The organism is Pseudomonas sp. GW821-FHT09A09, assembly GCF_059418405.1.
The window spans coordinates 58,956-107,560 of the sequence record NZ_JBWKPU010000021.1 but is presented as its reverse complement, the minus strand read 5'-3'; the positions used below and the strand labels follow the sequence as shown (position 1 = coordinate 107,560).

Annotated in this window: 46 protein-coding genes (1 of these 46 only partly in view); 20 read left to right on the top strand and 26 right to left on the bottom strand. The window is 61.1% G+C overall.

The window, feature by feature from the left end; translation table 11 throughout:
* Positions 1-27 precede the first annotated feature (27 nt).
* From AC07OV_RS19020 to yaaA, 9 genes are all read right to left on the bottom strand, one after another.
* The gene (locus AC07OV_RS19020; RefSeq protein ID WP_494997228.1) at positions 28-1,137 is read right to left on the bottom strand and encodes a mannuronate-specific alginate lyase; all 1,110 of its coding nucleotides are present in this window, start codon (positions 1,135-1,137) and stop codon (positions 28-30) included.
* Positions 1,138-1,145: 8 nt separating this feature from the next.
* A complete protein-coding gene (locus tag AC07OV_RS19015) occupies positions 1,146-2,594 on the bottom strand; it encodes an alginate O-acetyltransferase (protein ID WP_495092769.1) in 1,449 nt (482 codons plus the stop codon).
* 11 nt (positions 2,595-2,605) lie between these two features.
* Complete coding sequence (algG, locus tag AC07OV_RS19010; RefSeq protein WP_495092767.1) at positions 2,606-4,195, bottom strand: mannuronan 5-epimerase AlgG; 1,590 nt, start codon at positions 4,193-4,195, stop codon at positions 2,606-2,608.
* Complete coding sequence (locus AC07OV_RS19005) at positions 4,195-5,682, bottom strand: alginate export family protein (protein ID WP_176995001.1); 1,488 nt, start codon at positions 5,680-5,682, stop codon at positions 4,195-4,197. The genes algG and AC07OV_RS19005 overlap by 1 nt, the downstream gene beginning before the upstream one ends.
* Complete coding sequence (algK, locus tag AC07OV_RS19000) at positions 5,679-7,193, bottom strand: alginate biosynthesis TPR repeat lipoprotein AlgK (RefSeq protein WP_495092766.1); 1,515 nt, start codon at positions 7,191-7,193, stop codon at positions 5,679-5,681. The genes AC07OV_RS19005 and algK overlap by 4 nt, the downstream gene beginning before the upstream one ends.
* Positions 7,194-7,211: 18 nt before the next feature.
* On the bottom strand, positions 7,212-8,378 hold the full coding sequence (locus AC07OV_RS18995) for an alginate biosynthesis protein Alg44 (RefSeq protein WP_176994999.1): 1,167 nt from the start codon (positions 8,376-8,378) through the stop codon (positions 7,212-7,214).
* A 36-nt stretch (positions 8,379-8,414) separates the two neighbouring features.
* Positions 8,415-9,896, bottom strand: coding sequence for a mannuronan synthase (alg8, locus tag AC07OV_RS18990; protein WP_162276396.1), 1,482 nt, complete (start codon positions 9,894-9,896; stop codon positions 8,415-8,417).
* Positions 9,897-9,979: 83 nt separating this feature from the next.
* On the bottom strand, positions 9,980-11,296 hold the full coding sequence (locus AC07OV_RS18985; protein WP_176994997.1) for a nucleotide sugar dehydrogenase: 1,317 nt from the start codon (positions 11,294-11,296) through the stop codon (positions 9,980-9,982).
* An 874-nt stretch (positions 11,297-12,170) separates the two neighbouring features.
* A complete protein-coding gene (gene yaaA / locus AC07OV_RS18980; RefSeq protein ID WP_495092765.1) occupies positions 12,171-12,950 on the bottom strand; it encodes a peroxide stress protein YaaA in 780 nt (259 codons plus the stop codon).
* 221 nt (positions 12,951-13,171) lie between these two features.
* Here yaaA and AC07OV_RS18975 point away from each other — a divergent pair, with 221 nt between their 5' ends.
* From AC07OV_RS18975 to moaE, 5 genes are all read left to right on the top strand, one after another.
* Positions 13,172-14,296 (top strand): polysaccharide deacetylase family protein, encoded by a 1,125-nt coding sequence (locus AC07OV_RS18975; RefSeq protein WP_494997232.1) that lies wholly within the window; start codon positions 13,172-13,174, stop codon positions 14,294-14,296.
* Positions 14,297-14,644: 348 nt separating this feature from the next.
* Positions 14,645-16,039, top strand: a complete 1,395-nt coding sequence (locus AC07OV_RS18970) for a PhoH family protein (RefSeq protein WP_003188745.1) — start codon at positions 14,645-14,647, stop codon at positions 16,037-16,039.
* Positions 16,040-16,200: 161 nt separating this feature from the next.
* Positions 16,201-16,674 carry a cyclic pyranopterin monophosphate synthase MoaC gene (gene moaC, locus AC07OV_RS18965; RefSeq protein WP_176994994.1) on the top strand — a complete coding sequence of 158 codons (474 nt, stop codon included), beginning with the start codon at positions 16,201-16,203 and terminating at the stop codon, positions 16,672-16,674.
* A complete protein-coding gene (moaD, locus tag AC07OV_RS18960) occupies positions 16,671-16,913 on the top strand; it encodes a molybdopterin converting factor subunit 1 (protein WP_176994993.1) in 243 nt (80 codons plus the stop codon). Before moaC ends, moaD begins: the two co-directional genes overlap by 4 nt.
* A gap of 2 nt (positions 16,914-16,915) precedes the next feature.
* Positions 16,916-17,365: a molybdopterin synthase catalytic subunit MoaE gene (gene moaE / locus AC07OV_RS18955; RefSeq protein ID WP_494997233.1), complete on the top strand. Its 450-nt coding sequence runs from the start codon at positions 16,916-16,918 to the stop codon at positions 17,363-17,365.
* Between the two features lie 83 nt (positions 17,366-17,448).
* Here the strand turns inward: moaE and AC07OV_RS18950 are convergent, their stop codons facing one another.
* The 3 genes from AC07OV_RS18950 to AC07OV_RS18940 all read right to left on the bottom strand — a co-directional run bounded on the left by AC07OV_RS18950 (position 17,449) and on the right by AC07OV_RS18940 (position 20,966).
* Positions 17,449-18,585, bottom strand: a complete 1,137-nt coding sequence (locus AC07OV_RS18950) for an NAD(P)/FAD-dependent oxidoreductase (RefSeq protein ID WP_495092764.1) — start codon at positions 18,583-18,585, stop codon at positions 17,449-17,451.
* Between the two features lie 164 nt (positions 18,586-18,749).
* A complete protein-coding gene (gene rhlB / locus AC07OV_RS18945) occupies positions 18,750-20,213 on the bottom strand; it encodes an ATP-dependent RNA helicase RhlB (protein ID WP_495092768.1) in 1,464 nt (487 codons plus the stop codon).
* A gap of 96 nt (positions 20,214-20,309) precedes the next feature.
* A complete protein-coding gene (locus AC07OV_RS18940; RefSeq protein WP_495092763.1) occupies positions 20,310-20,966 on the bottom strand; it encodes an alpha/beta hydrolase in 657 nt (218 codons plus the stop codon).
* A 346-nt stretch (positions 20,967-21,312) separates the two neighbouring features.
* Between AC07OV_RS18940 and AC07OV_RS18935 the strand changes: the two genes are divergently transcribed.
* From AC07OV_RS18935 to AC07OV_RS18920, 4 genes are all read left to right on the top strand, one after another.
* The gene (locus AC07OV_RS18935; RefSeq protein ID WP_178922834.1) at positions 21,313-22,344 is read left to right on the top strand and encodes an amino acid ABC transporter substrate-binding protein; all 1,032 of its coding nucleotides are present in this window, start codon (positions 21,313-21,315) and stop codon (positions 22,342-22,344) included.
* A gap of 72 nt (positions 22,345-22,416) precedes the next feature.
* Positions 22,417-23,598 (top strand): amino acid ABC transporter permease, encoded by a 1,182-nt coding sequence (locus AC07OV_RS18930; RefSeq protein WP_494997236.1) that lies wholly within the window; start codon positions 22,417-22,419, stop codon positions 23,596-23,598.
* A gap of 10 nt (positions 23,599-23,608) precedes the next feature.
* The gene (locus tag AC07OV_RS18925) at positions 23,609-24,706 is read left to right on the top strand and encodes an amino acid ABC transporter permease (RefSeq protein WP_494997237.1); all 1,098 of its coding nucleotides are present in this window, start codon (positions 23,609-23,611) and stop codon (positions 24,704-24,706) included.
* Between the two features lie 10 nt (positions 24,707-24,716).
* A complete protein-coding gene (locus AC07OV_RS18920; RefSeq protein WP_003221897.1) occupies positions 24,717-25,481 on the top strand; it encodes an amino acid ABC transporter ATP-binding protein in 765 nt (254 codons plus the stop codon).
* Between the two features lie 59 nt (positions 25,482-25,540).
* On the opposite strand, the gene AC07OV_RS18915 is transcribed toward AC07OV_RS18920, so the two are convergent.
* Complete coding sequence (locus tag AC07OV_RS18915; RefSeq protein WP_176994986.1) at positions 25,541-26,029, bottom strand: type II toxin-antitoxin system MqsA family antitoxin; 489 nt, start codon at positions 26,027-26,029, stop codon at positions 25,541-25,543.
* Entirely contained in the window at positions 26,026-26,337 is a 312-nt protein-coding gene (locus AC07OV_RS18910; protein WP_494997238.1) for a type II toxin-antitoxin system MqsR family toxin, read from the bottom strand. The genes AC07OV_RS18915 and AC07OV_RS18910 overlap by 4 nt, the downstream gene beginning before the upstream one ends.
* Positions 26,338-26,496: 159 nt before the next feature.
* Between AC07OV_RS18910 and AC07OV_RS18905 the strand changes: the two genes are divergently transcribed.
* Both AC07OV_RS18905 and AC07OV_RS18900 read left to right on the top strand, forming a co-directional pair.
* Positions 26,497-27,156, top strand: a complete 660-nt coding sequence (locus tag AC07OV_RS18905; RefSeq protein WP_495092762.1) for a FadR/GntR family transcriptional regulator — start codon at positions 26,497-26,499, stop codon at positions 27,154-27,156.
* Positions 27,146-28,414: a CynX/NimT family MFS transporter gene (locus AC07OV_RS18900; protein ID WP_494997239.1), complete on the top strand. Its 1,269-nt coding sequence runs from the start codon at positions 27,146-27,148 to the stop codon at positions 28,412-28,414. Before AC07OV_RS18905 ends, AC07OV_RS18900 begins: the two co-directional genes overlap by 11 nt.
* 1 nt (position 28,415) lies before the next feature.
* On the opposite strand, the gene AC07OV_RS18895 is transcribed toward AC07OV_RS18900, so the two are convergent.
* From AC07OV_RS18895 to AC07OV_RS18845, 11 genes are all read right to left on the bottom strand, one after another.
* The gene (locus AC07OV_RS18895; RefSeq protein WP_494997240.1) at positions 28,416-29,015 is read right to left on the bottom strand and encodes a DUF1120 domain-containing protein; all 600 of its coding nucleotides are present in this window, start codon (positions 29,013-29,015) and stop codon (positions 28,416-28,418) included.
* A 190-nt stretch (positions 29,016-29,205) separates the two neighbouring features.
* The gene (locus AC07OV_RS18890; protein WP_494997241.1) at positions 29,206-29,826 is read right to left on the bottom strand and encodes a DUF1120 domain-containing protein; all 621 of its coding nucleotides are present in this window, start codon (positions 29,824-29,826) and stop codon (positions 29,206-29,208) included.
* A gap of 35 nt (positions 29,827-29,861) precedes the next feature.
* Entirely contained in the window at positions 29,862-30,497 is a 636-nt protein-coding gene (locus AC07OV_RS18885; protein WP_494997242.1) for a DUF1120 domain-containing protein, read from the bottom strand.
* A gap of 10 nt (positions 30,498-30,507) precedes the next feature.
* Positions 30,508-31,635, bottom strand: coding sequence for a DUF1120 domain-containing protein (locus tag AC07OV_RS18880; RefSeq protein ID WP_495092761.1), 1,128 nt, complete (start codon positions 31,633-31,635; stop codon positions 30,508-30,510).
* A gap of 11 nt (positions 31,636-31,646) precedes the next feature.
* Positions 31,647-34,082 (bottom strand): fimbria/pilus outer membrane usher protein, encoded by a 2,436-nt coding sequence (locus AC07OV_RS18875; protein WP_495092760.1) that lies wholly within the window; start codon positions 34,080-34,082, stop codon positions 31,647-31,649.
* A gap of 137 nt (positions 34,083-34,219) precedes the next feature.
* Positions 34,220-34,969: a fimbria/pilus chaperone family protein gene (locus AC07OV_RS18870; protein ID WP_494997245.1), complete on the bottom strand. Its 750-nt coding sequence runs from the start codon at positions 34,967-34,969 to the stop codon at positions 34,220-34,222.
* Positions 34,970-34,971: 2 nt separating this feature from the next.
* A complete protein-coding gene (locus AC07OV_RS18865; protein WP_494997246.1) occupies positions 34,972-35,598 on the bottom strand; it encodes a DUF1120 domain-containing protein in 627 nt (208 codons plus the stop codon).
* An 81-nt stretch (positions 35,599-35,679) separates the two neighbouring features.
* On the bottom strand, positions 35,680-36,300 hold the full coding sequence (locus AC07OV_RS18860; protein WP_494997247.1) for a DUF1120 domain-containing protein: 621 nt from the start codon (positions 36,298-36,300) through the stop codon (positions 35,680-35,682).
* Positions 36,301-36,337: 37 nt separating this feature from the next.
* Entirely contained in the window at positions 36,338-36,952 is a 615-nt protein-coding gene (locus AC07OV_RS18855) for a DUF1120 domain-containing protein (RefSeq protein WP_494997248.1), read from the bottom strand.
* A 40-nt stretch (positions 36,953-36,992) separates the two neighbouring features.
* Positions 36,993-37,634 carry a DUF1120 domain-containing protein gene (locus tag AC07OV_RS18850; RefSeq protein WP_176994973.1) on the bottom strand — a complete coding sequence of 214 codons (642 nt, stop codon included), beginning with the start codon at positions 37,632-37,634 and terminating at the stop codon, positions 36,993-36,995.
* Entirely contained in the window at positions 37,631-38,260 is a 630-nt protein-coding gene (locus tag AC07OV_RS18845) for a DUF1120 domain-containing protein (RefSeq protein ID WP_495092759.1), read from the bottom strand. The genes AC07OV_RS18850 and AC07OV_RS18845 overlap by 4 nt, the downstream gene beginning before the upstream one ends.
* Before the next feature lie 354 nt (positions 38,261-38,614).
* Here AC07OV_RS18845 and AC07OV_RS18840 point away from each other — a divergent pair, with 354 nt between their 5' ends.
* The 9 genes from AC07OV_RS18840 to dacB all read left to right on the top strand — a co-directional run bounded on the left by AC07OV_RS18840 (position 38,615) and on the right by dacB (position 48,081).
* Complete coding sequence (locus AC07OV_RS18840; RefSeq protein WP_494997250.1) at positions 38,615-39,427, top strand: response regulator; 813 nt, start codon at positions 38,615-38,617, stop codon at positions 39,425-39,427.
* A 179-nt stretch (positions 39,428-39,606) separates the two neighbouring features.
* The gene (locus AC07OV_RS18835) at positions 39,607-40,242 is read left to right on the top strand and encodes a response regulator (RefSeq protein ID WP_494997251.1); all 636 of its coding nucleotides are present in this window, start codon (positions 39,607-39,609) and stop codon (positions 40,240-40,242) included.
* A 229-nt stretch (positions 40,243-40,471) separates the two neighbouring features.
* Positions 40,472-41,113, top strand: a complete 642-nt coding sequence (locus AC07OV_RS18830; RefSeq protein ID WP_494997252.1) for a DUF1120 domain-containing protein — start codon at positions 40,472-40,474, stop codon at positions 41,111-41,113.
* A gap of 100 nt (positions 41,114-41,213) precedes the next feature.
* The gene (locus AC07OV_RS18825) at positions 41,214-41,684 is read left to right on the top strand and encodes a nuclear transport factor 2 family protein (RefSeq protein ID WP_176994969.1); all 471 of its coding nucleotides are present in this window, start codon (positions 41,214-41,216) and stop codon (positions 41,682-41,684) included.
* A 37-nt stretch (positions 41,685-41,721) separates the two neighbouring features.
* The gene (locus AC07OV_RS18820) at positions 41,722-41,997 is read left to right on the top strand and encodes a GIY-YIG nuclease family protein (protein ID WP_495092758.1); all 276 of its coding nucleotides are present in this window, start codon (positions 41,722-41,724) and stop codon (positions 41,995-41,997) included.
* 75 nt (positions 41,998-42,072) lie between these two features.
* Positions 42,073-43,008: a glutathione S-transferase family protein gene (locus AC07OV_RS18815; protein ID WP_495092757.1), complete on the top strand. Its 936-nt coding sequence runs from the start codon at positions 42,073-42,075 to the stop codon at positions 43,006-43,008.
* 109 nt (positions 43,009-43,117) lie between these two features.
* Positions 43,118-45,538, top strand: coding sequence for a TonB-dependent siderophore receptor (locus AC07OV_RS18810; RefSeq protein ID WP_494997254.1), 2,421 nt, complete (start codon positions 43,118-43,120; stop codon positions 45,536-45,538).
* The gene (locus tag AC07OV_RS18805; protein ID WP_495092756.1) at positions 45,538-46,569 is read left to right on the top strand and encodes a YncE family protein; all 1,032 of its coding nucleotides are present in this window, start codon (positions 45,538-45,540) and stop codon (positions 46,567-46,569) included. The genes AC07OV_RS18810 and AC07OV_RS18805 overlap by 1 nt, the downstream gene beginning before the upstream one ends.
* A gap of 54 nt (positions 46,570-46,623) precedes the next feature.
* A complete protein-coding gene (gene dacB, locus AC07OV_RS18800; RefSeq protein WP_495092755.1) occupies positions 46,624-48,081 on the top strand; it encodes a D-alanyl-D-alanine carboxypeptidase/D-alanyl-D-alanine endopeptidase in 1,458 nt (485 codons plus the stop codon).
* A gap of 1 nt (position 48,082) precedes the next feature.
* On the opposite strand, the gene AC07OV_RS18795 is transcribed toward dacB, so the two are convergent.
* A protein-coding gene (locus AC07OV_RS18795) for an IclR family transcriptional regulator (protein WP_494997257.1) crosses the window boundary here: on the bottom strand, positions 48,083-48,605 show its 3' portion. It continues 257 nt past the right edge of the window; 523 of the gene's 780 nt are visible here — the last part of the coding sequence; its start codon lies beyond the right edge, outside the window; its stop codon occupies positions 48,083-48,085.

Here is a 48,605-nt window from a genome sequence, read left to right as displayed (position 1 = left end):
GCCGGGCTCCTACAGGAGGGTATTCACCTAACTGCCTTTGTTGCCTTTTTCATGCGCCGGGTCGTAGACCTTGGTCAGGTCACCCCCCAGGCGGAACGTCTTGAACGGTTGCATGCCGTGCTTGCGCTCCACCACATCCGGGGCGCAGGTGTAGAGGGTGCAGAAAGGTTCGAGCCAGGCGAATTTCATGTCCTGCTTCAAGTCCTTCATGTCCTGTTCCTTGCCGTTCTTCTGCTCGAAGATGTCCGGGTCTTTCACCCCGGCCAGCACTTTGTCGCCCAGGCGCTTGAGTGCGCTGTTGTTTTCCTGGCGCAAATCAACACCGTTGACCAGGGCAAAACTGGCGATCATCGACAGCGGCGGCAGGGCGTAGTTGTGGTACGACAGGGCGCGTTGCTGACGCTTCAATTCGTTGGGCAGGAAGCCCTGGTCATCGACCTGGTTCACGCCGACCTTGTATTCCTTCACCGCCCAATCAAACAGGTCGCGACGGTTGGTGGCGACGGACGTTGCCATCACCGACCACGCAGCCCAGTAGGAGTGGTTGTTGGTTTTTTCCAGAGGCAGGTTGTCCCAGTCGCTGACGACCTGATCGGCGAGTTTGTTGAACCATGCCTCGATCAACTGCGATTCCTGCTGGTGGTTGGCCAGCGGGTGGGAGTCGGAAAACTTCAGGCGCACATAGGCCGACGCCATGCTGCCCAGCGCCCATTTGCGCATGGACTTGCCGGTGTGGTTGAAGTCCTTGGACATCAGCGCATCCGCCTTGGCCCAGCTGGTCAGCCAGTTCAGGGTGCATTCCAACTGCTCCGGGCGACCGTCGCGCATGAACTGCATCACGCGCTTGCTGGTGTCTTTTTCCAGCTTGGTGATGTCGGCCGTGCTGTCGCGAAAGGCTTTTTCAGATTGCACGTTCAGCGTGGCGCGAGCTTTGTCCGAACCTTCGTACTTGCTGCGAAATTGCAGCGAACCGGTGTACGGCGCCGGCATGGCGTCGCAGTCATTCTTGAAGTCGCCGGTCTTGAACGCCTCGATCGGGGCGAAATAGCCCTGAGGCGGGCGCAGTGGCGCGGCGGCGTTGACCGAGCCTGCGAAGATCGCAAGGCCCAGTAACGTAGGGATCAATAACTTCTGCATAGGTAACCTCATTGCCCAGTTGAAGCGGTCTGTTGACCACCGGCTGGGAATACGTTGCGTGTGCAAATTTTCGCTTCAACCTTCTGCGCGGCCTGGCCTGCTTCGGGGCCCTGGACTTCCACGGCCAGCAAGTTCTGCGAGGCCCAGTCTTCATCGGTGCGCAGTTCGAAGGCGAAACGCCCGTCTGTATCGGATGTTTCGGGTTTTTCGATCTTCAGGTCCTCGTGGCGCCCGTTCATGTACCAGAGGGTGGCTTGCAAGGTTTTCACCGACGGGTCGGCGAAGCGGATATCAACCTGGTGACTGGCGTTACGCAGGTCTTTGTTCGAACTGTTGACCAGCAATTCGTTCTTGCCGGGTTTCAAGGTGGTGCTGGAGGTCATCTGCGCGGTCTTGCCTTCGCAGCCGTTGTCGAGCAACGCCATCATCTGGCGGTAGATGGTTTCCTGGTCCAGGCGGTACAGCGGCGAGAATTCCCAGATGAGGATTTTCGGCGGGCTCTTCTGGAATTCATCGCTGCCCAGGTACTGGATCATCGAGCCTTCCAGGCCACCGCCCGGGAAGGCGACGTTGAGGATGTCAGCGCCGATTTCCTGTTCCAGGAAGCCCGCGAAGTTGTAGTTCTTGCCGCTGTGGCTGGTGCCCACCAGGGTGATCTGCGGGTTGCCCGAATCGCCGAACAGGTCGCCGTCACCCGCTTCGCCCTTGGGCTCGGTGGTGAACTGGTCCATGTACTGGATCGCGTAGCTGGTACCGCACAGTTGCCCGGCCATGTTGTGCAGGGTGCCGGTCTTGCCCATACGCCCGGAGCGCTTGGTCTCGAATTCGCGCTTGGGAATGTCGGCGAACTCAGGCATGGCGCGTACTTTTTCACCGACGATTTTCGCCGTGCGCTGGGCGCCGTACGGCGTCCAGTGTTGGTCACCACGGAAGTAGAAATCGTGGGCCGGCAGTTCATCCGGCAGTTGCTCGTTGGTGAGCGGCGACAGGTCCGGCACCACATAGCCCATCTTGGCGAAACGGCCGAGCATGGTTTTGTAGTTGGTCAGAGCCTTGTCGAAGTCGAACTTGGCTTTTTCTTCCGGGTTGAGCTTGTTGCGGTTCACCAGGCCACGGGTTGGCTGGTAGACCACCACCAGTTCCACGCCCTTGGCCTTGAACGCATCGTGCAGTTGCTGCATGCGCTTGTAGCCGGCCGGGCTGGTGTCGAACTCGGTGCGCAGGTCTTCCTGGGTACGGAACAACCAGTCGCCCTGGGCTTGCACCAGGGTGGTGAAGTTCTGCTGGTAGCGCGTGGTGTAGTTGCGCGCATCGTGGGCGGCCGGGCACAGGCTGCAGCAGGGTTCGGCAGTAAAGGTCGGGGCCTTTACTTCATCGGCGCGTACGCCCTGGCTGGCCGCCAGCAGGCCGAGGGTCAGACCCGAGAGGCTCAGCAGTTTGATCATGTTTGGGTGCATAAGGGTCATCCTCAGTCCTGCATTTCGGTCTGGCGTTCGACAGGGTCGATCAGCACGGCTTTCTGCTGGCGCACCAGCAGGTCGAGAATTTCTTCCTGGCGATCACCAAGAACGCCGGAGAAGCTGATGCCACTGGATTTGGTCGGCGCCAGCATCGACACGCGGTACAGCTCGATGCTCAACGGCGAGTCGATCGACAGCGGCCCGCTGCCGTTACCGGCAAGCTCACCGCCCACCAGGATCAGCGAGACCTTGGCGTCGAACGGGTCGAGGGCGATGTCGCGGTCGGTGTCGGTCAAGTCCTTGATGTGGCCGTACACGCCGGTCAGGCCGTTGGCCATGGCGGTGTTTTCGTACAGCTTGATGTTCACGCTGTTACGCACGCGGATGCCGTGGCGACGGTTGCTGATCACCTTGTTGCCCCACAGCAGGTTGTCGCCGCTCTCATAGAGGGTGATGCCGTCGGTGTGGTTGCGGTAGATCTCGTTGTCGGCGATCAGGTTGTTCACGCTGTTACGGTCGATCACCAGGCCCGACAACTTGTTGTCGTAGCTGCGGTTGTTGAAGATGAAGCTGTCGTTCACTTCCCGCGAAATGATGATGCCGTGCTTCTTCTTGGTGCCGTACACGGTGTTGTCCGCAATGATCAGGCCGTGGGAACGGTCGTGGGGGTCAATGCCGTAGACGATGTTGTCTTTGTAGGTATTGCCCTTGAGCACAAAGCCGGTGGTTTCGTAGCAGTAGAAGCCGTACCACATGTCCGAGAACTCGGAATCAATAATCCAGCCAGTCGGCTCCGGGCGCTTGAGCACCTTGGCCATGTTCGGCGTGTACTGGGAAATACTCACCCCGTACGACTTACTGTTGGCGTAGCCGAAGCTGGCCATCTTGCTGTTGGCGACGTAGGTTTCGGTGCCGCCCCAGGCCAGCAGGAACGGGCGGAATTCCTTGGGCGACTTGAACAGCGCCGGGCCGTTGGCTTTTTCGCTCCAGCCGGTGATCTGGGTGTCACGTACAAACAGTTGGCCGTCGTTGATCAGGAACGAACCGGCTTCCTGGGACAGGCGCAATTGCTGGGTCTTCTTGTCGATTTCCAGGATGCCTTTGCGCCCGACCACAATCGGCAGCTTGGCCAGGAACACACCCGGTGAGGTTTCGCTGAAGTACTGCTTGGGCACCTTGCCCAGCAGGTCCTTGAGGTTCATGTAGCCGTCATCGACGAAGATCGCCTGGGGAATGCCGTGCTGGCGCACCACCCATTCGGCCATCTTGTTGTCACCGCCGATAAAGTCCTTGAGGGCGTCTTCCTGCATCATGCGGCGCAGGCTGATTTTGCCCGGCTTGGTCCGCACGATTTTCTTTTCCATCGCCGCAGCGGTGTAGCCGGACAGATCAGGCAGGGCCGGTTTATCCATTTCCAGTGGCGCCGTCGGCGGGCTGGAAATGGTGTAGGTCTTGGCCTGTTGCAGCTCTTTGGCGATGGTCGGCGCCTTCACCGCCGCACCGTCGGCAAAGGCCGAAGTGCTGGCCAGCAGCATGGCTGCGACCAGCAGGCTGACCGAGCCTTTGAGGGCTTGAGGGTTCATCGCGCAGGCTCCCATCAGAATTTCCAGATCACGTCGACAAAGGCGCGGTGCATGTACGAGTCCACCTGGCTGCCATAGGCGTCACCCGGTTTGAACACGCCTGCACGAAAGCGCACCAGGGCCGACGGTTCGTCGATCGACTGGCTGAGCGCGGCCGGCAGCAGGCCTTTTTTGAAGTACTTGGTGACGACCAGGTCCATCTCTTGGCCCAGGTCTTTCTTGCCGTCTTCAAGGGGCAGGGAGGTGCTGGACAGGATCGCGCCGGTCACGTCATCGGTGTTGTTCTGCACCGCATCGATGCCGTTGCTGCCCACCGGCTTGTTGCCGTCGACGCGCCAGAACTTGTGGTACACCAGGCTGGCGTCGTAGTCCTCGCGCAGCTGCCAGGAACCGAACAGGCTCATGGACTGCATGTTGTTCATCTCGCCACGGAACGCTTCGCCGAAGCGGTGCAGGCGCGATTGGGTGCCGGTCCAGTTGGAGCGGTTGCTTTGCAGGCCGTTCTGTTCGTACTCGGCGCTGGCGCGGGCATAGGCCGCGCCTACTTGCCATTGCGGGTCCAGACGCAGGCGGATACCCAGGTCGGTGGCCCAGCCGTTCACGTCATCGCTGCGCTTGGCATTCGTTGGGCGGGTGCCGTCGGCGTTCAGCGCGTTGACCGTGTCACGGTTGCCCTGCATGCCGGTGACGCTGGCCCAGTAGTTGACGGTGTTGGTGTTACGCCAGTTGTAGGCATCGCTGTTGGCTTCGATGCCGAGCCAGGTCAGGTCGCCGTTTTCGCGCTTGTCCAGCGGGTCGGAAGCCACACCCGGTTCGGCGTAGTCGAGCTTGCCGTCGTCATGGGTGTGGTGACCGCGCAGGCCGATCCACTGGCCCGGCGTCCACTGGTAGGCAGCGTCGGCGTAGAAGTGTTGGCGGTCTTTGTCCTTGGGCGACAGTTCCTTGAGGTCGGTGCGGTATTCGCTGAAGCGTTCAGCGGCGCCGATATTGGCCTTGAGCAAGGTGGTGTCGAAGGTCCAGTTCAGCGCCTCGATGTTGGTGTCGCGCCATTGGCCGTCGTCATTGCGCAGGCGCTGGCGACCGAACTTGAGGATCTCGCCGGGGTAGGGCGTGAAGCCGCTGTAGCCGACCCAGAATTCGCGCAGGGCCAGGTAGTTTTTCTTGGCTTTGCGGTCATCGTTGCTCGACTGTTCTGTGGTGTCATCGGCCGACTGTTGCAGGGTGTCGGTCTCGATGATGTCGCTGGAGGTCACGGCCTGGCCCATGGCGTAGGCGCTCCACGCGCCGCTTTCGCCATAGATCCACGGGCGTAGGTCGAGGCCGATGCCGTTGACGTCGCCGCCTTTCTGGGTGCCGAGGTCGCGGTCATCTTCGGACTGCGCGGTGGCTTTGACTTCCAGGCCGAAGTTCTTGGCTTCGGTGAGCGCAGCCAGGGTCGGGCACGACCACAACAAGGCGAAGGTCAGGCCGATACCGGCCTTGACGAATGGGTTGAGCTTCATAGGGATTCCTCGCCGTCTTCTTCATCCAGGGCGTGCAGTTGCAGCGTGCTCTGGGCCAGGGTGCCGCGGGCGGCCAGCTCTTGTTGCACCAGGCGTTGGCCCTGGGTGCGTTGCTCCGGGGTCAGCGGGGCTTCGAGTTGCGTGGCCAAGTCGTTGGCCTCTGGCGTGTCCTGGGCTTTAGCCAACTGGCTGAAGACATAGGCGTTCAATGGGTCGGGCTTGGTGCCCTTGCCTTGGGAAAACAATTGGGCGATGGCGAAGTCGGCGCTGTTCTGGCCATTGCGCGCAGCGGTCAGCAAGTGATCCAGGGCTTTTTGCGGGTAAACCTTGCCCAGGTAGCCACGGCGGTAGATCTGGCCGAGGTAGTAATCGGCGGCCACTTCCTTGCCCACGGCTTTTTCGAAGTGCGCTTCGGCGGCCTTGGCATCGGCCGGCACCCACTTGCCTTCGTAGTAGAGCTTGCCCAGCAACAGCTCGGCGCGCGGCTGGTCGGCGGCGCGGCCGTTGTCCAGGTACTTCATCATCTGGTCGACGTCGCCCAGTTCCGGGAAGTCGTAGAGCAGTTGCGCCAGGCTGACCCAGGACGCCGGGTAGCCCGGGGCGATTTTTTCCAGCAGGGCCTGGGCGGTTTTCTCGTCTGGCTTGCCCAGGGAGGCATCGCCGAGTACGCGAGCAACGCTGTCGACCCGTTGTGCAGTGACGGTGCCACGGCTGTAGCCGGCTTCCATTTGCTTGAGCAGTTCGGCCTGTTTTTCCGGCTCGGCTTTTTTCTGGTAGACCGTGGCCAGCTCGACATAGCAGATATCGGTGGTGTTCAGCGCGGCCTTGCAGATGCGCTCCACATCATCCAGATGCTGGTCGTAGGTGCCTTGGGTGCGATACAGCAGCACCTGGGCCAAACCGGCTTCCGGATAACCCGCGGCCTGCCACTTGCTGATCTGCTGCTGGGCGTTCACGTTCGGGAAACTGTGAGGGTATTGCAGGTAGAGCATCGCCAGCGGGATCAGGGTGTTGCCTTCGCCATTGGCAAAAGCCTTTTTCAACAGGCCTTCGGCTTCGTGTTGCTCGGCTTCGGTGGCACCGGGCTTGGCCACCAGCAGACGGCCGAGGCGAGCCTGGGCACGCGGCGACGTGTCAGCGGCGGCGCGGTAGGTGGCTTCGGCCTGGCGGATCTGCTCGGGGTCACGGGTGGTCACCTGGATATCGGCCAGGCCCACTTGGGCCTCGCTGTAACCCAGGTCAGCCAGTTGCTGGTAATTCTGCTGGGCGGTGACGGTGTCGCCACGCTTGAGCGCTTCATTGGCCAGGCGCTGGTCGGGCAGGCCGGCGCAACCGGCCAGGCTGACGGCCAGTGCCAGAGCACAATACACGGCGGCTGCATGCGATCTGCCTTGTGTGGGAGCTGGCTTGCCTGCGATGCGGGCACCTCGGTATATCGGGTGTACCGAGTCGATGCCATCGCGGGCAAGCCCGGCTCCCACAGAGGGGAGTGGTGTGTTTGGGAGAGTCATCACAGGCATGTCCTCTGCTTACAGACCGTTGGCCATGGCTTTATCGATCAGCCAGTTCAGCGAAGGGCCACGGTCGCTGGTCACTTCCACCGGGCGGCCGGCGTAGGTGCTGTCCAGCGGTGCGTCAGGCTTGATCTGTACGCGGATGTCGGAGGACAGGTCGGCGCTGTTCAGGCTGGTGCTGCTGACGATGGTGCCGGTGCGGATCTGTTCTTCGTCGGCCACCTGGAAGCTCACCGGCGTGCCTGGGCGCACGTCAGCGAACTGGCGATAGGTGAAGCGCGCTTCCACGTTGGCCTGGCTGCCGCGTGGCACCAGTTGGAAGATCACGTCGCCTTTGCTGGCGTATTGGCCGTCGGCGACCATTTGCTGGGCTACCACGCAGTCGCACGGCGACGTCAGGGTGCCGGTCATTTGTTTGCCGAACAGCTCTTCAACCTTGGCCGGTTGCAGTTGGTCTTCGTCCAGGTGGCCCTTGAGCACATCGAGCATGCTGGTGCTGAAGGTGGCGAGCGGCGCGCCTTTGGCAGCCACGGCGTCACCTTTGAGCAGGCTCTGCACGGTGCCGTCGCGTGGCATGGTCACGTTCATGCCGGGCACGCTGACCAGGCCGGCCTGGGCGTGGCTGACGAAGTACATGCCGTACACCGACTTGAACACGAAACCGAACGCAGCCAGGCCGACGATGAAGATACCGGCGCTGAAGGTCACCGCACGCAGGCGACCAAAGGCGGTCATGCCGCTGCCACTGTCCTTGACCTTGCGCGCCTTGGTGAAGTTGTCGCGTTGCAGGGTCGCCAGCACGTCGCCCATGGTCACGATGTCGCCGGATAAGTGCGAAGTGATCAGGTGGCGCAGGGTGGAAATATCCTGGGGTTCCAGGTTCTGGAACTGGCAACCGGTGCGGCCGGTCTGGCGGTCGTAGGAGCGGATTTGCAGTTCCACGTCCATGGCCAGGCCCAGGTTATCGATCACAAACTGCAGGCGGCCCTTGTGCACTTCGCCGACGGTCAACGGCTGGGTGGAGGTGAAGGCCAGGCCGCCGGCAGACAGGTCGATGACCCGTGCTTCGGTCGGTGTGCGGTCAGTGTTGAAAAAGCGCAGCTTGGCCGGGATTTTCACGCGGGCATGTTGGCGCTGGGCTTCGGATTCGTGGACAACGTTGACGTTTGCTTGGCTATTCATCGGTGTAATTCCTAGGTTAATTCAGGCTTGGCAGGGTCAGACCATCATCAGCAACACGGCGACGAAAATGCTGCCGGCGGAGAAGGTCATGGTCCGAGACGACCAGGTGTTGAACCAACGTTGAAAGCTGGCCAAATCGCGGGTCAGTTTGGTGTCCTGGCGGGTCCAGGACTGTTGATCAAGGCGGAAGAACACGTAGATCTTCACCAGCGCGCCCATGATCTGGTTGTAATAGAGAATCACCGGGTAGGCCGGGCCGATCTTGTGGCCGGAGCACGACAGCAGCAGGGTGAGAATCAGGCGGGTGATGCCGATCCACAGCAGGTAGGCGAGGATGAACGCGCCGCCGTACTTGAAGGTGGCGATGATCGCCACGGTCAGGCCGAGCAGGGAGGTCCACATCGACACACGCTGGTCGAACAGCACGATGCTGGTGAACAGGCCGAGGCGGCGAACACCCAGGCCCAGGGCACGGGAGTTCTGGCGCAGGTTGTTGCCGTACCAGCGGAACATCAGCTTGCGGCTGGCCTTGATAAAGCTTTTTTCTGGCGGGTGTTCCACGGTGTTGATCGCGGCGTCCGGTACGTAGAAGGTGTCGTAGCCCAGGCGCATCAGGCTGAACCAGCTGGACTTGTCGTCACCGGTGAGGAACTTGAAGCGGCCCAGGCGCCAGTGTTGCAGCGAGTCGCTTTCCACGTCGGCGATAAAGCCCGGGTCAGTCACTACGCTGGCACGGAACACCGACATGCGACCGGTCATGGTCAGCACGCGCTTGGACAGGGCCATGGAGCACATGTTGATGTGGCGTTGGGCGAAGCGCAGCTTGTGCCATTCGCTCATGATGTAGCCGCCACGCACTTCGCAGAATTCGTTGGTGGTGAGGCCACCGACGTTGCCGAACAGCTGGAACCACGGCACGGTCTTGCGCACGACGCCTTCGGCGAGCACGGTGTCGCCATCGATCACGGCGACCACGGCGCGGTCATCCGGCAGGTGGCGGGAGATGGCACGGAAACCGAAGGCCAGGCCGTCACGCTTGCCGGTACCGGCGATGCGCACGAAGTCGAGCTTCACGTGCTCCGGTGGGTTCATGCGTTCCCACAGGCTTTTCACCAGCAGTTCATCGGACATTTCCACCAGCGAGCACACCACGGTGGTGGGGAAACCGCATTCGATGGCTTCGCGGATCACCGAGCTGTAGACCTGCGCGGTGGTCAGCGCGTCGATACGAAAACTGGTGACCATCAGGAACACATGGGACGGGTCGGCGGCCTTGCCCAGTTTGCGCACTTTGCGGCGCAGGTGCGGGTAGACCACGTACAAAAACAGCATGCCGCGAAAGAAATGCGTAGCACCCATCGAGTAGCGCCAGATACCCACGGCGCCAATCAGGAAAATAAAATTCTTCGACTCCGAGTCGAACGTACTCGCCGGCAGCAGCAGGGCGAGTCCCATCAGCAGGCTGAGGAAGAACAGCCAGCCGGCGGATTGCAGTAGTACATGTTTTAACTTGGACATAAGCGTCATCCGAAGGTGAAGGAGGTTCCAGGCGGCAGGCGCTGGGGATGGAAACGCCTGCCGCCTGGAACTTGCCGTTGCTGTTACCAGCAAATGCCTTCGGTACGACCGGTCGCACAGGTGGCCTTGGACATGAAGCCCACCAGGTCGATCACTTGCTTGCCGTGTGGAGCGTTCTGCGCCAGGGCGCGGAATTTCTCGTCGCGGTTGCCGAGGATGATCACGTCGGAGTTGTTGATCACATCATCGAAGTCCGAGTTGAGCAGGGACGACACGTGCGGGATCTTGCCCTCGATGTAGTCCTTGTTCGCGCCGTGGACACGGGCGTATTCGACGTTGCTGTCGTAGATGCTCAGGTCGTAGCCCTTGCCGATCAGCATTTCGGCCAGGTCAACCAGCGGGCTTTCACGCAGGTCGTCGGTGCCGGCCTTGAAGCTCAGGCCCAGCAGGGCGACTTTGCGTTTGTCGTGGCTGGAAACGATGTCGAAGGCGTTCTGTACCTGGGACTCGTTGCTGCGCATCAGCGAGTTGAGCAGCGGCGCTTCCACGTCCAGAGAGCCGGCACGGTAGGTGAGGGCGCGCACGTCTTTGGGCAGGCACGAACCGCCGAAAGCGAAGCCTGGGCGCATGTAGTACTGGGACAGGTTGAGGGTCTTGTCCTGGCACACCACTTCCATCACTTCACGGCCATCGACGCCGACGGCCTTGGCGATGTTGCCGATCTCGTTGGCGAAGGTCACCTTGGTGGCGTGCCACACGTTGCAGGTGTACTTGATCATTTCGGCAACGGCGATGTCCTTGCGGATGATCGGTGCATCGAGTTCTTCGTAGAGCGACTGCAGGACATCGCCGGAGGCTTTGTCGAACTCGCCGATCACGGTCATCGGTGGCAAGTCGTAGTCGGCAATGGCGGTGGACTCACGCAGGAATTCCGGGTTGACCGCGACGCCGAAGTCGACACCGGCTTTTTTGCCCGAGCAGTCTTCGAGGATCGGAATCACCACGTTGGCCACGGTGCCTGGCAGCACGGTGCTGCGCACGACCACGGTGTGGCGGGTGGTTTTGTCACGCAGGACAAAACCGATCTCGCGGCACACGGCTTCGATGTAGTCGAGTTCCAGGTCACCGTTTTTCTTGCTCGGCGTACCGACACAGATCATCGACAGGTCAGTGTCACGGATGGCGTCGGCGAAGTTGGTGGTACCGCGCAGTCGACCGGTTTCGATCCCCTGGCTCAACAGTTCACCCAGACCCGGTTCAACGATTGGCGATTTGCCCGCATTGATCAGGTCGATCTTTTCCTTGGAGATGTCTACGCCCACCACTTCGTGGCCACGGGCAGACAGGCAACCGGCACACACTGCGCCAACGTAACCCAAACCAAATATGCTGATGCGCATCGCATTTACCTCTTGTCATTGAAGACGATTTTAATCATGCCAATTAGATGGCCGGAGTTCATGTTTGCAAGCGTCACTGTTGCCGCGGAAGTTAGACGACTAGACGCCGACTTACCGCGTACAGGCATGTTAAATAGCGAGTGACTAACTATTGCACTCAAGTTGTGCGCAACTTGGCCTTGTTATTGGGGCTTGCCCTGAAATGCAGCCGGGCTACCTTGGAGAAGGGCCCGACGCCGGTGCCGCAGGGGCTTGATAGAGGCTTAAAGCCCTTAATTATCAATCACCTGGGTGTCACCACCGACACATTTAGGTAAGCGCTGCCTTGGCCTATAGGGGATAGCAACCAGTCCTTATCGCCGCCCTCAACTCAATTCAGTTGATGATATGACCCGTGAGTCAAAGTTGATGGGGCAACTTTGCTACTTCCTTGGGTCGCTATGTAAGTCATCTCCTACAGAAACAGAGAATTTCGTTACCGGTGGTATGAGCCGTGCGTTTTGGCGAAGTTCCAGGCCGCTCATCCTGTTTCCGGAAATTTCTTGAAATATTAGGAAAGATGGCACTAGTACTATAGTGATAGCACTTGCTATTTGGGCCAGTAGTTGTGGGGAGTTGGTGCGGGGAGATAGTTTTGTGCCACTACTGTTTAAAAAAAGTGGTGCCACTACGAAAAAAAATGAGAATTGTCGAGTGAAAGATTCGTTAGGAATGCGTCAAGATATTTTTTGACGCCAAAATGATGACGGTTCGGTGGGCGAAATGCGGTCAAGAAATGTGGGAGCTGGCTTGCCTGCGATGGCGGTGTTGAATTCACCGACGCTATCGCAGGCAAGCCAGCTCCCACATTCGAACATCTGTGCTTTCGAGGGCTTTATTCCGGTGCGTGATCGCGCAGGAACACCAGGTTGTCGGGCTTGGACTGCTCGGCATTGAAGCGATAGCCCTGCACGTCAAACTCCATGAGCCTGGCCGGGTCGTTGATGCGTTCTTCGATCACGAAGCGGCTCATCATGCCCCGGGCCTTCTTGGCGTAAAAGCTGATGATCTTGTACTGGCCGTTCTTCAGGTCCTTGAACTCGGTGTTGATGATCCGCGCGTTCAGGGCCGTGCGCTTGACCGCCGAGAAGTACTCGTTGGACGCCAGGTTCAGCAGCACGTCATCGCCTTGCTCGGCCAGGGCTTCGTTCAGCCACTCGCTGATACGGGTGCCCCAGAAGGCGTACAGGTCCTTGCCACGGGCGTTGGGCAGCTTGGTGCCCATTTCCAGGCGGTACGGCATCATCAGGTCCAGGGGGCGCAGCAGGCCGTACAGGCCCGAGAGCATGCGCAGGTGGTCCTGGGCGTAGGTGAAATCGGCGTCGCTGAAGGTTTCGGCGTTGAGGCCGGTGTACACGTCGCCCTTGAACGCCAGCAGCGCCTGCTTGGCATTGGCCGGGGTGAACGCCGGGGTCCAACTGCCGAAACGGGCAGCGTTGAGGCCGCCGATCTTGTCGGACACGTGCATCAACTCGCTGATCTGCGCCGGGCTCAGCGTGCGCAGCTGCTCGATCAGTTCCTGGGAGTGGTCCAGAAATTGCGGCTGGGTAAAGCGCTGGGTCGCAGGCGCGGTCTCGAAATCGAGGGTCTTGGCGGGTGAAATCACCGTCAGCATGAAGTCGTCTCCTTAAATCGTGGGGGGATTCTAGGGGGTTGAGGCGTTCGACTCCACCTATGGCAACGATAGAGATCGAAACTGTAGGAGCCGGCTTGCCGGCGATGGCGTCCGCAAGATCACTTCAAGTCTCCAGGGCCTCATCGCCGGCAAGCCGGCTCCTACAGGGGGCGTGGTGGATCGGCTATAGTGGCCGACGACTCTGGAAAGGGAGACCCTTTGTGCGAATTGCGCTTTTATTGTCCGCCTGCCTGTTTTGCCTGGGCGCCCAGGCCGCACCTGTGGACGTGGCCAGCCTGGACCGCGGCACCTGGCCTGAAAAGCTCAGCAGCCCCGCGCTGTTCGATGTGGCCTCACGCGCCGAAATCCTGATGTTCGCCCACAGCCTGCTGGCCAGCGAAAGCCAGGACGAAACCGCGCTCAAGCAGCGCCTGGGGTTGAAGATCATCAACCTGGCGTCCATCGACGACCTGCGCCGCCAGCTGTGGCAACGTTTGTTGGAGAACTACACCTTCGCCCAACAGAGCTGCGAGGAGGACGCCTCGTTTTGTTACCTGGTCGAGAACATGGACGACCTGCGCGAGCAGGCTGGCAAGTTCCAGGTCAGCGAAAACTCTTTCTATATAGGCTGGGCCGGCCCGAGCCATAATTTCCACGAACGCTACCTCGACGAATTGCTACGCAAGGCCGCGTTGTTCCCGCAGATCAGCAGCGAAGTCGCGCGCTTTGGTGACCATGAGCGCAATGGCGATGAACTCAACGACCGCCTGTTCCTGCTGACCTTCGATGGCGGCCCGGCGCCAGTCAGTGGCAACACCGACTGGCTTACCGATTACTTGCGCAAACAGAAGATGAACGCGACGTTCTTTGCCCTCGGCAGCAGCCTGCAGACCCGAGTGGAGCGCAGTTCTGCCGCTGATGTGCAGGCCTTGTACCAAGGCCAGTGCGTGGGTATCCAGGGCTGGCAGTACCGTTCCCACAGCCATTGGGTCGACTGGCAAAGTTCGATCACCCGCACGGCGTCGCTGGTGCAAAACCTGATGCCGGAGAACTACGTACCGCTGTTTCGCCCGCCCTACGGTCAGCGCCGGGCGGACAGCCAGGGGTTTTTCCAGTCCCAGGGGCTGCAAGTGGCGTTGTGGGACATCGACTCCCAGGATGACCCGGGCAAGCTCAAGCCCGACGAGTCGGCGCAGCGCGTGCTGACGTTGATGCTGCTGTGGCGCAAAGGGGTGATTGTGTTCCACGACACCCAGGACAAGGCGCGGGTGGCATTGCCTTTGTTGATGCAGGCAACGGCGCAAAGCGGGCTGGGTTGGCAGGACTGCCGTGAGGCGTTTCGCTGAAAAGACGAAGTGCCCGGCCCTGTTGGGGATGAGGCATTTCTGGGGCGATTTTAGAGGGCGTTTCGATGCAGGCGGACTTCCGACTTTAACGGGGTCGCTGGCACTCGGCTAGTGCTATTCGTCATCCTGAAAAATAAACTTCAAAAAAGCGTCAAAGTGCTTTTTCCTGTCATGGCTTTTGCGGTATTACGAAGTCAGATCGCCGAAACCTGCAGCACAGGTGGCGTCTTCCAAGACTCCTCATGTGGGCACTGCGCTTGACGTCACTTCAGGTGCAGTCGGTGGTCGAATCGAGGCGCAGCACCGCCCAGGTATTGCGTCGACTGGCTCCCACAAAGGTGACCGAGTATGGATGATCATGGACGTAACCCTTCTTCCGACCAGCCAATCCTTTATGTGCTTGATACCAACGTACTGATCCACGATCCAAACGCGCTGCTTAACTTCGAAGAACACCACGTCGCCATCCCGATGATCGTGCTTGAGGAGCTCGACAAACTCAAAAGCGGGCACCACAGCGTGGCCGCCGAATGCCGCCAGGCCATTCGCCTGATCGACAAGACCTTGGGTGAAGCCTCACCCGAAGATGTTGAAGTCGGTGTGCCGATCCAGCGAGGCAAAGGCGGGCCCAAGGGCTTGCTGTCGATTCTGATGAGCAAGCGCAGCGAGCCCAACAGCCTGCTGCCGGAAAACCTGAACGACAACAAAATCATCAACCAATTGATCGACCTGCACGCTCGCGACAAGGACCTGCGCGTGGTGCTGGTGACCAAAGACATCAATATGCGCCTCAAGGCACGAGCGTGTGGGATCGCTGCCGAGGACTACAGCACCGACCAACTGGTCGACGACGTGTCGATGCTCTCCCGGGGTTATCACATGATGACCGGCTCGTTCTGGGACCGCGTCAGCAAGGTCGAAACCCGTCAGGACCATGGCCGCACCTGGCACCAGGTTCAGCTGATCGACAACCTGCCGGCCGTGCACATCAATGAATTCATCGTCGACGAGCAGGGCTTCGTGGGCTGGATCAAAGAGATTCAGGTCGACAAGCTGCTGATCCTCGACCTGCATCAGGAACCCCTGTTGCACCAGGAAGCCTGGGGCCTGAAACCGCGTGATATCTACCAGAGCCTGGCGCTGTACGCGCTGCTCGATCCGGACATCCACCTGGTGAACCTGACCGGTGCTGCCGGTTCCGGTAAAACCATTCTCGCCCTGGCTGCTGCCATCGAGCAGACCATGGTGACCAAGCGCTATCGCCGCATCATCGCCACCCGCAGCGTGCAGGGCCTGGACCAGGAAATCGGTTTCCTGCCCGGCACCGAGGCGGAAAAAATGGAGCCGTGGCTGGGGGCGATCACCGACAACCTCGAAGCCTTGCACATGGATGACGAAAACACCCATGGCAGCGTCGACTACATCCTCAGCAAAGTGCCGTTGCAGTTCAAATCCCTCAACTACATTCGAGGTCGCAGCTTCCAGCAAAGCCTGATTTTGATCGATGAATGCCAGAACCTCACGCCGCACCAGATGAAAACCATCATCACCCGTGCCGGCGCCGGTTCCAAAGTGGTGTGCCTGGGCAACCTGGCACAGATCGACACCCCTTACCTGTCCGCGACCAGCTCCGGGCTGACCTACCTGACGGAACGCTTCAAAGACTTCCCGAACGGCGTGCACATTGCGCTGCAAGGGGTTCCACGTTCGATCCTGGCTGAATACGCCGAATCCCACCTGTAACCGATCCATAGGGACCGGGCTTTTTGTGGGAGCTGGCTTGCCTGCGATAGCATCACCACGGTGTAGCTGATACACCGCGGTGCCTGCATCGCAGGCAAGCCAGCTCCCACATTTGTTATGCGTTAGGTTTACAATCGCTGCTCCTGATCAGGAGTATCCCTGTGCTGACTCATCTCGATTCCCAAGGTCGCGCCCACATGGTCGACGTCACCGACAAAGCCGTGACGTTCCGTGAAGCGGTGGCCGAAGCGCGGGTGCGCATGTTGCCCGAGACCCTGAAAATGATCGTCGACGGCGCCCACCCCAAGGGCGACGTGTTTGCCGTGGCCCGCATCGCCGGGATCCAGGCAGCGAAAAAAACCAGCGACCTGATCCCCCTGTGCCACCCGTTGATGCTGACTGGCGTCAAGGTGGAACTCAGCGCCGACGGCGTGGACGCGGTGCACATCCTGGCACGCTGCAAACTCTCCGGCCAGACCGGCGTGGAGATGGAGGCCCTCACGGCCGCCAGCGTCGCCGCACTGACCATTTATGACATGTGCAAAGCGGTAGACCGCGGCATGACCATCGAAAATATCCGTCTGCTGGAAAAGCTTGGCGGTAAAAGCGGGCACTTCAAGGCGGACCAGGCATGAGCATCAACGTATTGTTTTTCGCACGCTACGCCGAGGCGGTGGGGTTTGACTCGCTGGAGATGGAGGGCGACTTTGCCACCGTCGATGCCGTACGGCAGGCCCTGGCCAGCGACCCTGAGTTTGCGGTGCTCAACGAAGCCAGCCTGATGTGCGCGCGCAACGAAGAATTGTGCGGCCTCGATGAGCCCGTGCAAGCCGGCGATGAAGTGGCGTTCTTCCCGCCCGTGACCGGAGGCTGACCATGGCCATTCGTGTGCAGGCCCAGGCGTTCGATCCCGGTGCCGAAGTCAACGCGATGCACGCGGCCAATGTCGGCGTCGGCGCGGTGGTGAGCTTTGTCGGCTATGTACGCGACTTCAACGACGGCTTCGATGTGGCGGGGATGTTCCTCGAGCATTACCCCGGCATGACCGAAAAAGCCCTGGCCAAGATCGCCGTGGAAGCTGAGCAGCGTTGGCCGTTGCTCAAGCTGGAAGTGCTGCACCGCATTGGCGCCCTGGAGCCGGGCGAGCCTATCGTCTTCGTGGGTGCCGCCAGTGCCCATCGCCAGGCGGCGTTTGATGCTTGTGCATTTGTGATGGATTACCTCAAGACCCGGGCGCCGTTCTGGAAAAAAGAAAACACCAGCGCAGGCCCGCGCTGGGTTGAAGGGCGCAGCAGCGATCACGCGGCCGCAGACCGCTGGAAATAACCCCCGTAGGAGCCGGCTTGCCGGCGATAGGGCCCTTGAGCCTTGTGCCCAACCAGAGGGCCTCATCGCCGGCAAGCCGGCTCCTACAGGGTGGGTTTCAATCGGGCCGGCGACAGCATCGCCTCGGTCAACCCAAGCCCGGTCAGTGAGTCGGGCAACGGCTCCCCTCGCACCAGCGCCGCGCTGGCCTGCCCCATGGCCGGGGAGGTCTGGATGCCGTAACCGCCTTGGGCGGCCACCCAGAACAACCCTTCCACGTGTGAATCAAACCCGCACACCAGGTCGCCGTCACTGACAAAACTGCGCAGCCCTGCCCACGTGCGGGTCGGGCGGCGGATGGTCAGGGTGGTGGCTTCTTCGATGTGGTAGATGCCCATGGCAATGTCCAGTTCTTCGGGCTGCACGTCGTGGGGTTCTACCGGGTCGGCGTTGGCGGGTGAGCCAAGAAACATGCCGGCGTCCGGCTTCATGTAGAACGAACCGTCCAACGCCGCCAGCTCGGGCCAGGCGTTGATATTCACATCCCCGGGCGGGGCGAAGATAAACGCGCTGCGGCGCTTGGGTTGCAGGCCGATCGGGCGTGCGCCGGCCAAGGCGCCGATCTGATCGGCCCAGGCGCCGGCGGCGTTGATCACCACCGGCGCGGCGAACACGTGGTGCGCCGTGTGTACTTGCCAGTGGCCTTGGCTGTCGCGGTGCAGCTGTTGTGCTTCGCTGTCGGTGTGGATCTCGCCCCCATTGCGCCGAATACCGCGCAAGTAGCCTTGGTACAGCGCGTCGGTGTCGATATCGCAGACGGTCGGGTCGTAGATCGCGCCGTGTACTTTTTCCGGGCGCAGGATCGGCATCATCTCCAAGGCGTCATCGGCGTCCAGCAAACGGGTAGCGGGCACCATAGCCTTGGCGCTCTGGTAGTGGCGCTGCAGCTCCTCGGCGTCACCCACCAGGTCGACGATGATTTCGCCACGGGGAGTCAGCAAGGGATGCTCGGTAAAACCGGTAGGTGGGTGGTCGAAGACGGCGCGGCTGCCCAGGGTCAGGGCGCGTACCTGCGGTGTGCCGTAGGCGGCGATATACAGTGCAGCAGAGCGGCCGGTGGAGTGGTAGCCCGGCATTGACTCACGCTCCAGCACGATGACGCGGGCGTGTTGTGACAGCCAGTAGCCGGTCGAGGCACCGGCAATGCCGCCGCCGATGATGAGGTAGTCGGCGTGGTTCATGGTTCCTCCTGGAATCCTCATTTCTAAGCAGGAACCCGATCCACTGCAGGAGCCGGCTTGCCGGCGATAGCGACCTCAAGGCCAGCGGCGATCTTGGGGCCCTCATCGCAGGCAAGCCAGCTCCCACACAAGCCAGCTCCTACAGGTCGACTGCATTCCAGCCTTTAAGGGCGTTTGCGCTCTACGGCCCGCAACAGGTGCGTCGGCGGCGTCTCGCAACTGATCTTGCGGCCCAGCAGCGCCTCGATCGACGGCAACTGGTATGAGTCATCTTCACCGGCAAAGCTGATCGACACACCCGCAGCGCCCGCCCGACCGGTACGGCCGATGCGGTGTACGTAGTCATCCGGCACTTCCGGCAGGGTGAAGTTGATCACGTGGCTGATGCCGTCGATGTGAATGCCGCGACCGGCCACATCGGTGGCCACCAGCACGCGGATCTTGCCTTCGCGAAAACCTTCCAACGTCTTGATGCGCTTGTGCTGCGGCACATCGCCCGACAGTTGCGCGGCGTTCACACCATCGCGCACCAGGCGCTCTTCGATGCGACGCACTTCGTCCTTGCGGTTGGCAAACACCATCACGCGCTCCCAACCGTTGTCGTTGACCAGGTTGTAGAGCAGCTTGTATTTGTCGGCGCCGGCCACGGCGTAGATGTGTTGCTCGACGTTTTCGCTGGCCACGTTTTCCGCTTCGATCTCGACGATGGACGGGTCAGTGGTCCATTGCTTGGCCAGGTTCATCACGTCATCGGTGAAGGTGGCGGAGAACAGCAGGGTCTGGCGCTCGGATTTCGGCGGGGTCTGGCGAATGATCTGGCGCACTTGCGGGATAAAGCCCATGTCGAGCATGCGGTCGGCTTCGTCCAGCACCATCACTTCGACCATGTCCAGGTGCACGTCGCCGCGCTGGTTGAAGTCGAGCAGGCGGCCCGGGGTGGCGACCAGGATGTCGCAATGGCGCGCTTCGAGGTGCTTGAGCTGCTTGTCGAAGTCCATGCCGCCCACGAACGTCATGACGTTGAGGCCGGTGTACTTGGTCAGGTCGGCGGCGTCCTTGGCGATCTGCACCACCAGCTCCCGGGTCGGGGCGATGATCAGCGCGCGGGGTTCACCCATGTAGCGCTCTTTCGGCGGCGGCGTCTGCAGCAGCTGGGTGATGATCGAGATCAGGAACGCGGCGGTCTTGCCGGTGCCGGTCTGGGCGCGGCCGATGGCGTCTTTGCCGGCGAGGGTGAAGCCCAGCACCTGCGCCTGGATCGGCGTGCAATACGGGAAGCCCAGGTCCTGGATGGCGTGCATCAGTTCCGGGGCGAGTTTGAAATCATGGAAGCGGGTCTTGCCTTCCTGGGGTTCGACGACGAAGTCTTCGAGTTTCCACGGCTTGACCGGTGGTTTTGGCGCACGTTCGCGGCGTGGCTTAGACGCTGGCGGCGCGGCTTCAGCCGGTTTTGCCTGCTCTGGCGGTGTCACCGTAGGCGTTTCAGGCTGAGCGACAGGTGCAGTCCGGTCGGGCTGTTTACCGTCATTGCGGCTGCCAGCAGTGGGGGCAGGGGCAGTGGGAACAGGCGCGAGCGGCTCGGCCTCGCTTTTGCCGAACATCTTCTTGAGTGCTTCGAGCACGGTGATCTCATTAATTGGTTAAGGAATGTACGCCGGCCAGTGTAATGCAAGAATCGGGCGCGGCGTAGTGCGTCTGTCATGTGGCTACATAATGTGTGGTTTTCAGCCCAGGCGAGCGGTCAACCAAGCACCTATATCGCGTATCTCTTCGGGTAACACTTCGTGGCCCATTGGGTATTCCTGCCATGTCACGGTGACACCACGGCTCTTCAAATGCTCGTAGGCGCTGCGACCCATGGCGTTCTGGACCACGTCGTCGTACTGGCCGTGCAGGCACAGGGTTGGAATGCGTTGCTGGCTGGCGGACAACTCCAGCTCGTCACTGAAGGTAGGTGCGTAGGTGGAGAGGGCGATCACGCCACCCAACGGGCCTTCCCAATTCAAAAATGCGGTGTGGTAGACCACGGCGCCACCTTGGGAAAACCCGGCGAGGAAAATCCGCGAAGCGTCTATTCCGGTTCTCTTCTGCGCTTCGATCAAATCCGTGACGGTTTTTGCCGACACTTCCAGCTCTTCCAGGCTGATGGAGCGGGCCGGGCTCATGGCCTTGATGTCGTACCAGCTCGGCATCTCGTAACCGCCGTTGATGGTCACCGGGCGGGTCGGCGCCTGGGGCAAAACGAAGCGGGTAGTCAGCAAGCTTTCCTGCAGGGCTTCGGCCACCGGCAGGAAGTCGTAGCGATCGGCACCCAGGCCATGCAACCAGATTACGCAGGCGTCTGCGGGCTTGGCGGGCTGAAGAATCAAGGGTTCGGTCATGTCTGCTCCATATATGTGCGCGCGCTCCGATTGAGTGCGTCGGAACGGTGCGCGACGGGTTGATCTGTTAAGAGAATGTCGCACGGTTGAATCTTTTTCTATTGACCATGGGCTGAAACGACTCAGCCAGCACTCTGGTACGGGCCTTGCTATGTGTAGGTCGATGTCAGAACTAACCCAGGACGGTAACACTATCAGTGACTGCCGCTTGTGGGATAGCAACTGGAATTATTGCGAAAGCCTCATGCCGCTCGACCTAAAAAAAGCCAACACAGGTCGATATCGCCTCATAAGGGTGCGCTGGGGTTCGAGCTCCGACACAACAAGAGCAAAACTGGAGGTTTGAATGAAGGTATTGAAATCCACCCTGGCCATCGTGTGTGCGGCGGCCGTGCTGGGTGTTAGTGGTTTCGCCCAAGCCGGCGCCACCCTGGACGCCGTGCAGAAGAAAGGCTTTGTGCAATGTGGCGTGAGTGACGGCCTGCCGGGTTTCTCGGTACCGGATGCCAGCGGCAAGATCCTGGGGATCGACGCTGACGTATGCCGCGCTGTAGCCGCTGCCGTTTTCGGCGACGCTACCAAGGTCAAATTCAGCCAGTTGAATGCCAAGGAGCGTTTCACCGCGCTTCAGTCCGGCGAAGTCGACATCCTGTCGCGTAACACCACCATGACCAGCTCCCGCGATGCGGGCATGGGCCTGAAATTCCCAGGCTTCATCACCTACTACGACGGTGTTGGCTTCCTGGTAAACAACAAGCTGGGCGTGAAAAGTGCCAAGGAACTGGACGGTGCAACCATCTGCATCCAGGCCGGTACCACCACTGAGCTGAACGTTTCCGACTACTTCCGCGCCAACAACCTCAAATACACCCCGATCACCTTCGACACCTCCGATGAAAGCGCCAAGTCGCTGGAATCCGGTCGTTGCGACGTGCTGACCTCCGACAAGTCGCAGCTGTTCGCACAGCGCAGCAAGCTGGCTTCGCCGAAGGACTACTCGGTTCTGCCGGAAACCATTTCCAAAGAACCACTGGGCCCAGTCGTGCGTAACGGCGACGACGAGTGGCTGGCCATCGTGCGCTGGGTTGGCTACGCCATGCTCAACGCTGAAGAAGCCGGTATCACTTCGAAAAACGTTGAAGCTGAAGCCAAGTCCACCAAGAACCCGGACGTTGCACGTCTGCTCGGTGCTGACGGTGAATACGGCAAAGACCTGAAACTGAAAAAGGATTGGGTTGTACAGATCGTCAAGCAAGTCGGTAACTACGGCGAAGTCTTCGAGAAAAACCTCGGCAAGAGCACCCCGCTGGAAATCGACCGTGGCCTGAACGCGCTGTGGAACAACGGCGGCATTCAATACGCACCACCTGTGCGCTGATCGCTGATGGTTCTGTCACCCGGTGGGCCAACCGCCGGGTGATGTTCTGTTCCATTCTTTCCGGGGCACTTCATGCAAAATCAAATCGGCGCACCAAAGCAGAAGCTCAGCTTCAGCGATCCCAAAGTGCGTGCGTGGCTCTTCCAGATCATCACGATTGTGGCGGTGGTCTCGCTGGGCTGGTACCTCTTCAACAATACCCAGACCAACCTGCAACACCGGGGCATTACCTCGGGTTTCGACTTTCTTGAGCGCAGTGCCGGCTTCGGCATCGCGCAGCACCTGATCGACTACACCGAATCGGACAGCTACGCCCGCGTGTTCGTGATCGGTTTGCTCAACACCTTGCTGGTGACCGTGATCGGTGTGGTGCTGGCAACGATCCTCGGGTTCATCGTCGGCGTCGCGCGCCTGTCGCCGAACTGGATGATCAACAAGCTGGCGACGGTGTATGTGGAAGTGTTCCGCAACATCCCGCCGCTGCTGCAAATCCTGTTCTGGTATTTCGCGGTGTTCCTGACCATGCCAGGGCCGCGTAACAGCCACAACTTCGGCGATACCTTCTTTGTCAGCAGCCGTGGCTTGAACATGCCGGCAGCACTGGCCGCTGACGGTTTCTGGCCGTTCGTGGCGAGCATCGTGGTCGCCATCGTGGCCATCGTGTTCATGGCCCGCTGGGCCAACAAGCGCTTTGAAGCCACCGGCGTGCCGTTCCACAAGTTCTGGGCGGGCCTGGCGCTGCTCATCGTGATCCCGGCGTTGTGCGCCCTGATCTTCGGCGCCCCCCTGCACTGGGAAATGCCGAAGCTGCAAGGGTTCAACTTTGTCGGTGGCTGGGTACTGATCCCCGAACTGCTGGCACTGACCCTGGCGCTCACCGTCTACACGGCCGCGTTCATCGCCGAGATCGTGCGTTCGGGCATCAAGTCCGTCAGCCACGGCCAGACCGAAGCTGCACGTTCCCTGGGCCTGCGCCCTGGGCCGACGCTGCGCAAGGTCATCATCCCGCAGGCCCTGCGGGTGATCATTCCGCCGCTGACCAGCCAATACCTGAACCTGGCGAAGAACTCGTCGCTGGCCGCCGGTATCGGTTACCCGGAAATGGTTTCGCTGTTTGCCGGCACGGTACTCAACCAGACCGGCCAGGCCATTGAAGTTATTGCCATCACCATGAGCGTGTACCTGGCGATCAGCATCAGCATTTCCCTGCTGATGAACTGGTACAACAAGCGCATTGCGCTGATCGAGCGGTGAGGAAACACCCATGAGTACGCATACTTTCAAACCTGATATGCCGCCGCCGAGCAAAGTCTTCGGCCCGGTGGCATGGATGCGCGCCAATCTGTTCTCCAGCTGGCTCAACACCCTGCTGACCTTGTTGGCGATTTACCTGGTGTACCTGGTGGTGCCACCGATCCTGCATTGGGCCATCATCGATGCCAACTGGGTGGGCACCACCCGCGCCGACTGCACCAAGGAAGGCGCCTGCTGGGTGTTTATCCAACAGCGCTTCGGACAGTTCATGTACGGCTACTACCCGGGCGACCTGCGCTGGCGCGTGGACCTGACCGTGTGGCTGGCCATCGTCGGCGTGGCGCCGTTGTTCATCTCGCGCTTCCAGCACAAGGCGATTTACGGCCTGAGCTTCCTGGTGCTGTACCCGATCATTGCCTACTGCCTGCTGCACGGCGGTGTGTTCGGCCTGACCAACGTGGCGACCAGCCAATGGGGCGGCCTGATGCTGACCCTGGTGATCGCCACCGTCGGTATCGCGGGCGCCTTGCCGTTGGGCATCGTGCTGGCGCTGGGGCGACGTTCCAACATGCCGGCGATTCGAGTGGTCTGCGTGACCTTCATCGAATTCTGGCGCGGCGTGCCGTTGATCACGGTGCTGTTCATGTCCTCGGTGATGCTGCCGTTGTTCCTGCCTGAGGGCATGAACTTCGACAAGCTGCTGCGGGCCCTGATCGGTGTGATCCTGTTCCAGTCGGCCTACGTGGCCGAAGTGGTGCGCGGCGGTCTGCAAGCCATTCCCAAAGGGCAGTACGAAGCTGCTGCGGCGATGGGCCTGGGTTACTGGCGCAGCATGGGCCTGGTGATTTTGCCGCAAGCCCTGAAGCTGGTGATCCCGGGCATCGTCAACACGTTTATTGCGCTGTTCAAGGACACGAGCCTGGTGATCATCATCGGCTTGTTCGACCTGCTCAACAGCGTCAAGCAAGCGGCTGCCGACCCGAAATGGCTGGGCATGGCCACTGAAGGCTATGTGTTCGCCGCCCTGGTGTTCTGGATTTTCTGTTTTGGTATGTCGCGCTATTCCATGCATCTGGAACGCAAGCTCGACACAGGCCACAAGCGTTAGGAGTTCTTTTATGAGCGAAGCAATCAAAAAGCCTGTGGGCCCTGAAGGCATTATCCAGATGCAGGGCGTCAACAAGTGGTACGGCCAGTTCCACGTGTTGAAAGACATCAACCTCAACGTCAAACAGGGCGAGCGTATCGTGCTGTGCGGCCCGTCGGGTTCGGGCAAGTCCACCACCATCCGCTGCCTCAACCGTCTGGAAGAGCACCAGCAGGGCCGCATCGTGGTCGATGGCGTGGAGCTGACCAACGACCTCAAGCAGATCGAAGCGATCCGCCGTGAAGTCGGCATGGTGTTCCAGCACTTCAACCTGTTCCCGCACCTGACCATCCTGCAGAACTGCACGCTGGCGCCGATGTGGGTGCGCAAGATGCCCAAGCGCAAGGCCGAGGAAATCGCCATGCACTACCTGGAGCGCGTGCGCATTCCGGAGCAGGCCCACAAGTTTCCAGGGCAGCTGTCCGGTGGTCAGCAACAGCGTGTGGCGATTGCCCGCGCACTGTGCATGAAGCCGAAAATCATGCTGTTCGATGAGCCGACCTCGGCACTCGACCCGGAGATGGTGAAGGAAGTACTCGACACCATGATCGGCCTGGCCGAAGACGGCATGACCATGTTGTGCGTAACCCACGAAATGGGTTTTGCGCGCACCGTGGCCAACCGCGTGATCTTCATGGACAAGGGCGAGATCGTGGAGCAGGCGGCGCCGAATGACTTCTTCGACAACCCGCAGAATGACCGGACCAAGTTGTTCTTGAGCCAGATTCTGCATTGATCGATGGGTGAATAAATAAACCCGGCCCTGTGCCGGGTTTATTTTTGCCTGCGTTTTTTTCAGGACGCCTGAGCCGCCAGTAGCTGTGCATCCCTGGCGATGAGCAGTTGGTTCAAGTCTTTCCCCGCGTTGAGGACCTCGATTTCAGCCAGCAGGTGTGGGTGTTTATCCAGAAGGCGCATTAATGTGAGCAACGGTTCCGGCGGAAAAATTTCAGCCCGTTCGTAGCGTGAAAATGCATTGTGCCCGCGGACGGTGAAGAGCCTCACCGCGTCTTTTTGTGTGAGATGCAGTTTGCGGCGGATTCGCTTCATTTCGGCGGCGATGATTTTGCGTGCGTCGATCAACAGCAGATCAGAGGCCTTGCAATAACGCTCTGCACTGTCGTCGTCGTGATCGAATTCAACTTCATGGCAGACCTCGCATTCCCAGCCTGCAATGTCGGGGATATCTCGAACCATTCCCCGCGTGTTGATCGTGAAGGTGCGACCTTCGAAGTGCTGCATTGCGTCATGGGTTCCGCAGCTCATGCATTGCTGGGTTCTCATAGGGTTTTCTCCTTGAAGGAGATTACAGGAGGACCACCGCCTGGGCGGTAAGTGACCTTGATGTAAATCTCCGTGCCGTAAATCTTGATCAGGTAGACGTCCTGCCATACCCGATGGTCTGCATAGGTCGTCATCGATTTGCACAACATTCGGCGCTCAAGGGCGCAGACCACCTGTTGCATTTGGTCCAGGCTCAATTCGAGCTGTCGAGCTCCCTCTCGGGCAGTTGCGGTGAACGCCCTGAAACCCAACTTAATGACCTCAGCCTTAACCAACGCCAAATCGTAGTGAGGTGTGTACTTTTCCATAAGACACCTGAGTCCAATAATTACCCTCAGAGGGTAATTTTACCAATCGAAAATACTGCTCCTTTTCCTGCTTAAGAACCGTAGTGCGTTGCCTTTGTAGGCAACTCCGAATAGGCTGTAGGAAAATTCATCCTATGATTGGACGAAAGCTTAAAACCCATGACAGACATCGCCCCCTTGATCAAACGCTCTCTGGTCGACCAGGCCCTGGAGCAGCTGCGCCTGCGCATCAGCCAGGGCACGTGGGCCATTGGCGAACGCCTGCCCACCGAGCCCGAGCTGTCTGCCGAGTTGGGCATCAGCCGCAATACCGTGCGCGAAGCCATGCGTGTGTTGGCGTTTTCCGGGTTGATTGAGATCCGCCAGGGCGATGGCAGTTACCTGCGCTCGATGACCGACCCGTTGGGCACGATGCGCGCGTTGTCCCACTGCACGCTGGAGCAGGCGCAGGAGACGCGGCAGATTCTGGAGGTGGAGGCGATCAGCCTGGCCGCGTTGCGCCGCACCGACGAAGACCTCAAAAGGCTGCGCGAGGCCCTCGACGCCAGCGCGGCGTTGTATCACGGCGACCTGGAGGCCTACATCAGCGCCGACCTGATCTTTCACAAGCACTTGGTGGACGCCGCGCACAACCCGGCGCTGAGCGAGTTGTACCAGTACTTTTCCGCCATCGTCGGTGCTCAGTTGCGCCAGACCTTGAACATCACTCCGCGCCGCCAGGCAGTGTTCGACCTGCATATCGCCTTGCTCGAAACCGTCGAAAAACAAGACCCGGAACGCGCCAAATCCCTCTGCCGGCAGCTGATCAATGAACCCTGAAACCAAACTCGAAGAACTGTTGATCGACGCCGAAGCCGACGACGAAGTGGTGCAACACACCCCACCCGCCATGAGCCGCCCCTGGTTGCTGATCCTGGGGCTGGTCCTGGTGGCGATGAACCTGCGCCCGGCGCTGTCGAGCCTGTCGCCGTTGCTCAATGACGTCTCGGCCAGCCTGGGCCTGTCGGCGGCCAAGGCCGGTCTGCTGACCACCTTGCCGGTAATGTGCCTGGGCTTGTTCGCGCCACTGGCGCCGATCCTGGCCCGGCGTTTTGGTGCCGAGCGGGTAGTGCTGGGGATTTTGCTGACGCTGGCCGGCGGCATCATCCTGCGCAGCTCGTTCGGCGAGGCCGGGCTGTTCGTTGGCAGCCTGATTGCCGGCGCCAGTATCGGCATCATCGGCGTGCTGCTGCCGGGCATCGTCAAGCGTGACTTCGCCAAACAGGCGGGCACCATGACCGGCGTGTACACCATGGCGCTGTGCCTGGGCGCGGCGCTGGCGGCGGGGGCCACGGTGCCGCTGAGCCACTTCTTCGGCGACAGCTGGACCTTCGGCCTGGGGTTCTGGATCGTGCCCGCGCTGGTTGCGGCGTTGTTCTGGTTGCCACAGGTGGGGCAAAAACATGGCGCTCATCAAGTGGCTTACAAGGTGAAGGGGTTGCTGCGCGACCCGCTGGCCTGGCAAGTGACCTTGTACATGGGCCTGCAATCATCCCTGGCCTACATCGTGTTCGGCTGGGTGCCATCGATCCTGATCAGCCGTGGCCTGAGTGCCACCGAAGCCGGCTTGCTGTTGTCCGGTTCGATCATCGTGCAACTGCTCAGTGCTTTGACGGCGCCATGGCTGGCCACCCGTGGCAAGGACCAGCGGCTGGCCATTGTCGTGGTGATGCTGCTCACCCTCGGCGGCCTGTTCGGCTGCCTGTATGCGCCGCTTGATGGCCTGTGGGGCTGGGCGATTCTGTTGGGGTTGGGGCAGGGCGGTACGTTCAGCCTGGCGCTCACTTTGATCGTGTTGCGCTCACGCGATTCTCATGTTGCGGCAAACCTGTCGGGGATGGCTCAGGGCATCGGTTATACGCTGGCCTCATTGGGCCCGTTGGCAGTCGGTGTGCTGCATGACTGGACCGGTGGCTGGGGCGCCACCGGCTGGGTGTTCGGCGTGATCGGCCTGGGCGCGATCATCGCGGGGCTGGGGGCCGGCCGCGCCCGATACGTAGACGTACAGAGCGAGGCCGTCCCTGTCGCAGGGCCTTGATTTACAGGTAGTTCACGGTGATTGTTGCGGAGCCGTCGATTGCGACCTCTTTATCAAGGGTCAGATTTTTAGTGGGTGCAATTCTCAGATAGGACGACATGTCGGCACTCAGCACTTGCACCGGGATTGGGGCCAGGCTGCCGGTGTTTGCAACCGAGATCAATGTAGTGGTTGCAAGGACCCGCCCCCCATACCAGGCTCCACCGTCGTCGGACGCGATTGTGCGTACCGCCACGCCATCGGCAATGGGGTTATCCACACGCAACTCAATACCGCCCAATTTTTCGGTGCCATTGATCAATCCCAGGCCGAAGTCGTACGGGTTGTCCTCTTCGAAGTGGGTACCTGCCCGATTGTCTTTGCCCGAGACTGCCATCAGTGTCGCGGCATCGCAGGTGACGGTCAGTTTGATGAGGGGGGTAGGAATATGAGTCGGCAGGTTAGCATTGAGCGCCTTTGTGGAAATCTTGCCGATATCAATGACCCCGCCGTTACCCAGTGTGGGTGTACAGGCGCTGGGGGTGATTGTGCCTTTGACGCTCAGGTCGACGCTGGACGCGGCGAGCGCATGGCCTGCGCTCATCATTAGCGCGGTGATCAACAGGTTACGGGTGATCCTTATGGTATTGCTCCTACAGGGTTGGGAAAAAACGCGAATTACAGGTACACAACGTCCAACGTGGCCGACCCGCCCATCGGCGTTTCCACGCTGAGCGTCCAGGTTCTGTCGGGCGTTGTGTGGCTTCCAGCTTCAGGCGGCTGGTCAGCGTCTAGGGGATTGGCGACAAGGGTCAGAGGTAACGCACGGTCAGCGTGACCGAGCCGTCAATGGGTACTTCTTCGGTCAGAGTCAGGTTTTTGGACGCCGCGATGACAGCGATGACCTGCAGGTCCGTCGTCAGTTGTTGCGTCGGCAAAGGGGTCATCCCGTTCGTCTCGGCAACGGTGATCAAGCCGTCATCCATAAAGGAGCTCTCACGCTCCCAGGTCGTGCCGCCGTCTCTTGAGCCGATAGCTCTGGCGGCAACCCCGTCCGCCTGGGGCCCCGACATGCTGACCGTGAGGTAGCCCAGTTTTTCGCTGCCATTGATCAGCCCGAGGCCGAAGTTGTAATAATCGTTGCTGGACTCGGAGCCTTCGCGGTTGTCTTTTGAAGCAATGGCAAACAGCGTCGCGGCCTCGCACGTCACCGTCATTTGCATGTTCTGCCTGGGCAGGTAAGTGGGTTGATCCACTCGCAAATCCTTGGCGGAAATTTTGCCGAAATCTGCCACGCCGCCGTTGGACACCGCAGGCGTGCAGGCACTCGGGGTAATCGTCCCTCTGACGCTCAGGTCGACGCTGGACGCGGCGACCACATGGCCTGCGCTCATCATCAGCGCGGTGATCAACAGGTTACGGGTGATGCTCATGGTATTGCTCCTACAGGGTTGGGAAAAAACGCGAATTACAGGTACACAACTTCCAACGTGGCCGACCCGTCCATCGGCGTTTCCACGCTGAGGTCCAGGTTCTGGCGTGCGTTGAGCGTGGCTTCCAGCTTCAGGGTGCTGGTCAGCGTCTGGATGGCCGAGGGGCCGGCAGTGCTGCCGACCACATCGGTGAAACCGAGCAGGCTGCGCGAGCCGACGTCGATGGGGTTGAGGTTGGCGGTGCGCCAGGCCAGGCCACCGGTGGTGGACTCGGTGCCGAACACCACGGCCAGGTCATCGACCACGGTTTGCTTGGGGTCGAAACTCACCGAGTACACCCCGATCTTGTTGCCGCTGGTGTCCAGCCCCAGGCCGTAGAAAATCTCGCTGTTGACGTGGGCGGTGCCGTCGCGGTTGTCACGCATGCGCAGGGCGAAGCGGCCGGGCGCGTTGCAGTTGACGGTGAGGGTCAGGTACTTGTGGGGCAGGCGGGTGCCGTTGGTGAGGTTGAGGTCATTGCGCGAGATCTTGCCGAAGTCCACCAGCCCGCCGCCGGACAGCAGCGGCGTGCAGGCCATGGGCGTGATCAGGCCGGTGACGGCCAGGTCAACGGTGGAGGCGGCGTGCGCAGTGCCCGACAACAACGTCAAGGCAATCAGAAGGTGTTTCATGGGAAGGCTCCTAGAGGTAGTTGAGTTCGAGGGTGGCGGCGCCGTCGAGGCGCACTTCGCTGCCCAGGTCCAGCGTGCCCAGCGGTGCGATCACCGCTTCCAGGCTCGTGGTGGCGCTGAGTTGTTGAATCGGCACGGGGCCGCTGGTGTTGCCGACGCTGGTGCTGAACCCCAGGAAACGGCTGGCGCCAATCGCCAGCGGGTTGGCGCTCGCGCTGCTCCAGGGCGCGGTGCCGGTGGGGGAGTCGGTTCGGTAGAGCCCGGGGAAACTGTCGGCGGTGGTGCGCGCAGGGTCGAAGACCAACCGGTAACGGCCGATTTTTTGTTGTTGGGCGTCGAGCCCCAGGCCGTAGGTGCTGTCGTCTCCCGGGCCGGTGGCCGAGCCTTGGCGGTTGTCCTGCAGGCGCAGGCTGAACGCGGTCGGTGCGTCGCAAGCCACGCTGACCACCAGTGGTCGTGCGGGCAGGGCCGTCTCTTTGTCGACGCTCAAGTCCATCACCGATAACTTGCCGAAGGCCACCGTGCCGCCGTTGGACAGGCTCGGCGTACAGGCCGCAGGGGCGAAGCGGGCTTGCAGGCGCAACTCCCGCGAGCGTCCCGTGTGGAGGGCATCGACGACGCCGCTGGTGTCCCAGGTGACGGTATCGCTGACGCGCAGGGCGTCTTGACTGGCCCAGGCGCTGACCTCCAGTTGTAACGACAAGCTGCGCCCGCTGACCGGCACGCCGGCACGCATCGGCACGATGCCGTGTTCAGGACGCCAGCGCAGGGCTGCGGCGCTGCTCACCGGCGGCTGGCCACTGCCGGGCACCAGGCCCAACTCCACGGGCTGGCCGTCGAGCAGTGCGTCGCTCGCCCGCAGGCTGTAGCTGCCACGGCGGGTGAATTGGAAGCGCTCGGTGCCGGCTGCCAGCCCGCGATAGAACAGGCTCAAGTCAGTGGGCGTGGGGCAGTTCAGCGTCAGGCTCAGGCGCCGTTCGCCCAACAGGTGCTCGGCCACGGCTACCGGCGACACCGCCCGGTTTACGAGGCCGAAATCCACGGCGGTTTCGCTCAGGTTCAACTGGCACTCATCCATGCCCCACGCGTTAGCGCCCAGCAACAGGCTGGCGGACAACAAGGCAGGTTTCAGGCCCATGGTTAAGTTCCTCATGGTAGGCACCGCGCCGGTGCGGTTTCGTAATACACCTCGGGATCGCCCCGTTCGGGCAGCTCGAAGTCCAGGCGGCAGCGGGGTTGACCAGGGGCGCTGACCCACAATTCGCGGCGGTCCAATACGTCCGGCAAGAACACCTGGCTGCCGTCCTGAACCAGGGTTACGAACTCACCGTTGGCGGTGCTGACGGCGGCGCCGCGGGGGAGAGGCTGGCCGTTGGCGTCGGTTACGCTCAACAGGGCCCGGCGTGTGAGCGCCACGCCGAACTCGACGTTGTCTACGGCGCCACGTCCGGCTGACAGTACTGCCAAGCCATTGCTGATGTCGGCGTTGCGCGGCAACGAGCGGGTTTGCACTTCCACCGGGCTGCGCCCATAGGGGCTGAGTTGCGACACCACAGCCTGGCCTTGCCAGTCGGTCCACACCGGGCCACTGGGGGTGCTGACCTTGATGCCGGCCATGTCCCCCACCGACATCAGCGCAAAGGTCTCGCGCACCGGGTAGGGCGAAAAAGTCAGCCCATCGCCGTGCAACACCACGCCACCGCGTGCGCCACCTTGATAGCTGGAACGTTCCTGATTGTTGCGGGTGTAGTTGAAGTCCAACTGGCTGTAATACGGCAGCGTCGAGACACCGATGGATGACTCCACCTCACGGTCACGGCTGTCGCGTTCAATGCTTGCCTGGTAGCTCAACTGGTCGTTGATCTGTTCGCTGACCCCGGCCCCGATGCGGTGATCGCCTCCGGCATTGCGCGCCCAGGCACGACCGCGGCGGCTTTCGCCCAGGGGCACGCTGATGTTCAGGTACACACTGTCATCGCTCTGCTGGCGGCCGCCCACTTGCCACTCGGCGCTGGCGGACACCGAAACACGCCCAAAGCTGGTGCCCCACGATGCCAGCGCGCGGCTGCTGCTCTCACCGGTAAACGAGGATGAGCGCGAGATGCCGGCGCTGAATGCGCCGAGCATCGGGTGTGACCAGGATGCGGTCGCGCTCTGTTGGTCGCGGTAGCGCGACTGGCGTTGCTCGCGGGTTTCGGTGAGGTAGGTGGAGTCTTCCAGGTCGCGATAACCCAGGGTGCGCCAGGAGCCCGCCGTGGTGATTGCCCAACGTTCGGACAGGCGTTGCGACCACGACAGATCGGTTTGTACACCCCGTTCGTTGCCATTGCGCGTGGCCTGGGCGATTTGACTGGACAGTTGGAGCTGGCTGTCCTGCCAGGGCAACCAACCCAGGCTGGCACCGACCGCGCGATAATCCTCGGCGCCCAGCGCGCCGGCACCCACACTGACTTGCGGGTGCAACGCACCGCTCCAGCCACCACTGACCACCCAGGGTTCGGCGCCTTCACCGGCACCGAGCTTGCGCACGCGTCCCGCCGCCACCGAGTAACCCGGCGCAGGCAAGCCCAGGCCAAGCATGGCGGCAGGCACGGTGAAGCGACGTTCCTCGCCGCTGCTTTCCTTGACCGTGACTTCCACGTCGGAACGGCTGTTCAAGCGTCGTACATCGGTGAGGGAGAACGGCCCCGCCGGCACCACGGTGGAATGAATCAACGTGCCGTTCTGACGGATCTCCACCTGGGCCGGGCTGTTGGCGATGCCGGTGATGGTGGCGCCCTGGTTCTGGTCCTGCAGGGCCGTCTCGGTGAGCACCTGCGCCCCGGTGATCTGTGCGCCGGCCAATACCGGGTTGTACAGGTTGATCTGCCCGGCCTGGAACACTGCTTGCTGTTCGGCAAAGGTGCGCTGGGCGTAGGCGTCCAGGTGGGTGGTGCGCGACACCTTGTCTTGCCAGGTGCGTACCTGGCGACTGCGCACGATCCAGTCGCCGGCGTTGAAACCGACCTCGGTGTTGGCCGAGCCGAAACGGCTAGTGTCGTCGCCGAATTCGTTGTACAGGCCGCTCAGGTCATAGTTGAGCAGCCCGGCGAACCCGCCGGTCTGGTAGCCGGACACATCGCGCACGGTCGGACGCAGCGCATCGGTGGGCACGACCAGCGACAGGCTGAGGGTGGCGGGATCCTGCTCGATCAAGGTCTGCGGGTATGCCTCGAGAAAGGCATGGCATTCGCCATCGTCGGCCGGTACGCGCAAGTGGCCTGCATCCAGTAGGGTCTGGTTGAAACACAACGCGCCTTGCCCGTTGAACAGCATGTCCACCCGCCCACGTCGCTGGCCGTTCACGGTGAGGTTCAGGGCGTGGCGCCCGGCCGGGAAGCGCGGGGCTTCCAGCAACAGGTTGGCCAATTGCGGGTCAATGCCCCGTTGGGCCAGGGTTTGTGGATCAAATGAGCCGGCGCCTTCTTCGGCCAGGGAGGCAGCCGTTGGCAGCACGGTGCCCAGGCTCAGCGCAACGCCCGCCAGCCATTGGCGCGCCCGGGGTGATGAAACACCAGGCACGGCTTCGCCGTCGCGATCAGTCATAACTGTGCTCACAAGTCGTACTCGAATAATGGAGTCTGGCCCGCGCCATTCCATCGTGGCGGGAGAGCTCCCGGCGGCCTTCAATGAGAGGCCACTTCGTTATCAGGGCGCCGGCATTCGGCCCGCCGGCGCTGCGATCAAAGGGTGATCGGTGCTTCGTAAGGCGCGACCGCAAATCCGTAGACGGTGGCCGGTTGTATCTGCACGGTGCTGGCCTGGGCCTGGCTGGCGGCCACGCTCAAGGTCTCGCCGGGTAGCACGTAGGTGCGTGGCAGCAAGGCTGAGCCTTTGCCGGGCAGCAAGGTCAATTCCTGAGCCAGGCGGACCACGTAGGGCGTCGGGTTATTCACACTCAGTTGCTGGTTCTTCAGGCTCCAGACCAAGCCGGTCCAGGGCGTGCGATTCGGTGCGAGCCCCTTGGGGTGCAGAATCACCGGCAGGTTCTGGCGCACCGTCACGCCCACTCGCGCATGCCCGGCCTGGCCTTCGGCGCGGCCCTGGGGCATGCCTTCGAAGATCACCCGTTTCAAGCGCTGGGTGGTCAGTGGCGTGGCAGATTGCAGGATGAAGCGGATCAACTGGCTCTTGGACGGCTCGACCCGTGTGAGCGGTGGCGTGACAAACAGCAGGGGCGACGGGTCTTCGGGAATGTCTTCGAGGGTGACGTGCAGCAGGGCAAGCTTGGCGTCAGTGTTGGTTACCGACACCGAGGCTTCGCCATCGGCCTCATTGACGATCACCACCGAAGTGTCCGGCACCATGCCGTCGGCGAGCACAAGGGTGGGGCCCCACAACGTCAGCGCCAGCGCGGCGAGGTAGAGGGAGGCATAGCGAACCAGGTTGAACACCCGTGTAATTGTTTTGGCAACGTAAGGGAAGGGGAACATGACTACAGATACCTCAGGTCTAGCACGATGGAACCGTCCAACGGCACCTCTTGGTCGAGGGTCAGGTAGGCGGCGGCGTTGATCGATGTTTTGATGTCCAGCTTGGCGGTGAGCACGCTGTGCGGATCGGGCACCAGGGTGCCGGGGTGCGCGAAGCCCATGTAGTTGTCCGGGTAGGCGTTGGTTTCGGGAAACCAGGTCAGGCCGCGGTTGCTGGAGGCCAGCACAATGGCGCGCTGACCATCGCCCACCACTTCGCGAATGGCCAGGGCCACCGAGCCCATGCGTTCGGCCGGGGCATGGATGTTGTTGCCCAGGCCGTAATAGAAGCCTGGCCCCACGGAGGAGTCGGCACGGTTATCCACACCCACCAGCACGAACAACACGGGTTGGTTACAGGTGACGTTCATGTCCAGCGTGCGCATGGGCAGCTCGGTGAACTCGTACTGATTGAGCGAGCGGGCTGGCACCCGCCCGTGGTCGACGATGCCGCTGGGCGACAGGACCGGCGTGCAGGCGCTGGGGGTGATGCTGCCGGTCAACGTCACGTCGACCTTCGAGGCACACAGCGCGGAAGTGGCGGTCAGGCAGAGACCGAGCGTCATCAAGCGGAGTGAGAGCGTGTTCATGGTCTGATGTTGGAACCGTGTTGAGGGACATCCGTGAGTGCGGCGCTGGGCGCAGCGCGCAAAGGCTGCGCCCGTTTTCCATTACAGGTACTTGACGGTCAGGGTCGTCGAACCGTCGATTGGCACTTCCTCGGTCAGGGTCAGACTGTTGGCCGGGGCAATGAAGGGCGAGACGGTCAAATCGGCCACCAGTGACTGCACCGGAACGGGCGCGACGGTGGCACTGTTGGCGATGGAGGTAATGCCGTTGTTGATCATGGACACCAGGAGTGCCCAGGTCAGGCCATTGTCACGCGAAGCAATGGGATCCACATTGACGCCATCGGCCACCGCCGATCCCAAGGTCATTTCGAAGTAGCCTAGCTTTTCGTTGCTATTGACCAGGCCCAAGCCAAAGGCGGTGTCTTTGGTGACCGAGGCCGAACCTGCACGGTTGTCCTTGGGCTCAATGGCCATCAAGGTGGCGGCGTCACAGGTGACGGTCACTTGCAGGGTGTGATCCGCCAGCGGGGTTTCTGTATTGGCATTGAGGTCCTTGGCCGAAATCTTGCCGATATCCACATTGCCGCCGCCGGACACGCTTGGCTCACAGGCACTCGGAGTGATCAATCCACGTACGGTCAGGTCCACGCTGGAGGCGGCGAGGGCCGTGCCGGTCCCGGTGAGCAGCAGGGTGGCGAACAGGGCATTCAGGGCTTTCATGGTGTTGCTCCTATCAAGGTAAGTTGAGGGAAAAGGGTCACAAGTACTTGAGTTGCAGCGTGGCTTGGCCGTCCAGTGGCACCTCATCGAGCAAGGTCAGGTCGGTGGCGGGCACGATGATGGTGAATGCGCGCAGACGGGCATTCAGGATTTTCAGGGCGATGGGCGTATTGGGGCCGTCGAGGGCCGCAAATGAGGTCAGTGCCTCATGCCCCAGGTAGATCGAAGCGGCCCAATTGGCGCCCCCGTTGCTTGACGTGATCACCTTGACCGGTTTGTCATCGGCCACCGGGTCGAACAGCGAAAACGCCACGCTGCCCAGTTTTTCTTTCTCGGCGGTCATGCCCAGGCCGTGGTGCCTCGGGTTGATGGCGGAGGTGCCCGCGCGGTTATCCACGGTGGTCAAGGTAAAAAAGGTCTCACCCTCGCACTGCACTTCAAGGCGCATCTCGGCTGGATCGAGCAACGTCGGGGAGCTGGGTTGCAGGTCCTTGGAGGTCATCTTGCCGTGGTCGATCACGCCACCGTTCGACAGCACGGGTGCGCAGGCGCTGGGTGTGATGGTCCCGGAGACGCTCAGGTCCGTACTGCTGGCAGCGAACGCGCCAGGCGCAAGGGCGGCTAGCAGGAAGGCGAGGGTGGGTCTGTCCATGGGCACAAGTCCTTGTAAGGTAGGGTTAAGGGTGAAGGCGCTATAGGTAAATCAGGTCCAGAGTGGCTGAGCCGTCCAGTGGCACTTCACGATCCAGGGTCAGGCCCTGGGCCGGTGCGATCAGCGTGCTCACACGTATTTGCACACGCAGTGCCTGGATCGGCAGCGGGCTCCAGACGCCGGAAGAAGCGTCCCCGAACGCGGCCAGTCGCAGCGGGGGCAAAGCGACGTTTTCTTCAACCACGCTCCAGCTTTGGCCGTTGTCTGATGACTGCAATTGAGTGATGGGTGCGTTCTCTGCCAAGGGCGTGTGCAAGATGGTGTGGTACACGCCGATCCGTTCGCTGGCGTGGGTCAGTCCGAGCCCGAAACCGAAGGGCTCGGAGGCGCTGGAGCCGGCGCGGTTATCGGTGAGCCTCAAGGCGAACAGGGTTGGGGCCTGGCAGTTGACGGCCGCAGGCAACTGGGTGAGCGGCAACGGGGTGAAGGACTCGCGGTTCAGATCGCGGGCGGCGATCTTGCCGTAGTCGATCAGCCCCTCCTGGGCCAGGCTCGGGGTACACGCGCTGGGGGTGATGATGCCGCGTACCGTCAGGTCCACGTTGCTGGCGGCGAACGCCACAGGGGCCAGGTTGAGCACGAGGCCGAACGTGCCGCAACGGCACAGTGTCGAGGCCTTCATAGGTAGCGCAACTCGAACGTGGCGGACCCGTCCAGGGGAATGGTTTCGCCTGCCGGGATCTGGCTTTTTGGAAAAATGTAGGGTTGGACAATCAGGTCCAGCGCTACATCTGTCAGGGGAACGGGGGCGCGTGTGCCGGACGTCTGATTGCCGAAAGCACTGAGTGTGTTGGCCGGTACCTGCCGTTCGGAGTTGTAGATCCAGGTCGAGCCGTTATCCAGGGAGTAGATCGGGTAGGCGGTGGGGTCGTCGGTGACCACGTTTTCCATGGTCAGGAAATACGTGGCGATCCAGTTTGTCGGGCTGACCCGCCCCAATACGAAGGAGGCGGCGGGGCCCGCCACTGACGATCGATTGTCCTGGGCGTTCAGCCCGAACAGGCTCGACCCTTCGCAATTGACCGCCAACTTGAAGAGGGTCCTGGGCAGTTCGGTGACCCCGGTCGGGTCCAGGTCCTGGGTCGAGATCTTGCCGTAATCCACCAGCCCGCCATTGCTCAGGCTAGGCGTACAAGCGCTCGGGGTAATGGCACCTTTGACCGAAAGGTCCACGGAGCTAGCGGCCAGCGCCGTACTGGCGTGGGCGATCAGCAGGGCTCCGGCCAGGGCGGCGAGAGAGTTTTTCATCACAGTCGGTATTCCTATGCACGGATCAGGGGCAGAGCGGCGCGGTGAAGTTACCCAGGGTTTTATGTTTATTGAGGGCACGCGCCGTTACAGGGAAAGCGGGGGAGAATTTATCGCAGGGATACAGGGCGGGAAATGCAACTAATACGAATGACAGGGTGGCAATGACAGAAGGGGGCGGGGCTGTTGAAATAATAGGTTTTATTGGGTGTTGTCGTAGTTGTTGTATCGCTGACGGCTATGTATTCGGATATTTTTCGCGATCTTTGATTGCCCGGATCCCTTTATAAGGATCGGGGTCATTGTTTAGTTGCGAAAAGTCCGGGCGAACTGATCGCCCCTTTCGAGGGCGCCATGCCTGGTCAGTTTTCTGCACGCGATTCGAGCGATTCATTTTCTGCTGTCGATGTGTCTCGGGCGCGTGTTCTCGTAGTGGATGACCACCCCGCCTATCGTTTTCTGCTGGGTTCGCTGTTGGAACGACTCGGCGTCGCTTATCAGTGTTGTTGCAATGGTCAAGAGGCTCTGCAATGGCTGACTACCGAGTGTTTCGACCTGATGATCAGTGACTGCCGTATGCCGGTGATGGACGGATACGCCCTGACTCGTGAACTGCGAATGCGTGAGCAGGCCCAGGGGCGGCTTCCTCTGGTTGTTCTGGGGCTGACAGGCGGCCTGGGGCCGGAAGAAATCCGCCAGTGTGTGGCCTGTGGAATGGACGGCTGGCTGATCAAACCCGTAGGGTTTGCCCAGTTGCGTGAAGTGCTGTGCTACTGGCTGGCGTCGCCGAAGCCCTTGCCTTCGGCGGGGCTACCCGCAGGGGCTGCGGCTTTGCCCGGTGGCACTGTGCCCAGTCGCGTCAGTTTGATCGAGGCGTTTGGTACGTGGGAGGTTGTGGAGCCGCTGTTGCTGAGCCTGGTTCAGGAGGCCGATGCGGACCTCGCCGTGCTGGCTCACGCGCAGGCCACTCAGGACGCGACTATGGCTGCCCAACGTTTGCACCGGTTAGTGGGCAGTGTCGCGTTTTTGGGGGCGACTGGCCTGGATGCGAGGGCGGTGGACCTGATCAAACGGGTGCAGGTAAACGGTGTGGCAATCAATACACCGGCATTGAGAGCGTTCTGTCACGATGTCGAGCGGTACCTGAATTATCTTACGCAACTTTGAAGGAATACATACTTTGCCGTGTAGTACTTTTCTGTATTCCATTTCTCTTAATTGTGTAGGTATTAGTTCGCGGTGCTTTAAATACGGGGTGGCGCGCTTAATGATGAGTTATTACCTGTTGTTGCAGAAAAGCGATCGGGGTATTTTGCCAGTCTCAAACTGCCATCATGGAAAAACCAATGATCCGCATCATTATTGCTGACGATCACCCCATTGTTCGTGTTGGGCAAAAAGTGGTGATTGAGGCAAGTGGCAAGTGCAAAGTGGTCGGCGAAGCCGACGGGCCCGATCAATTGTTGGCGTTGGTCAGCCGTGTACCCTGCGACGTGATAGTAACCGACTTCGCCATGCCGGGAAATCAGCAGGCCGATGGGTACGGCCTGTTGGGTTTGTTGAACCGAAAGTACCCGGCGTTACCGGTAGTCCTGGTGACCATGTTTGCCAATGTCGCTACGCTGCGCGCAGCGTTCAGCCACGGCGCGCGAGGCGTGATCGCCAAGAGTGCTTCCGCCAGGGAGCTGCCTCAGGCGCTGAATGCCGTGGTGCAGGGCCGACAATTTGTCAGTGAGTGCTTGCGTGTGCAGTTGGACCAGGTGTGTGGTTCGCAACCGACCCAGACGCCAACACTTTCCGGCAAGGAACAGGAAGTTGTACGCATGCTCGCCAGCGGTATGACCGTCAGCCAGATTGCTGCGCGGGTTAATCGCAGTATTTCGACGATCAGTAAGCAGAAGAGTACGGCGATGCATCGGTTGTGCATTACGACCGATGTTGATTTGTTCGCGTATGCTCGGGATGTCGGGATGGTGCCTTGATGATGCCTGGTGGAAGACTTTATTAGAGTAATTACTTGAGTTTTTGTGTTCGTATTACTTGTATGTTAGTTGAGTGTTGGCTGCTCTAGATTGTTGGGGTGTTCTCGTTAAGTGTATGGCTTGAACATAATATCCCTAGTCTGTTAACCGAATCGATGGTTGAGAGGGCGACGCAGTAAAAGTGCGTCGACTGTTTCAATTAAATAATCGATCAGAAGAGAGCATTGTTATGAAGTTGCTGATTAAAACTGTCGTTTTGGCATCTGCCTTGGCTGGCGCGTCCCATACATTCGCCGTTTCCAGTATCGACCTGACGGTCAAGGGCATGATCACCCCGGCTGCCTGCACGCCGCTCTTGTCAAATGGCGGCTTGGTGGAGCATGGCAAGATCTCGGCGAAAGACCTGCACCCCACTCTGACCACGGTGCTACCGGATGCCGCGCTGCAATTGTCGATCAACTGCGAAGCTGCGACGTTGGTAGCGATCAAAGGGACGGATAACCGTGCAGGTACTTCCGCAGAGTGGAGCGGTGCCCTTCCAAACTATGGGCTGGGTCTGGCGTCCGGTGACAAAAAGATCGGCTGGTACCTCTTGAGAATGACCAACACTACTGCCGACGGTGTTTTGCGTGATGTGATCGAGTCTCCAAATGGTCAAGTCTGGATGGACGCCCCCGGCAGCACGGTTTGGCAGCCCGACTGGATGCGTACCGTCAATGGCGCGAGCAACACAGCGCCGGTACCGTTGGCGCTGACCACGTTGAAAACCGATGTTCTGATATCCACCACAATCCAGAGCCGGAGCGACTTGCCAATCACCGAAGAAATCCTGATCGACGGCAGTGCGACCCTGGACATCGTCTACCTGTAATCCCATCGGGCATCACTCATTCCTGTGGCGAATGGCCATGGCTTTCCCCGCCACTGCAGATTATCGTGCAGCACACCTAACGTTATCGCGGAGCTTGCCCATGAGTGATGCCCACACCACCCTGATCACCCGTTTCTATGAAGCGTTCCAGCGCCTGGATGCCGAAGCCATGGCCGCCTGCTACACCGATGATGTGGTGTTCAGTGATCCCGCGTTCGGTGAACTGCGCGGGCGTGATGCCGGTGACATGTGGCGCATGCTCACTACGCGCGCCAAAGACTTTTCCCTGACCTTCGACAACGTGCGCAGCGATGACCGCAGCGGTGGCGCCCATTGGGTCGCCACCTATTTGTTCAGTGCCACGGGCAACACGGTGGTCAACGATATCCAGGCGCGCTTTGTGTTTCGCGACGGCAAGATTTGTGAGCACCACGACAGCTTCGACCTGTGGCGCTGGTCGCGTCAGGCGCTGGGCACCAAAGGTTTGTTGCTGGGCTGGACGCCGCTGGTGAAAAACGCCGTGCGCACCCAAGCCCTGCGTGGTTTGAAGGCGTTCCAGGCCAGTCGTTGATAAGCTGGGCGCTCTTCTGGTTTTGCCGGCTCGACTTGTGACTGAAACTTTTGAACCCAAACCCTGGTTTGTCTACCTGGTACGCGCCGCCAATGGCTCGTTGTACTGCGGCATCAGCAATGACCCGGTGCGCCGTTTTGCCATGCACCAGCGTGGCAAGGGCGCGCGGTTCTTCCTGTCCAGCCCGGCCGTGGCGCTGGTGTATACCGAGCAGTGCGCGAGCAAGGCTGAGGCACTGCGCCAGGAGCGCTTGATCAAGAAGCTGAAGAAGAGCGCCAAGGAGTGCCTGGCGGCGAGCAGCCCATTGATTTGACTGATGGGTTCCCATCGTCCCCATTGCGCGTGTTGCAGGCTAAGCTAGCGGCTCACTTATCGAGCGGAGCCTGGTATGTCTGAGTTGATTCTTCACCACTATCCCCAGTCCCCTTTTGCTGAAAAAGCCCGCCTGCTGCTGGGTTTCAAAGGCTTGTCCTGGCGCTCGGTGCATATCGCACCGGTGATGCCCAAGCCCGACCTGATGCCTTTGACGGGTGGCTATCGCAAGACGCCAGTGCTGCAAGTGGGCGCTGATATCTACTGCGACACCGCACTGATCGCCCGCCGTCTTGAGCAGGAAAAAGCCGCGCCGACGCTGTTCCCTCAAGGCCTGGAAGTTGTCACCCAGGGTTTTGCCGCGTGGGCCGATTCGGTTGTGTTTTCCCATGCCGTGGCGCTGGTGTTCCAGCCTGAATCCCTGGCGGTGAAATTTGCCAAGGTGCCACCAGAGATGATCCAGGTGCTGGTCGCCGACCGTAAAAAACTGTTCAGCGGTGGCACGGCGGCGCGGGTGCAACTGGAACAAGCCCTGCATCAGTGGCCGGCGATCATCAGCCGTATTAATCAGCAATTGCAGCATCAGGCGGGGGATTTTCTGTTCGGCGAGCCTTCGATTGCCGACTTCTCCCTGGCTCACCCGTTGTGGTTCCTCAAAGGCTCTTCGGTGACCGCGCCGTTGGTGGATGCCTATCCCGCTGTGGCTGCCTGGCTGGATCGCGTATTGGGCTTTGGCCATGGCACGTCCACCCAGATGAGCGCCGAGCAAGCCCTGGAAGTCGCGCGCAATGCGAGCCCGGCGGTTTTGCCGGATGAGGTTTTCGACGATTTGAACGGCTTTAAGGTGGGGCAACAGGTGACCGTTTCGGCGACCGACTACGGCACCGACCCGGTGGCTGGTGAATTGCTGTTTGCCGGGCGCGAAGAGCTGATTCTGCGCCGTACCGACGAGCGTGCCGGTACCGTGCATGTGCATTTCCCGCGCATGGGTTTTTGCATCCAGGCGCAATAAATAAAAATATTTGCATACAGAGGTGAGGTAAATCGCCAGCCCATCCGTGTAGTGCTTGAAACTGCGATCTATTCGCATTAACAGCGTTTTCTACACGGGTTCTCACAGCATGAAGTCGACGGCGGGCGGTTGGGTAAAACAGTGGCTGGGAGCCTCGGTATTGGCGGTTTCGGGGCTGGCATTGCTGCCCCTGAGCATTGCACAGGCGCAGGAGCAACAAAGCGCCCAGTTCAACTTTGCCCTGGCAGCCAAACCGCTGCCCCAGGCCTTGAGCGACTTCAGCCGGGTCACCGGTATCAGCGTGATCTACACCGATGAGGCGCCCTACGGCCTCAGCGCCCCCGCCGTCAGCGGGCAGATGAGCGCGACCCAGGCCCTGCAACGCCTGCTGGGCAAGTCCGGCTTTACCTTCCGCCAGATCGACGCCCGCACCCTGGCCCTGGAACCTGTGCCGACCGAAGGCGCGGTGAACCTCGGCGCCACCACCATCAGCGGTGCCGGCCAGACCCAGGACACCACCAGCTACCAGCCGCCGCCCACCAGTTCGGTGATGCGCTCCCACGGCCTGCTGTTGGAGACCCCGCAAACCGTCAACGTGGTGCCCGCCCAGGTGCTGCGTGACCAGACCCCGCGCAACCTGGATGACGCTCTGGGCAATATCAGCGGCATCACCCAGGCCAACACCCTGGCCAGCACTCAGGACGCGGTCATGCTGCGTGGCTTTGGTGACAACCGTAACGGCTCGATCATGCAGGACGGCATGCCCATCGTGCAGGGGCGTGCGCTGAACTCCACGGCCGAACGTGTCGAAGTGCTCAAGGGCCCGTCGTCATTGTTGTACGGCATTCAGGACCCGGGCGGCGTCGTCAACATCGTCAGCAAGAAGCCTGAACTGGTGCAGTCCACCTCGTTGACCGCTCGCGGCTCGACCTTTGGCGACGGCAAGAACGGCAGCGGCGGCAACCTCGACACCACCGGCCCGATTGGGGACAGCGGCTTGGCCTATCGCCTGATCGTCGACCATGAAGACGAAGACTACTGGCGCAATTTCGGCACCCACCGCGAGACACTGGTGGCGCCGTCCCTGGCCTGGTACGGCGACACCACCAAGGTGGTCTTCGCCTATGAACACCGCGAATTCCTCTCGCCGTTCGACCGTGGCACCGCCATCGACCCCAAGACCAATCATCCGCTGGACATCCCGGTGACCCGTCGTCTGGACGAGCCGTTCAACAACATGGAAGGCCGCTCCGACCTGTACCGTCTGGAAGTCGATCATGACCTGAACGACGACTGGAAAGCCCACTTCGGCTACAGCTGGAACCGCGAGACTTACGACGCCAGCCAAGTGCGCATCGTGACCGTTAACCCCAACGGCACGCTGACCCGCAGCATGGACGGCACCGGAGGCGCATTGACCACCGACCGTTTCTCCACCTTCAGCCTGGAAGGCAAGGTCAACGTGGCCGGCATGCAGCACGACCTGGTGTTTGGCCTGGATGACGAGTACCGCAAGATCTACCGCGCCGACCTGATCCGCCAGGCACAACGCAGTGCCTTCAGTTACCTCAACCCGGTGTATGGCCGGGATGTGGAAGGCACCACTGTCAGCGCCAAGGACAGCGCCCAGACCGACCTGCTGCGCAGCGACTCGCTGTTCTTCCAGGACGCGATCCACCTGACTGACAAGTGGATCCTGGTGGGCGGCGCGCGCTACCAGATGTACGACCAATACGCGGGCAAAGGCGTGCCCTTCACCGCCAACACCAACGGCAACGGCCAGGCCTGGGTGCCACGTGCCGGCCTGGTGTATCGCTACACCGACGAGCTGTCGTTCTACGGCAGCTACACCGAGTCGTTCAAACCCAACTCCACCATTGCGGCCCTGGCCGATGGCAGCAAGTTGACCGGCGACCTGACGCCCGAGAAATCCAAGTCGTGGGAACTGGGTGCCAAGCTCGACATGCCGGGGCGCATCACCGCGAGCGCGGCGTTGTTCAACATTGAAAAACGCAACGTGCTGGTCTCGGTCGGCTCTGGCGCAAACACCATTTACAGCATCGCCGGCCAGGTGCGTTCCCGTGGCCTGGAACTGGACGCCACCGGCCAGTTGACCGACCAATGGAGCCTGATCGGCAGCTACGCCTACACCGATGCTCTGGACACCAAGGACAAGGACCCGACCCTGGAAGGCAACCGCCTGCAGAACGTCGCCAAGAACACCGCGTCGCTCTCGGCGGTGTATGACTTCGGCAATGTTTTTGGCGGCGACCAACTGCGCGTGGGCGCCGGTGCCCGCTATGTCGGCGAGCGCGCAGGCGATGCGGCCAACGACTTCACCCTGCCGGGCTACACCGTGGCGGATGCGTTTGCCACCTACGACACCAAGATCGAAGGGCAGAAGGTCAAGTTCCAGCTCAACGTGAAGAACATGTTCGACCGCGTCTACTACGCCTCGGCGGCCAGCCGGGTGTTTGTGTCCTTGGGCGATGCGCGCCAGGTGTCGGTCTCCAGCACGTTGACCTTCTGATGAAGGCCTACGCTTGGCTACTGGCCCTGTTCATCACTACCACGGCGGCGGCAGATGATGCCGTCGCCCACCGCGAACACCGGGTGACGTTGCCCGGTTCCGGTCACAGCTGGGGCTTTGTCAGCCTGGACCCGACGCGGCCCTACCTGTTTCTGGCCCGGCGTGAAAACGGCCTGACGGTGTTTGATGTGCAGCACCAGAAAACGGTCAAGACGGTGGCGCAGTCGCAAGGCGCCAACGGGGTGGTGTTCGTGCCTGAGTTGGATCGCGTGTTTGTGCTCAACACCGATGGCAGTTTGAGTGTGGTGCAGTTATCCACACTCAAGCCGCTCAAGCGCATCGAGGTGGCGCAAAGCAACCTCAACAGCGCGGTGTACGAGCCTTCGACCGGCAAAGTGATCATCGTCAGCGGGCGCCGTGCAGACCGATCAACCTTGTTCGAGTTTGATCCGAAGCTGGAGCGCATCACCGGTGGCCATGAGCTGGCGGTGAAGAAGATCGACCCGCTGCTGCTCAAGGGCGACGGCAGTTTCTTCCTGCCCATGCGGGATGAAGGCAAGGTCGCGCGTTATGCCGCGAGCAACTTTGCGCTGCTCGACACCTGGCAGTTTGCCGACTGCCCCAAGCCCAGCGCGTTGGCCCAGGATGCAGAGCGGCAACGTTTGTTTGTGGCCTGTCGAGGCGACACGCCGTTGTTGATCGTGGCGGACCGCGAGACGGGTGAAGTGAAGGTCAGGTTGCCGATCGGGCGTGACGTCAACGCCGTGGCCTACGACGCACGGCATCGCCGCTTGTTGATCCCCAGCGGTGTGGACGCCAACCTTGTGGTGATCGACCAGAGGGATGCCGATCATTACGTCGTGGCAGCGACCATCAGCACCTTGCCGATGGCCTACAACATGGCGTTCGACGCGCAGCGCCAGCGGGTTTACCTGCCGGCCATGGACTACGTGCTGCCCGCCGCCGAGCCCAAGGCAGACCCGCAGTTTCAAGCGGGAACATTCTCTATCACCACCCTGGCACTTGATTGAATGCGGTGAATTACCCAAGCTGCGCACTTTCTTAGATTCAGGAATGCCAGGGTTATGCGGTTGGGACGATGGATACAGGCTGGCGCGATGGCGCTGGGTTTGGGTGTGTTGCTCGGCGGTTGCGCCACGTCTTCGAACACCGCGAGCGGGCAGCGCCTGGACCAACTGCTGGCCGACCCGGCGCTGCATGGCGCCACGGTCTCCCTCACGGTACGGGATGCCCGCAGCGGCGCCACGCTCTATCAGCACAACCCGCGCACGCGGCTGGTGCCAGCCTCCAACCTCAAGTTGTTGACCACGGCGGCGGCCATGGATGTGCTGGGGCCGCAGTATCGGTTCTCCACTCAGCTCTTGAGCAACGGCCAGCAGCAAGGTGATCGCCTGACCGGCAATCTGTACCTGCGCGGCCTGGGCGATCCCACCCTGCAGTTTGCCGATTACCAAGTACTGGCCGCGCAACTCGCCAGCCGGGGCGTGCGCGAGGTGCAGGGCGACCTGGTGTTCGACGACACCTGGTTTGACGCCGAGCGGCTGGGCGTCGACTGGTCCCATGACGATGAAAGCACCTACTACGGCGCGCAGATTTCGGCGCTGACCGTCTCACCCAACAGCGATTTTGATGCGGGCACCGTACTGGTGACTGCCAAGGCCTCGTTGCGTGCAGGCCAGCCGGTGGGGGTGGAGATCTTCCCGCCCACCGACTACCTGCAATTGAGTAACCGCGCCGTCAGCGGCCCGGGCAATACCTATGGGATCAACCGCCGTCATGGCACCAACCTGCTGCAGCTCAGTGGTGCGGTGGCGCCGGGCAAACAGAGCCAGCAGTTGGTGAGTGTCTGGGAACCGACGCAACTGGTGGCCAACCTGTTTGAACAGGCGTTGGCCCAGCAGGGCATCCGCGTGTCGGGTCGTCGGGTGATGGGCGGCACCAGCCCGGCAACCGCCAGCGTGCTGGCCGAACACCAATCGGCACCGTTGCAGGAACTGATCACGCCGCTGCTTAAACTGTCGAACAACAACATGTCCGAAGCCTTGCTCAAGGCCATGGGGCGCCAGACCGCCAATAGCGGCACGGCGGCGGCGGGGGCGCTGGCGGTGGCCGGGTTTCTCAAGCGCCAGGGCCTGGATGCGGCCGCGCTGAATCAAGTGGATGGTTCCGGTTTGTCGCGACGCAATCTGGTCTCTTCGCAAACCCTGACCGACCTGTTGCTGGCGGCCAGCAAACAACCCTGGTTCAACGCCTGGTACAACGCGCTGCCGATTGCTGGCAACGCCGACCGCATGACGGGTGGCAGCCTGCGTTACCGCCTGGTCGGCACGCCGGCCGAGAACAACCTGCATGCCAAGACCGGCTCCATGGGCGGTGTGTCGTCACTCAGTGGCTACATCAATGATGCGCGCGGGCATCGGTTGGTGTTTTCGATGGTCACCAACAACTACGTGGTGACCGGGGCGCAGGTCAAGGCCGTGGAAAACCGCGTGGCCGTAGCCCTCGCCGGTTGGGACAACTGATTCAGGGCTGGTAGCCCATGCGCCAGCTCACGGCCCGGGTCGCCGCCAGCAAGTGCTGGGCCGCCGGGCCATCTTCATCAGCATGGAACAGGGAGGTGGGGCCGACCACGGTCATCACCGCCGCCACCTGCCCGACCGCGTTGAACACCGGCGCCGACAGCGCATCCACCCCGGGCATCAGCAAGCCATGCACAAAGTGCAGGCCCCGGCTGCGGATCTGTTCGCAGGCGGTGGCGTAGGCCTGGTCGTCCGCCAGGGCGTGGGCAGTGCCCGCCTGGATTTCGCGCTCGCGCAACTCCACGGTCTCCCGTGACGGCAAGTAGGCGCTGAACACCAGCCCGGTGGAGGAACTGAGCAGGGGCAGTACCGAGCCCAACTGCGTCACCACCGTCACCGCACGCACGGCGGGTTCGATCTGCACCACGGTGGCGCCCAGGTTGCCCCACACCGCCAAAAAGCAGGTTTCGTTCAATTCATCGCGCAGCTCCGCCAGAGGCATCGCGCCGACTTTCAGCACGTCCATG

What these genes read in the sequence shown, in the direction of transcription:
- AC07OV_RS19020 (WP_494997228.1), bottom strand. Translation starts at nt 1,137, where the DNA reads ATGCAGAAGTTATTGATCCCTACGTTACTGGGCCTTGCGATCTTCGCA.
- AC07OV_RS19015 (WP_495092769.1), bottom strand. Translation starts at nt 2,594, where the DNA reads ATGCACCCAAACATGATCAAACTGCTGAGCCTCTCGGGTCTGACCCTC.
- algG (WP_495092767.1), bottom strand. Translation starts at nt 4,195, where the DNA reads ATGGGAGCCTGCGCGATGAACCCTCAAGCCCTCAAAGGCTCGGTCAGC.
- AC07OV_RS19005 (WP_176995001.1), bottom strand. Translation starts at nt 5,682, where the DNA reads ATGAAGCTCAACCCATTCGTCAAGGCCGGTATCGGCCTGACCTTCGCC.
- algK (WP_495092766.1), bottom strand. Translation starts at nt 7,193, where the DNA reads ATGACTCTCCCAAACACACCACTCCCCTCTGTGGGAGCCGGGCTTGCC.
- AC07OV_RS18995 (WP_176994999.1), bottom strand. Translation starts at nt 8,378, where the DNA reads ATGAATAGCCAAGCAAACGTCAACGTTGTCCACGAATCCGAAGCCCAG.
- alg8 (WP_162276396.1), bottom strand. Translation starts at nt 9,896, where the DNA reads ATGTCCAAGTTAAAACATGTACTACTGCAATCCGCCGGCTGGCTGTTC.
- AC07OV_RS18985 (WP_176994997.1), bottom strand. Translation starts at nt 11,296, where the DNA reads ATGCGCATCAGCATATTTGGTTTGGGTTACGTTGGCGCAGTGTGTGCC.
- yaaA (WP_495092765.1), bottom strand. Translation starts at nt 12,950, where the DNA reads ATGCTGACGGTGATTTCACCCGCCAAGACCCTCGATTTCGAGACCGCG.
- AC07OV_RS18970 (WP_003188745.1), top strand. Translation starts at nt 14,645, where the DNA reads ATGGATGATCATGGACGTAACCCTTCTTCCGACCAGCCAATCCTTTAT.
- moaD (WP_176994993.1), top strand. Translation starts at nt 16,671, where the DNA reads ATGAGCATCAACGTATTGTTTTTCGCACGCTACGCCGAGGCGGTGGGG.
- moaE (WP_494997233.1), top strand. Translation starts at nt 16,916, where the DNA reads ATGGCCATTCGTGTGCAGGCCCAGGCGTTCGATCCCGGTGCCGAAGTC.
- AC07OV_RS18950 (WP_495092764.1), bottom strand. Translation starts at nt 18,585, where the DNA reads ATGAACCACGCCGACTACCTCATCATCGGCGGCGGCATTGCCGGTGCC.
- AC07OV_RS18940 (WP_495092763.1), bottom strand. Translation starts at nt 20,966, where the DNA reads ATGACCGAACCCTTGATTCTTCAGCCCGCCAAGCCCGCAGACGCCTGC.
- AC07OV_RS18935 (WP_178922834.1), top strand. Translation starts at nt 21,313, where the DNA reads ATGAAGGTATTGAAATCCACCCTGGCCATCGTGTGTGCGGCGGCCGTG.
- AC07OV_RS18930 (WP_494997236.1), top strand. Translation starts at nt 22,417, where the DNA reads ATGCAAAATCAAATCGGCGCACCAAAGCAGAAGCTCAGCTTCAGCGAT.
- AC07OV_RS18925 (WP_494997237.1), top strand. Translation starts at nt 23,609, where the DNA reads ATGAGTACGCATACTTTCAAACCTGATATGCCGCCGCCGAGCAAAGTC.
- AC07OV_RS18920 (WP_003221897.1), top strand. Translation starts at nt 24,717, where the DNA reads ATGAGCGAAGCAATCAAAAAGCCTGTGGGCCCTGAAGGCATTATCCAG.
- AC07OV_RS18915 (WP_176994986.1), bottom strand. Translation starts at nt 26,029, where the DNA reads ATGAGAACCCAGCAATGCATGAGCTGCGGAACCCATGACGCAATGCAG.
- AC07OV_RS18910 (WP_494997238.1), bottom strand. Translation starts at nt 26,337, where the DNA reads ATGGAAAAGTACACACCTCACTACGATTTGGCGTTGGTTAAGGCTGAG.
- AC07OV_RS18905 (WP_495092762.1), top strand. Translation starts at nt 26,497, where the DNA reads ATGACAGACATCGCCCCCTTGATCAAACGCTCTCTGGTCGACCAGGCC.
- AC07OV_RS18900 (WP_494997239.1), top strand. Translation starts at nt 27,146, where the DNA reads ATGAACCCTGAAACCAAACTCGAAGAACTGTTGATCGACGCCGAAGCC.
- AC07OV_RS18890 (WP_494997241.1), bottom strand. Translation starts at nt 29,826, where the DNA reads ATGAGCATCACCCGTAACCTGTTGATCACCGCGCTGATGATGAGCGCA.
- AC07OV_RS18885 (WP_494997242.1), bottom strand. Translation starts at nt 30,497, where the DNA reads ATGAAACACCTTCTGATTGCCTTGACGTTGTTGTCGGGCACTGCGCAC.
- AC07OV_RS18880 (WP_495092761.1), bottom strand. Translation starts at nt 31,635, where the DNA reads ATGGGCCTGAAACCTGCCTTGTTGTCCGCCAGCCTGTTGCTGGGCGCT.
- AC07OV_RS18875 (WP_495092760.1), bottom strand. Translation starts at nt 34,082, where the DNA reads ATGACTGATCGCGACGGCGAAGCCGTGCCTGGTGTTTCATCACCCCGG.
- AC07OV_RS18870 (WP_494997245.1), bottom strand. Translation starts at nt 34,969, where the DNA reads ATGTTCCCCTTCCCTTACGTTGCCAAAACAATTACACGGGTGTTCAAC.
- AC07OV_RS18865 (WP_494997246.1), bottom strand. Translation starts at nt 35,598, where the DNA reads ATGAACACGCTCTCACTCCGCTTGATGACGCTCGGTCTCTGCCTGACC.
- AC07OV_RS18860 (WP_494997247.1), bottom strand. Translation starts at nt 36,300, where the DNA reads ATGAAAGCCCTGAATGCCCTGTTCGCCACCCTGCTGCTCACCGGGACC.
- AC07OV_RS18855 (WP_494997248.1), bottom strand. Translation starts at nt 36,952, where the DNA reads ATGGACAGACCCACCCTCGCCTTCCTGCTAGCCGCCCTTGCGCCTGGC.
- AC07OV_RS18850 (WP_176994973.1), bottom strand. Translation starts at nt 37,634, where the DNA reads ATGAAGGCCTCGACACTGTGCCGTTGCGGCACGTTCGGCCTCGTGCTC.
- AC07OV_RS18845 (WP_495092759.1), bottom strand. Translation starts at nt 38,260, where the DNA reads ATGAAAAACTCTCTCGCCGCCCTGGCCGGAGCCCTGCTGATCGCCCAC.
- AC07OV_RS18840 (WP_494997250.1), top strand. Translation starts at nt 38,615, where the DNA reads ATGCCTGGTCAGTTTTCTGCACGCGATTCGAGCGATTCATTTTCTGCT.
- AC07OV_RS18835 (WP_494997251.1), top strand. Translation starts at nt 39,607, where the DNA reads ATGATCCGCATCATTATTGCTGACGATCACCCCATTGTTCGTGTTGGG.
- AC07OV_RS18830 (WP_494997252.1), top strand. Translation starts at nt 40,472, where the DNA reads ATGAAGTTGCTGATTAAAACTGTCGTTTTGGCATCTGCCTTGGCTGGC.
- AC07OV_RS18825 (WP_176994969.1), top strand. Translation starts at nt 41,214, where the DNA reads ATGAGTGATGCCCACACCACCCTGATCACCCGTTTCTATGAAGCGTTC.
- AC07OV_RS18815 (WP_495092757.1), top strand. Translation starts at nt 42,073, where the DNA reads ATGTCTGAGTTGATTCTTCACCACTATCCCCAGTCCCCTTTTGCTGAA.
- AC07OV_RS18810 (WP_494997254.1), top strand. Translation starts at nt 43,118, where the DNA reads ATGAAGTCGACGGCGGGCGGTTGGGTAAAACAGTGGCTGGGAGCCTCG.
- AC07OV_RS18805 (WP_495092756.1), top strand. Translation starts at nt 45,538, where the DNA reads ATGAAGGCCTACGCTTGGCTACTGGCCCTGTTCATCACTACCACGGCG.
- dacB (WP_495092755.1), top strand. Translation starts at nt 46,624, where the DNA reads ATGCGGTTGGGACGATGGATACAGGCTGGCGCGATGGCGCTGGGTTTG.